The sequence below is a fragment of the Mangrovivirga halotolerans genome (genome assembly GCF_026241165.1).
GTDB classification, from domain to species: Bacteria; Bacteroidota; Bacteroidia; order Cytophagales; family Cyclobacteriaceae; genus Mangrovivirga; species Mangrovivirga halotolerans.
In genome coordinates, this window is record NZ_JAPFQN010000004.1 from 115,344 (window position 1) to 173,014 (window position 57,671).

Here is a 57,671-nt window from a genome sequence, read left to right on the forward strand (position 1 = left end):
TGTGGTTTAAGTAATATTATTTTAGGCCTTCCAGTGACCAGCCAGGTACCATATTGAACATCGTATCCCATATTTCTCATATGTTCAACTGTTGCACCTATAGGCCCGCTTAAATCATCTGTGGGGTCAAATTCATATTGATACTGATCTTCAACTGCAGGACCAATCAGAAAATAATTATCTCCCCACACTTCTTTTGTTGCAGGAACTTTAGAACGGATTACTGTATAAATTCCCCCAACTTTGTGGCAAACTTCCCAGGCAATTTCAATCAGATAAGTTGATTCAGTCATAACTTGATAGTGGTTTCCTAAAAGTTAGGAAATATTCCAGAAAATTGTATAAGTTATGTAACTAATCATTGCATGAGTGGTTAACATTTCAATCCTTTAAATAAAACAATTGATTAAATATGAAAAATATAGTAGTGCCCTTCCTTTTATTACTATTATTTAGCTGCAATGAAAGTAGTAATGAAAATGATCCTTTAGAAACAGTTTCGGTTGATCTTGAAAAGTATACTGGAAGATGGTATGAGATTGCTTCTTTCCCTAACACTTTTCAGGAAGGATGTAGTTGCACTTATGCTGAATACACTAAAAAGGAAGACTACATCCAGGTATATAATCATTGCCTTCAGGATGGTGAAGTAAGTGATATTTCAGGTAAAGCATTTCCTGCTGGTGAAGGAAAACTGAAAGTTCAGTTTTTCTGGCCTTTTAAAGGGGATTATTATGTTATTGATATTGGTCAAAATTATGAGTATGCTATGGTCGGTGCACCTTCGAGAGGATCGCTATGGATACTTAGCCGTACCAGAGATATGGATGATGAATTGTATGACAGGCTGTTAAAATTGGCTGAAAGTAAAGGATTTGATACGTCTGATCTTCAAAAAACACCACAGGAAGATTGTGGTTAGCTCTTTAATGTTTTTGGATAAATAGAAAATAAAAAGGCTAACAGAATATTTCTGTTAGCCCCCCTTTTAGAAGTGCATTTGCTACACTTCTATAAACTACCTGGTAAAGTCTTTCCTGAATTCAGTTTTTTACAAAAAAGAATGGAATGTAACTACACCACTATAGACCTCCCAGCCAGTTTTTAAATTCTTCAGAACTATACATTCCTTGTCCATCATGACCGATTCCTTCAACTATTATCTCAGAATGAGCATTTGAATTGGGATAGAAGTTATTCAGGTATCTGAGAATATTTTTACCTCGGTTAAATCGGGTGCTTCCTAATACAATTGCCTGGCAATCATCAGTATTCAAAGTAGGGTCTGCCTGATCTCCGTTGCCCAACAGGTAAATTACATTTCTTGTCCTCCATTGCAGATCAAACGACTCCTTAGATACACCTGATAAATATGCCGGTGTTGCCGAATAGCCATATGGCCAGAAATCTATTCCTGTACAATTTTCTACTGTGTAAAAAGAACTTGTAGATTCATTATACCTTCTCGCATCCGGATAATAAAAAAACTGACTATTGGCCACCATATAAGTAATTACAGGGTCTTCTACTTTGCTCGATGAAGAATATAAGTGCGTGAACAATCCTCCTGAACTATGACCAGTTACTACAATTTCGGTAAGGTTAGGAAAGTTGCTGTTATTTAACAGTTCTCCAACCATTTTATCGATTACTGTAAATGAACTTATAGATGTCGAATTACTACTATTGCCTCCCGATCTCCATCCTGATCCTGACCAGTAATTAAAGCCATTGCTTTGAGGAGTCTCCTCAAATGAAGGAGAGATGAGTAAAGTGTTTTCATGCATATTTAACTCACTCAGAGTGTTACTTAAGTAGTTAAAATAATCATCACCATTCCTGTTGATCCCGTGGATGACTATGATAGCTTTTGTGATATTTTCACTAATACCAAGTTCAGTTTGCAGGGGATAGTTAGCATAATAATTAAAATAAGATTCAGTGTTGTCATCGGCAATAATTGTAAACGTGTTCTCGCAATTCCCCCCTGATAAACAAGGATCATTGATTAGATCATTTTCAGCGGTGGTGAAACTAAGATTGAGTCCACCAGATAAGACACCTCCATTTGAACCTATTATTGCGCTATTTAGGATTAAATCGTAAGTAGTATTGTACTCAGCTCCAAGTTGAACGGTTATCCTGGTACTGGCATTTTGAAGAGATAAAGAATAATCTGCTTCTTGCGTTCCTGAAGAAATCGAAAAGTTATTTCTGAAAGCGTTCAGATCAATTGCAGAAGAAAATGTCAGAACTATTTCCGCAGTTGGAGATACCCCGGTCATACCATTTTGCAAGCTTGATCCATTGATCGTTGAAGATATTAAATTTATTTCCGGAGCCTGGTTTTCATCTTCAGAACATCCACCCGGAATGATTAAAATTAGAAATGAAAGTAAGTATAAATATCTCATTAAGAATGATTAAAATTTGGCCGGTGAGTATTTCCCACCAGCCAAATTAATTTGATTTATATTATTGACAGAAAGCATACGGGCAATCAGATGTTGCGTTTGACGTAGCACCTGCTGCACAATCCAGCGTATTATATTGCCATACGCCGCCTACCTGATATGACCAGGTACCTGAATATTCCCAGGCTTCTCCTGTTCCATCGACATTGGCATCACCATAGGTTTCTATTACTACACCATTTTCATATAGTTCAACTCCATCATCACCATTTTGGTTCATGGCATCAGATTGAACAACCAATGCATATCTGTTAATGCAATCACCAAAGTAGCTACCGATTGTCGCAGGCTCTCTTGCAATTAGTATATGATCACCTTCAGAAGCAGGCTCAGCAGGAAGGGTAAACTCTATTCCGTCTGTTCCACCTCCATTATTTGTAACTCCAACTCCATAAATACTCAAATCAGGAACATCTCTGTTGACCACTAAGTGAACTGCTTTACCACCATTTGTGCCAGATCCATCCCATAGTAAGGCCATAACACCTTTTAATGCAACCGGAGTGTCACATAGTGGATAAGTACAAACAGCATCGGCCATGGAAGTAGAGCCTACTGTACAATCAACGCCTCCTGTGATCCATTCAGATCCCAGCTTATAAGCCCATGAGCCGCTGTATTCCCAATCCATACCTGTACCATCAACATTGGCATCACCATACGTTTCTACTACCACGCTATCCTGGAATAATTCGATCGCATCATCTCCATTTTGAGTTGGTAATCCATCTTCGATCACTACTTCAAATCTGTTGAAACACTCTGTTCCGTAATAAGATTCTAAGGCTGCCGCTTCTCTTGTTATCAGGATATCATCTCCGGCATTAACTGAAATAGCAGGAAATGTGTATTCAATGCCATCAGTGCCGCCACCATTATTTGCTACACCCAGAGCATATTCGCTTAAATCAGCGATATCTTCAGTAGCTCTTAAGTGAATTGATTTACCACTGTTACCATCAGTTTCCCCGGTCCAGCGAATAGCAGTAACTCCTTTTAACTCCAATGAAGGTAATTTGTCAAAAATGGATAATTCGAAGTTATTGTTTATCTGTAGGTTTTGAATGTTGGTAGCACCAATTATTAAAGTTTCTTCTCCTTCAGCAACTCCATCATTTATAGTAGAAACTGTAAATGATTTTGATGTTTCTCCTGGTGCAAATGTAAACGTTACAGGATCAGCCGTAAAATCTGCATCTAACTCTGATGTTCCGGTGAATTCAAGATCAAAAGAAGCCTCTACCGGAATGTCCTTGTTAAGCGTGATGTTTACAACAGCCTCCTGACCTTCTTCTAAGAAGTCAACATCAGATGAAAAACTGATTACCGGAGCAACAAATTCTCTGGTGGTAAATTCAAATGTAAAATCATCTGTCATCGGATTTCCTTCCTGACTGTAATCTCCCTGAGGAAGAGTAATCACATAATCAGTATTATAATCCAATAGAGGAAAATTTAGTGTTACAAATGAATTTGTTTCATCGTAAGTAACTGTCTTAGTTGGATCTCCGCTAATAGAAAGAGCAGATTCAAATTCTGTCGGTATTACCGGATGTGAAAAGATCAGTTGGATTTCAGCTTCATTAGGCTCAATAGCTGTAGAACCTGAAACAGCATTTTCGCCGTTTGCTTTAACCAATATAACCCGGAGGTTATCAGATATTGCTTCTGTTTCGTCCTCACAAGCTATTGTGAGTATGAGGCAGGCACCAAGGAGTAATAATGACCGGCCTGCCATTGATTTGAGATATTTTATGTTAAATATTTTCATGGTTTATTTGTTTATTTGACTTGAGCATTAAACATTTCCGGAAACTGTGAAGGAACAAAATCCCATATTACCGGAAGAGCAAAATAAGTTACTATCGTTATCAGTAGAATTGAGATGATATTCATCGCAATTCCAGTTTTGACCATATCCCTGATACTCAGTAGATTTGAGCCGAAAACCACCGCGTTGGGTGGAGTAGCCACCGGTAACATGAAAGCGCATGAAGCGGCTACAGTAGCCGATACCATAATCATGTAGGGGTGGAGGTCAAATGCCGCTGCAATAGGAGCAAGGATTGGTAAAAGCATCGCTATCGTTGCCAGGTTACTGGTGATCTCGGTTAAGAAATTAACCATCGCTACCAGAACAAGGATCAATAAGATTAACGAAAGACCCTGCATGTAGTTTAACCTGCTGGCAATATACTCTGCAAGACCTGTATCTGTAAATCCTTTGGCTAGTGCTATTCCACCACCGAATAAGATGATGATTCCCCATGGAATTTCTCTGGCATCTTTCCAGTTGATGATCGGTTTTCCCTTTTTAGAGGAAGGAATTACAAATAGCGCAAGTCCACCGATCATTGCGATGATTGTGTCATCAACTGCAGGAATTACTTTCTCAATAAAAGATCGCGATATCCAGGCTACAGCTGTAAAAATGAATACAACCAGCACTGCTTTTTCTTCATAAGACATCTTACCCAGGTCTTCACGGAGCTTTTTCAACTGATCCATACCACCTGGAAATTCTTCTTTCGAAAAATCAAAGGCATATCTCACCAGGTATCTCCAGCAAATGATAAATAAAACGATCGATAATGGCAATCCAAAAGACAACCACTGAACGAAAGTAATTTTAACATTATACACCTGCTCGAGTATTCCCGCTAAAACAAGGTTTGGCGGCGTACCGATCAGCGTGGCAAACCCACCGATACTAGCGCTGTACGCTATTGCAATCATTAGAGCTTTGCCAAAGTAACTTTTACCTTTTTTGCCATCTTTAAAAGTCACCTGTGATATGATCGCCATTCCTATTGGTAACATCATCACTGATGTCGCGGTATTTGATATCCACATCGATAAGAATGCTGTTGCGATCATAAATCCAAGGATTATACGCTTCAGGTCTGCGCCGATCACATAAATTATATTCAATGCGATTCGTTTGTGCAGATTCCATTTTTCTATTGCTATCGCGATCATAAATCCACCCATATAAAGAAAGATGTATTTATGCCCATAAGCAGATGATACCTCTCCAATCTCAATCACGTTGAGAAGCGGGAAAAGTACGATTGGTAATAGTGCCGTTGCTGCAATTGGTAACGCCTCTGAGATCCACCATACTGCCATCCATATTGTAATGGTCAGTACATTAAATGCCTCAGCGTTCATTGATTGCGGCCGGCCGATCAGCTGGAGAATCAAAAAAAGCAGTGGACCAGCAATGATAAATACATTCCGTCTACTTACTGGATTCATATTCCCCCTTTCCTGACTTAGCGATCTCCATTACTATAGCTTGTAAGTAATCAGCTTGTAGTTGTGGCTGGATCATTAAATACAATTTCTGTCCGTTACGGTCTGATGTTTTGATTCGCTTAGGAATATCATCTACCGGAAGACCTGTTAACTGATTAAAAAACATACAGGCAGTCAGGTAAGTACCCGTAGGAGAAGGATGAGTACCATCCGGATCGAATAAATCGATATCCGGATTGTTTTGCCTGGCCATTTGCCACGCCTCTCCAACCGGAACGAGTTTAGTGCCGGTCTCCTCAGCCAATTTTTTATATGCTTTTTGAATCGTATCAAACATCATTGGATTTGCTTCACGTGCCCAGGTCATATATAAATAGGGTTCTGCACCCTGTTCCCTGGCCAGTTCTATGAATTTTTTTCCATATTCCATAAAGCTTTCCGGGTTATTAATCGAGCTCATACTATGATTCTGAAACACGATAATATCCCATTGCTGACTTTTGATGATTGAAATCGTTTCGAGGTCTTTCTCTCCCTTCCAGTGCTGTTCCAATGAGGTGCCGCCCTCAGTAGATTGACGCGCAATCATCGGAAAATCCTGGGTTTTTGCCATTTCCTCAACTACCTGCGGAAGGTTCCAGAAATAAGTATAACTGTTACCAACAAATAATACTTTTAGCGTATCATTCTGTGCAGAAAGTGGTGATGAGACTAATAGCAAGAAGACCCATAACACTATATATCTATTCTTCATTCTCGATTTCATCTAGCAATTTTTATTATTGATTAACAGGAGTAGGATCAAAAAGACCTGGAATCGGATCCGGAGTACTACTGTTTCTGTCAATTTCAGATTGAGGATAAATAAATCGTTGTGGTAGTTCATTTCCTGTGTTAGGTTGAACTGGTACTCTTACAATAGATTCATTGATTGTTCTTCTCATATCGTTAAACCCTTCAATCTGTCCAAACAAGGTGATATATCGTTCTTCAAGGATTTCTCTTAAGAGCGCATCATCCTGAGAAATACCATCCGGGTTTTCAATGCCTCCGCTTTGAAAGTCAGCTTCTACGTAAGCTTCATAAGTTACGTCTGCAGGGTCCAGGTTCATATAGCCTCCACCATTCATGAATGCTCTATACTCATTTAATGCGGTAAGACCCTGGTCAAACGTACCAGTTCTAAGAGTAGCTTCAGCAATGGTCAATAAATTCTCCTCATAGGTTATTATCGGAGCATCAGCATCCCTGGCTGCCCAACTACCAGATTCATCATTGGGTTGAAAACCAATATCATTATTTTGAAAATAGTAATTGTATCTTCCTGTTTCATCAGTTTTAGCATTCCCACGATACATCATCGGATTAGGGTTTTCAGTATCATCCGGATTCACCAGGCTGATCATAAAGTCAGATACTACCAGGTCTGCACCCCGGCTTTCATTAAAGAATAATTGCCAGGTCAGGTTTGAATTATCGATGGCACTACCTGCATGTGGAGCCATTAATGATGATTCAAGACTTGAAATACCTAGTTGAGCTGCTGCAAGCGCATTTGCATATTCTTTAGTGTGCATATAATATCTTGCCTTCAAAGAATAAGCTACTTCAATCCATTTTGTGGCATTACCATTAAAATAGATTTCAGATCCGGAAGGAGGTACTCCAGTACCTGCAGATAAATTATTTATTGCTTCATCAAGCAGGGTTTGAAGTTTATCATAAACTATTGTTTGATCTTCGTATACCGGATTTTCAAATTGTAATTCACCGGCTTCATCAAAGGGGATGTCACCATAAAGAGAGGCACTTGTTCCCAATGCCATCGCTTCCAATAGTTGGGTAATTCCAATAGCTACGCCTTGTACTCCTTCTTCTTCAGCTTGAGTACGGGCTACTTTTGCATTTCTTAAAGTATTGACAAATGCATCATCCCATAGGGCGTCAAAAGCATCTGCTGTAACCTGGTAATTTGTCACCCCTTCATATTGGCGGTCAATACCAGTATAATACCCATTGAGGATGCCTGCTCTTCTGGCTGTTTCCCCGGTTTGCAGAACAATATTCCCAACTTCTGATCCTGTTAGAATATTTTCATAAGGTGCTGAAGTAGGGTTATTAGGGTTAACATTCAATTCTGGCTTTACAATATCATCACAAGAAAATATTGCAAGCGTACTAAGTATGTATATATATTTCTTAAACATGATCTTGCTGATTAAAAGTTGATTCCTAAACTAAACACATAAGATTTTGTGCCTGGATTATTGAAATAATCGGTTCCACCATATGGTGTAATACCATTAACATTTGTGTCCGGATCATTTCCTTCAAAATCACTCCATAGAAGGAGATTTCTGCCTGTAACAGTAAAATTCACACCTTCAATTCCTAAATTATTCAGGCCTTCATTTTCTAAATAGTATGAAAGCGACAATTCTCTTAGGCGTGTCCATGATCCATCTTCTATATAAAGTTCATCGATACCATTACCAAAAAAGCCTCCAGGACCATTGTACCAAGGTTCTGTTAATGCTACAGGTCCTGCACCAAAATCCTTCACTACACCTCTAAAAGTGGTTCCAGCCGGAATAACATTTCCGCTGAAGTCAACCAGGTTTTGATCAAATGTAGTTTCGATGGCTGAATCTTCCCAGCGTCCGAGGTCGTACAGAACAGATTTGGTTCCAGCAAAGATATCGGCTCCCTGAAAAGTCTCGAATAGAGCAGTTAAAGTGAAATTTTTATAAGATAATGAAGTTGAAAGGGCTCCTTGCCAATCCGGAAGCGGATTGCCAATTACACCCAAATCAGAATCCAGAATTGGGAAACCAAATTCGTCAAATACAAGATTGTTTTGATCATCGCGCAACATCTTAGATCCTCTTAATACTCCTATTGGATATCCTTCAACTGCATAATTTGCAACCGAATTTAACCCACCTGGCAATTCAATGGCATTAACACCTCCTATATCGGTCACTTTATTTCGAAGACGGGTGTAATTTAAATTGATATTCCAGTTCCAGTCTTCAGTAGTTAATATTCTGTATCCCATTTCAACTTCCCAGCCTTTGTTTGAAATCTCTGCACCATTTGCATATATCTCATCGTATCCGCGGCTATTGGCAATAGGGAAATCGAGCAAAACATCTTCGGTTACATTATCAAAGTATGTTGTGCTTAGTGAAAGCCTGTTTTTAAAGAACCTAAGGTCAATTCCTATTTCAGTTTCTTTCTTTCGTTCAGGTCTTAAATCAGGATTTCCAACACTCGTGCTAGGAACGAAAGTTCCATTACCATACAATGGAGTAAATAACGATCCACCAAATTGATCACTATAATTTGGTGTAACATATTCGTTTCTTGTTCGGTAGAGTTCAGGCTGAACCCCTACTTCACCATAAGAGAATCTTAATTTACCAAAAGAAATCGGCGATAAATCCAAGATTTCAGTAAACTGCCATGCAACAGATATTGAAGGGAAAAGGAATTGATTATCCGATTCAGAGCCAAAAGTAGAAGCTGCTTCTGCTCTAAAAGTACCAGTTACATATAATTGATTAAAAGCTTCAGCAGTTATTGAAGTGTACACTCCAGCTGTTCTTTGACGAAATATTGCACTGGCACTTCGTCGATTTTCAGGTAATGCATTACTAATATCCCTGGTTGTACTGGCAACATCTGTAAATTGAATGAAACTCTCAATCTCATTTGCTTCTACTCTTCTCATATTACTATTATAATTAAATCCCACAAGGCCATTTAATGAAAAATTCTCGCTAAACTGATGTCTTGCTTTAGCGATGAAATCCATGTTTAAAATAGTATTTGTAGCCAGGTTAGTACCGAAAAGACCAGTTCGATAGGCTCCTGCTGCTGATCCCGGAGTGAAAAACTCCTGTCTGCGTTCACTGTAATGATCAAGACCTACACGTCCGATAAGATCCAACCATTCTAATGGAGAATAGGTCAAATTTATTGAGTTTATAAATCGATCGACAACCGCAATGTTTTCCTGTTCTTTAATAGTCCATAGTGGGTTATTATATCCAGGACTAGTACTTTCCCCTAACGGGTTTCTATATGCCCTTTGTCTGTTGGTAATAGGGGCTGCATCAGGTGATTCATAATAATCACCGCGGTATCCGGAAATGTCAAAATCGGGAGCATTTCTTAAAAGACCTAAATAAAGTCCAGATGAACTGGCTCCTCTTCTGATTCTATTAGAACTAGTTCTGGTATAATTAGAAGTTGATTTAAAGGTGAATTTATTCCCTAAAAGATGTTCAGTATTTAATCGAACTGTAGATCTTCGGTAATCAGAATTGTCTTTAATAATTCCCTCCTGATTCATATCACTGACGCTGAAGAAAACACTGCTATTTTCCCCACCCCCTGTAACTGATATGTTATTCTCAAAAAAGTGTCCGGTTTGAAATACCTGGTCAAAATTACTATCGTCAAATATCTCCTGAGATCTTTTGTCGATAATAGGATACCAGGCATTCCCATTCTGATCAATGAAAAATTCCCCGTCAGTATCCAGAACATCGCTTCCTCCTTCTCTTTCTGAGATCTTATCCCCCCAGGAATCTCTCGCACCCTGTTCGTAAATTCCATTGTCTCCCTGACCGAACTTAGATTGGAGCGGGTATCTTCTGTTAATCTTATCTATAGAATAAGTACTTTGAACTCTTACTTTTACTTTCTGATTATATTTTCCGGATTTAGTAGTAATTACAATTACACCACCTAGCGCCTTGGTTCCCCATAAAGCTGCCGCACTAGCCCCTTTTAGTACAGTCATACTCTCAATATCATTGGGGTTAAGGTCATTTAATCTGGATTGCTGTGCAATTCGACCATTGCCGTTTCCTCTGACGTCATTACTGATTGGAACTCCGTCTACTACTATTAGTGGACCAGTAGGCCTCAGAATAGACGACATTCCTCTTATTTGAATAGCTGCACCTGCACCGGGATCACCACTATTTCTTGATATTCTAACGCCGGAAGACTGACCACTTAATGAATTAATAAGTGTTGGTTCTTGTTGTCTGGTAACGGCATCACCAGATACCACCGTGTTGGCATAACCAACCTTATCTTTGTCTTCCTTGAATCCAAGGGCAGTGACTACCACCTCTTCCAGTTGTTCAAGGTCTTCCTGCATTATTACATCGATAGTAGTCCTGTTGTTTACAGGTACTTTTTTAGTAGTAAAGCCAACAAAGCTGAATACTAAGGTTGCGTTTGGATCAACATCGGAAATTGCATACCGGCCTTCAACATTGGTCGTAGCTCCTTTCGATGTTCCTTCTTGAATAATTGTCACTCCTATTAAAGGCTGTCCTTCATTATCCACAACACGACCGCTCACATTGATCTGAGCAAAGGTTGTGAGGTGAGTAAAGAAACCACAAGCAAATAATAGCAGTAAATGCGATTTGATTTTCATGTTTACTTGATTTAGGTAATTTATAAGGGTTAACTATTCGTTTGAATTTGATTTTTACCGGGGCATATTGATAAAACTCCAATTCACACTCTATTTCTAAGTATAAAGGGAAAAAAATAAAAAAGTGGCTTTTTAGTAAACTATAAGCGTTTTTAAGGAATTTTATCGATTTTCAACGATTCGACTCTTCAATTTTTGTATTGTTTAAGTGACACTTTTCCTTATATTTAAAATCTAATGGAAGATTTGCATTCAGAATTTGTCAGGAAGCTCTCAAAACTGTTCGGATCATATGATAAAGAACATAAAAGATTTGAAAAGAGCAGTAACTCCGAAATAGCCAGGGAGCTAGGGTATAGCGACGCCCAATTTTCACGATTGATCAATAATTCTGCCTCTGAAGGTGAGTATCACAGAGCCATCCAAAACGTCGAGCGGATATTAAGGATCAATCACCTTGAAAGAAAAGTTGACTCACTCGAAGGTAAGCGAATCCCCTATGTGAAATACGGTATTATTTTAGTTGGGATTGTCATTGCAGCTTCCGTGATTTATTTTGGTATACGACTATCATCTAATACATCTTCTGCAATTCAGGTATCAGAAACTTCACGGGAGGATATGCTTAACTGGGCTTTTGAAACCTCATTTATTAATTCTTATCGCAAGCTGGATGATATGCCTGCTGATTGTAACATTCCTTGCTATAAGTTGCAAGGTAAATGGGAGCTGGATCACACATATAAACTCCCTTTTTTCAGAGAAAGAAATGGTTTTCATTACCTAGCTACTAATGTAACCATGTATTCCAGATGCTATACTGAAAAATCACCTGATGGTAGATTGCTTGAAGGGTATGAATATCAGCAACATGAAATCTGGTACGACAAAAGGGAACTTCCCTTTGATACCTTTCTTGAAGAGACGAGAGAAACCGGATTAACTGAAGAATATCAGAATTTAGAATTTAAAGAAGATGAAAATTTTGTAAAGCTTGCTACGCTCCATACATTTTTCAGAAATGAATTTGAAATAGATTCAGGATTCATGTACAGAACCGGAAAAGTGATCGGAAGGGACCTTGAATTTTCAGATAATGAAGAACTACTCGAATTACTCGGTTCGGAAGAATTGATCAGAGATATAAAAAATGAATTAAATCAGATCGCAGCTAACCGATTAAAAGATTTCAGTCGCCCGATATCTTGTACTCCTGCTAAGCTACCCCGTGAAGATTTTCATGAATACAGCGATGGAGACCGGTTATCTTTCAATTGTAAACTGACTACCTCCCGAATGTCTATTGATTATACAAAAGCCTATCGGTTAGTTGATCAGTTTATTAAGAATAAATGCAGAGAGAAGGTCGTTTCGAATTGAGGGGAGTTAGTTATTGGAGATTTGTTATTAAGTTATTAGTACCCTTCACTCGAAAATGGAGAACCTCTTAGATGCTGATAGGCTATGCCTCGTCGGTAGGATTTACGAGGATTGAAAAAGATTCACAGGATTGCTCTTGACTCGAATAAGAAAATAAACCGCAATGGCGCAAAGGTCGCAAAGCTAAAAGCCCTGACACTGTAAGTCGTCAAGGGGAAAAACAGCAAGCTGTTTATATTATTCACCATAGAGGATTTGGAGAACACAGAGATAATTGCTGGCGCAATTTTACTGTTCTTCGAGATGTTAGCACAGCGCATCTGGAATCGAAGATGCTGACATTTATCGTCAGTAGTTTAGATACATTAGGATCTTAGATCCGAATTGACTGGTTCGTGGAGACACGAACCAGGGCGGCTAAACTATTCAGTGTATTAACCCGGATTTAAATCCGGATTATTCCCGGTTCGACATACCCTGCTGAACATATCGAACAGCTGCTTTTAATCTTGCAGCAGTTATACTTTGATGATTCACTTTCCACTCTATACTCTCACTCACTTAATTCTGGCGCCAGCGTCGCGCTGGTGCCGTAAAACAACCTAAATTATATCTTCGAAATATCCTCCAGTACATTCAGGCTTTCATCGACTTCGCCATCAGTATTAATTACACAAGGAGTGAGTCGGGCATAAGAAATACGATATGGTGAAGAACTGGCAACAACATTTCGGTCATGGAAATGCTTAACTGAATCTTTTGCTTCTTGCTTTCCGACTATAAAACAGTTTATTCCGGCAGATAAATTCGGATCCATTGGTGTTAGCAAATCGACACCTTTAATATTTTTTATCCCTTCTTTTAATTTGGTATTCAACTGAGTTGTACGTTGGTGCACATTACTTCTTCCCATTTCCATCTGAAAATCGAATGCTGTATTTAGGGCCCATCGGTGATCAAAAGCATGAAAGCCACCCGGACTGATCAACTGGTTAAAAGTGACTTCGCCCTCTGGCGGGTACCCCATCCACATGATGTATGGATTCATTGAGAAAGCCGGAATTGTCGGACGAACGAAATCCCATGCATTTCTTCTGGCATAAAGTACTCCTGTTCCCCTTGGGCCAAAGATCCATTTATGAGTTCCTGCCGAAAAGAAATCACATCCCATAGCCGAGATATCTTCATCCTGGTTGCCAAATCCATGAACACCATCGACAGCAAAGTAGATTCTTTTCTCAGGACTACGACTGGCATTAGCTTCTTCGACAACATCGGCAATAGCCCGGATAGGAAGTTTTACCCCAGTACAGGAATGTACATGGGTAACCATGATTACTCTAGTTTTATCAGTGATAGCATTAGCAATATTTGTCGTCACTTCATCAACAGTAATTGTCCGTGGATCTTTATATTCATCAATTCTTTTTACCGTTGCGCCTGTTTTTTCGCAGGCATAGTCGATCGACATATCAGTGACATAGTGATCATGAGTAGTAGAAAGTATTTCATCGCCGGGTTTAAGTTTCATGCCAGCAAAGAGGAGGGAAGTTCCCATGGTAGTACTATCGGTGAGGGCTATTTCTTCGGGCTGGACATTCATATACCTGGCAGCTGCTTTTGCAACTGCCCATTCTGCTTTATCCGATTCTTCTTCCCAGTACAAAACCGGGTTTTTGTCATATGCATCCCGATGTTTTTGAATCGCATCGCGTACTGGTTTCGGATGTGAGGCCAGAAGCATCTGAGCCATTTGTACCTGGCTGGTATCGAGGATAAACTGGGATCGAACACTTTTCCAGGTACCGTCAAGTGGCTTAGGGTCATTAATTAATGTTTTTTTGCTTGAGGAGGCTGTTAATGAAGCCGGTAATGTTGCAGTTAGGCCTAAAGCTAAACCTGAAGAACGGAGGAATTTGCGTCTGTCCATGGTAAGGTATGGTTTGATAGTTTATATAAGTTAGTGATTTTTGGTGGGATTTAGTTATTAAGTTATTGGGGAATTAGGTTATTAGTTGTTAGTCCACTTGACTTGATGATTGTCTGAATTTGTAAATGCTGACACACAAAGTGTCGTCAGTACAGGATTGAAAAAGATTAACAGGATTACTCTTAACACGTAAAAAAAAGAAACACCCCGGAAAGACACAGAGTCCACAAAGCCGAAGGTGCTGACATTTATCGTCAGTAAAAATTGCTGACGCAATTTGTTCGGAAATCGAGAATCACAAGAACTCCAACAGTTAAATTTTAAAATAGAGCTGCATAGAAAAGCGCGGTGGCAAGGACGAAATTCCGGAGGGTGGGATGGGAATTTGTGGGTAAGGCGGATTAATTTCGTTTTGACTTTTTTGCTTCGTTTTTGTGTCAAGACAAAAATGAAAGGTGAAAAATTGTCTGAATCAGAATTTACCGAATTCAAAGATAAAAAGGATTGCTCTTGACTCGAATTAAAAAAACACACCGCAAGGACGCAAAGATCGCAATGAAAAACAGCAAGCTATTAATTTTTCCGTAGATCATTTAACTGTGACATCGAAATCAGAAGATCGTTGAGGAAATACAACAGGCTCAAAGAAGAAAGTTGATACCATAAGTTCGGAACACTGGAGTCAAAAGTATTCTTATATTTAAATTAATTAATTAATTCATAGAAAGGCGCGGTAGGAATGACGATATCACGAGCCGTAGGTGCTGACATCAACGTTAGGAGATCGTCAGTAGGTCGAAGACCATGACAAGCGATAGCTTCGTCATTGGTGGGAAGGTAGTGTGTAAGGAGGTTTGATATTGTCTTGATTTTTTGGTCCATTTTTTATCAAGAAAAAAGGACAAGAAAGATTGTCTGAATCTTAAGAATGCTGCCAAGCTTTGCTTCGTTCCTGTGCTGACAACAATAAGTTTCGTCAGTAAGTAAGATTTTACCGAATATATAGATTAAAAAAGATTACTCTTGAGTCGAAACCAAAATACACCTTTACATTTTACAAACAGATTTTTCCTTGCTGCTTCGCCTTTCGGCTTTCAGCACAAGACAAGGAAATGACGGCTATAGGTTGGATAGTGCTTTTGAGGAACTAAGAAAGAATGATAAAATATAACTGCTGCTTTTCTAGATGTTAGCGAACCGCATCTCGATGTCAAAATACATTAGGATCTTAGAACCGTATTGTAACTGGTTCGTGGAGACACGAACCAGGGCGGTCTTGGTAGTATTAACCCGGATTTCAACCAATTAACAGGATTAACAATCAAGGTTAATCCTTTTTTAATCCTGTAAATCGCGGTTCAGACAATTATCACTCAACCCTTGAACAATAAACGGTAAATGCCAATAATCTTGACATTTAGATTTAGGGCGGGATAAAAAATAAAATATAATTTAAAATTTCACGACAGAAAATTTCAAGTTAAAAGTTTAGTTGCTCATATTTGCACTGGAATTTTTTTCAACCAAAACTATTTATTGACATGCGAATTTTTAAGATCAATGCAGGTATAGCTGCCTTGCTATCACTATGCTTTTTTGTAATTACATCATCATGCAATCCCGATGAAGAAGTAGGTCCTGAAGAAGTAAATGATATTCCTCGTGACGGATTAGTAGCATTTTACCCTTTTAATGGAAATTTCAATGACGAAAGTGGAGTGGGAGATTCAGCGGCGCATCTTGTTAATAATGGTGGAAGTCTGACTACAGACAGATATGGGAATCCAAATAGTGCATACTCAGCTAATTTCAATGAGTACTTAGTAGCTAATAATGGTAAATTCGAATTTGAATCTGATTTCACCATATCAGTTTGGGTTAAATCGGAAAGAAATGAAGAAAATAAGAATACTGAAATTTTTGTTTATAATAATGGGTATGAATTAGGATATTTAGCTGATTTTATAAATAAATATAATTGCGTCATCGATGATTATAAAATCGTCGAGTCAAATGAATATGATAATCCAACCGACTGGCATCATGTCTGTTTTTCTTATCAGGCTAATAACAGAGAAACTAAAATCTATGTTGATGGTGTATTAAATGCTTCTAAAATACATGGTGAAGGACGGGTAGCGATTAGGACGAGCGAGATCTATTTCTTTGGTGGAGAGTTGTACTATTTTCCTTATGTAAAGTTTAATGGACAAGGAGATGATATAGCAGTGTATAATAGATTATTAACTGTTAATGAAGTGAAACAGCTTTTTAATCAGGAAATCACTAAATAAACTATGAAACTTTTTGTTAGCGCAATAGGGCTATTTTTGCTCAGTTCTTTTTTTTCACTTCTTGAAGCAGAAAATTTATATACTATTGATTCAAATGGTGACTTTGTACAAAGTGGAATTTTCTGTCAGGGAGAAAATGTAATATTTTATTTCCTCAAACCTGCAGGTTTTCAGGAAGGAGATGAAAATTATTACAGTTTGGAAATCTCTGGAGTAGTTGAAGTAGCTACATTTTCTTCATCAAATTCTTTTGTGAAAATAGAATATGCCATACCAAGTGATTTCTATCAGACCAATAATTCATATAATGTTGAAGTGATACTTCCCCCAGCTAATGCCAATGAAAGTGAAGTAGTAATTGCCTCAGGATTTACAATTACCGTAAGAGAAACACCATCAGTTGAAAGTTTCACATTAATAGACAAAGACGCTGAGGATAATACTTATTCCAATACTGATTCCCAGGTATTTATTGATGGAGGCTCAAGTAACTCTAATGTGGCCACTGATTTTTATTATGGCGATGGAGTTTTTAATAACAGGTATTTTTATCCCGATCGCGTTAATCCTGGTCAAAATTCTGTTTTTTATCAACCATTTATCCAGCATTCGGGTATTAAATGTAAAGCAGAGCCGGCAGAAGTGACTGTAACAGTTAATAGTAATAATTTTAACTACATTATTTTTGATGAAAGTTCCGAACTAAAAAACAGGAATTTTCTTTGCGAAAGCGTGACTCCGGGCTATACCTATAGTTTTCAATTTAAAATTGATCCATATACTTCAACGCAATATACAACTAGTGATAATTGTGATATTTCATACACTACTACCCAAACTACTGTAGATGATATTTATCTGGAATATTATAATAATGGAAGTCAGAAGGTAAATGTAACGTATTCTAAAAATGCAGATGGCTGGTGGGTTGGTAGTGCTGTCATTCCTTCTAACCTGCCATCAACTGTAAGCTATCTGAATTTAAAAATTGCAGGGAGCAGAAGAAGGATTAAAAAAGTCTCCGGTACCTCAGAGTGTAAAACAAAATATAATGATGGAGAAATTTTTGATACTACTTATCCAATAACTGCAGCATTTATTTATTCCAGAAATGATCCCGTTCCCGTTTTATCAATTTCTGATGAATCCCCTGCTTTTTGCAAAGACAATGATACCCCGATATTAATTTCAAACTCTTTCGAAGGCTCAAACAATGGAATGAATCCCGATTCAACAAAAGGTATGTTGAAATTTAGGTATGAAACCGGCGATTTTAAATCATTTCCTTCAGATGAATTTATTCCATCAGCCTATTCAGCAGGGACTTATGCTTTTAAATACTTTTATAATGAGAATAATACCGATTACCGGTTTTGCTCCCAGGAGTCTGAAACTATTACTTTAGAGGTAGTTCCCATTCCTTCCGCACAAACTGAATTTCCTGAAAAAGCCTGTGTGGGCGATGAAGTGATTTTTACTTCTCCCGGGGCAGAACTTGAAGGAGCTTCTTACTTATGGAGTTTCGGTGATGGTGATTCTCTAAACAGTAAAATGGATTCGAGAACTTTTGATCGGGAAAGTGCCTATTCAGTGAGTTTAAAGGTGACCAGTAAGGAAGGATGTATTGGTCACTCTGATTCTAAATTCATCAATATTACATCGTATCCTGAAATCGATTTTTCATATTATGGCGGGTGTTCAGGCTACGAGACCGAGCTTGTCCCATCCCTGTTGAATTCTGAAATCTTACTTGAATCTCAAATAGATACATGGAAATGGAGTATCAATGGGGAAGAAAAAGTTCAAAAAGAACTGATTCATACATTTAATTCAAATGGGATGGACTCAGTTACTCTTTCTGCTACATCAGAGGCAGGTTGTGAAACAATTATTTCCAGGAATATATTTATTCAGCCTGTTGTGGACGTATACAACTACTTCGAAACATTTGATGATGACATTTACCCGGGTTGGGTAGCAAGCGGTCAGGTAAGACCTGAAGATAATTCCAGTTGGCTGGAAAACGATCAGTTTAAAAATAAAGCAGGAGTCTGGGCTACAAATAAGAATAGAGGTTCTTACTTCAATTCAGAAAGTTCTTACCTTGAGTCTCCATGTTTTATCCTTGAAAATACCATTTTTCCTATGCTCGATTTGACGATCGCTTCGGAAACAGATTTTCAGGCTGATGGAGTAATATTGGAATATTCTCTTAATGGAGGTGAAAACTGGAGTAAGGTTGGCGAATTAGGCACTGGAATAGGCTGGTATAATGCAAAGAATTTATTAGGCGTACCGGGAACTGATAATGCCACCAGGGAAGGTTGGACAGGGAAATTTGATTGGCAAAAAGCCTCTTTTCAACTTGATGGGATAAAATTTGAACAAAGTCAGGTCAATACACCGGTGAAATTTCGTTTTGCCTTTGGTTCTAACGCCGATAATCCGATTGATGACACATTAAGCGGTTTTGCTATTGATGAGTTTTCCATCGTTGAAAGAAACAGGATAATGGTTATTGAAACATTTACGAATGTTCATTCATCTCTTTACGAGCAATCGAATCAATATTTAAATAGTTTTCTCGCTGGCAAGGAAGACCAGGTGATTGATATAAGGTATCATATAACAGATATCCAGGGAGATCCGGTTAACCAGTTAAATAAGGCGGATTTTAGCGCCAAAAGGTTGCACTATGGGATTGATGTCTCGCCACGGACTGTCTTTGATGGTACATTTAATAAGGAATTGAATTTCCCGGTTTTCCTGAATGACTTTGGAAATAAAACCTATGATCGCAGATCGTTGGTTTCAGCTCCTTTTAATCTTGAACTCCAAAAAGTAGAATATGTTGATAGTATCAGCCTGACAGCCAGGATAACTAAAAATATCACTCCCGAAGATTTTGAGGGAGACTTGGTATTAATGGTTGGGCTACTTCAAAAGTCTTTAATACTGGATGGTAAGGAATATAAAAATGTACTGAGAAAGTTCATTCCTAATGCTGGAGGTACAACAATTGAACGAGACTGGACTGCGGTAGATACTGTAGAAAAGGTAGTCAATTTTACCTGGATGACCGATTACTATAGCGACCTGGATCTTGGTGCTGACTACCGGTTTGTTGCTTACCTTTTCCGGGCACAGGATATTGAGCAGACAAAAGAGATTGTTCAGGGTGCATTTGTCGAGGTTGAGCAACTTCCGCCACCAAATGTGATTACTGGAATAGATAATAGTTTGAGGAAAGACAATTTTATTATTTATCCAAATCCTGCCAGGAATTCCATTAAGGTAAAAATGCCATCGGATATTCGTGGTAAAGTACAATATGAAATCTACAGTCTGGGTGGATCGTTGATAGGTGAGGGAGAATTGCGAGCCTTAGATCAATCTATTGTAGTCAGAAATTATCCAGCAGGCGTCTATTATATGAAAATTAGTTCAGAAGATATTCCAAACCCGATCATCAGGCGATTTAGCTTAATAAGATAGGATTTCTGTTGGAATTAAGTGTTGATTAAAGGCAGTCGGTAAAGGCTGCCTTTTTTTGGTAATTAGGTAATAGTTATTAGAGATTAAAAGATTGGTTATTAATCTAGTAGTTATTAGATATTGGGTTATTGGTTAATAGGGTGCTTGACTCGAATATGATAAAAGTTATTGGAGATTATGTTATTAAGTTATTGGTATGCTTGGCTCGATTGAAAAATAAAATACACCGCAGAGGCGCAAAGATCGCAAAGAAAAACAGCAAGCTGTTTAATTTTTACCACAGAGAGCACAGAGGACACAGAGAAAATCACTAAAGTAATTTGTGGCTCTTCGAGATGTTAGCGACGCACATCTTGTCTGAATCAGGATTTACAGGATTAAGAGATTAAGAGGATTGAACTGGAGAACCGGGATTTAATAGGATTGAAAAAGATTAACAGGATTGCTCTTGACTCGATTAAAAAATAAAATACACCGCAGAGGCGCAAAGATCGCAAAGAAAAACAGCAAGCTGTTTAATTTTTACCACAGAGAGCACAGAGGACACAGGGAAAATTACTAAAGTAATTTTGCTGCTCTTCGAGATGTTAGCGCAGCGCATCTCGAAGTTGAAATAAAATAGGATCTTAGATCCGTTACAACTGGTTAGTGGAGACACAAACCAGGGCATAAGATTAGAGGTTAGAGATTAAGTTATTATTAAGCTGCTATATGGAACTGAAGTCTCAATTTTCTCGTCATCTCGAATCCCTTGTGGTGAGTCGTAGACACTGACATTTATCGTCAGTGAGATCTTTATAATCGGATAAAATGTTCCTTTTTAATTATTCAATGTTTTTAACCTCACCCTAATTAGATCAACACAAATACGATACTTGTATTATGCAAACAGATTTCTCCTTGCTGCTTCGCCTTTCGGCTTTCAGCACAAGACAAGGAAATGACGGGTATAGGTTGGATAGTGCTTTTGAGGAACTAATAAAGAATGATAAAATATAACTGCTGCTCTTCGAGATGTTAGCGCAGCGCATCTCGAAGTTTGATAAGTTAGGATCTTAGATCCGTATTGTAACTGGTTCGTGGAGACACGACCCAGGGCTGTGAATTATAATAAAAAGACTATTGGTTATTTTGAGCTTTTTGGTTTTCCGCTTAAAGGGCCTTTAAAATAGCCTATACCTCCATTTTTGTTTGCAAATAAAACCTGAATTGAATCATTTTCAACAATAAAGGCGTAAGAAGGATAGTCATAGATACCCAATGTTTTAGGTGTAATAGAAAGGATGTTGTTATTAATGGGGCTATTGATACTGGTATATATGCTTTTATCACTCTCTATGTGGATATTATCATTTTTCTTATAAAATCTTAAGGTATCGTTTACCTGTAGACTTGAACTAAATGACTGTTTTGGAATTATGATTCTAGATTCAGTAAAATCGTGTGCTTTTTTCAGTTTTTTGTTTGAAATTAGATTATCTAAATTATCAGTACTATCAATTAATGCCCAGCTTTTTCCAAAATTGTTAGTTTCATAAACATAGTAATAATGTTTGTGATACCACCTTGGATTATCCCATTCAATAGCATATACCGTTTTAGAATTAAAATCTTGTTGTAGCAAATGTGTTATTTGAGGTTTATTTAATCCATTCATTCTTTTTTCCCACTTTCCTGTTTCCGGATTTTTGTAAAATAAATGGCCGGAATTCATAGTCAAAAAGCTAGAGTCGGAATAAATCTCTTTTTGCGAATTAATGAGGGTACTTTTTAAGCTGTCTTCGTGTTGCTGACTTATCGGAACCGGTTTAGCTGTAAGATCAGCACCTGGGAAAAGGTATTTATTATTATCGGTATTGTAAATTAGAACATATCCATCATGACCAAGTAGAAAAAATGAAGTAGAATTAACTGAATCAGGAATAGCTATTTCACTAGTTTTGTTTTCGTATACGTCAAGTTTATAGATTTTATCATTAGATATTCTTAAAATAAATCCCTTCCTGCTTAAAATGCTTGTGCCAGAAGTTTGAGTTGGCCATTTTAAATATTTCCAGGTAATACCTGCGTTAGTGGTGAAAGCATCCTCCGCCAATGGATTATTAAGTAACCAAACATTGCTATCTACAGGTGAAACATAATATGTATTGAAACCTCCTCCGATCAATCCTTTGTTTCGGTCTTCGATTCGAAAGTTATTATTACTCTCTTGATTACCGTTTTTATTATTACAACCAATTAAAATAATAGCATAACAAAAAATGAGAAATAGTCTGTAGATCATTTTTATAAAATAAAAAGTGAGATAGTTTAGTTCTAGAATATTACCCTGATTGAATTTCGTCCATTAACAGTATGTTTGCCATGATGGGTAAAAGGTGGTAAACTTCCTCCATACCCACTTTGAGAGGTAATTTTACATTTGTAAACATCAGCCATTCCTGAAGAGTCAAATTTCAGATCAAATGAGGTTAAGTCTATTATCTTTCCTTCAAGCATTGATATTTGTTGTGATGGATCTAACCATACTTCCATGTTATTAATATTAACATCTTCAAAGCCAAATCCATATTTAGTTATACTATTTGTGATAATGAAGCCAGATTCTTCAATAGGATAGTTATCTTCCATAGATTTAATAGGGCCTGAATTAGCTTCATAATTGAAAGATCTATATAAATGTGTGGAATTAAGGAGTTTTTTAAATAGATCTTGATTTACTATTGAAACATGAAACCCTCTTTTTGTAGCCAGGAAATCTTCGTTTTTAGATTTTAATTTATTTTCAGAAGTAGTATTAATTTCGAGGCCTAAGTGAGCAAGAGATGAATTTAAAGAAGCAAAAGCAAACTCATAAGGACTCTTTAATTCAGCTGCTAAAGCATGATCGCCACCAAGCGCATTTAAAGCATGTTTAACAATAGCTGATCCTTCTTTATTTTTATTTCCTTCTATTTCATCCCAGGAATCCCTAAATTGACTCTTTGAAATCTCACCAGAGTTAATAACAATATTTTTAAGAAATTGTGTTTTTGCTAATTCATGGATTTGGTCAAATCTACCAGTATCTGAAATTATATTAGAATATTCAGGGAATATGGTTCTTAAAATAGCTATTTCCAATTCAGTTCGAAGATCACCTACTTCATCAGCTGATAATTGAGATGTAGGTGTGCTTTTTGCTTCCTGACTCATTTCCAAAATTAATGCAGCAACTGCATATCCAGTCCTATCGCTCATTAAATCCAAACTTTGATTAATAGCATCTTTCGGAGATTCATATTTACTTTTAAAAGTGTTGGCAAAGACATTTACTGTTGAGATTGTTGACATCCATGGTCCAACCATTTTATTTTCTCCAAATGCTTGTATCATTTTTGCATAAGTGGGTATTTTCAAACTCTTAAGAGTTACTCCTTTACCTAATTGTGAGCTAATTTTTGAAAATAATCTTGACTGGACAGAAGCTATTCCTGTTGCAGCTAAGGGGGCCCAGGCAGCAACTATCGATGCTAAACCAATTAAAGCAGTTTTGTAAATTAGCATTTTTTGTTTTTCATCCTCAATAGAGGATTCTATAGCTGTAAGGGCTGAGATTTGACCTGACTTTATTCTTTCATAGATGGTTTTTGTATCTCTTATTATATTTGTAAAAAGAAAACTACCCATGTTCTCCTCTCCGTAAGCATTTTCAAAATAACTGTCTGCTCTTTCTTTAGCTTTATTTTTTGCTTCTTTATAATTATATTGGTAATCAAATTCTTCATTGCCTTGGGCTCTATTATTTAATTCCTCAATTACCTTTTCATCATCATTCTTCTTCTGCACTCCACTTCCATTACCTCTTACTTTAACCGCCTCCCCCTCAGCCGCCTTTTTACCCATTTCATCCGCTTCTTGTTCCAGGGCAGGATCATCATTTACCGCTGCTCCTTTAGCCTGGGTGGTAGCTTTTACTCTTCCTTGTTTTTGCTGCACCACATGGGTAAGCTCGTGCCCGATTAATTCCTGGCCTGATTTGCTTTCCGGGTTATATTCACCAGGTGCAAAATGGACATCATTTCCCTGTGTAAATGCCTTTGCTCCCATATTAGTTGCTTCCGGAGAGTCTTTGTGCACATTTACATCTGAAAAACTAGTGCCAAAAGAATTCTCCATTTTCTGCTTTACATTACCAGAAAGGGAAGATTTACCAGCGTTTGAGCCCGGAGGTGGTGCCGTATTTTTCATGTCTAATACACCACTCTTCAGGAGCTGTTTGACTTTGTTTTTCTTATTTTTATCGGATTGCTGCGACCGCTTTTTGTTTTGGTCTTCTCTTTTTGCGTACTCCACAGAAAAAAATGTAATGGTTGAAGTAAACAAAAATATAAGATTAGGGACTAGATTCCAAAAGGGTCTTGAGTTTTTATTGAAGTCTTTCTTTTAAGGCTAATTCCACCTTTTGCAGATGTTTTAGTACTGATCCCAAAAGGATAATATGATAATTAAAGCTAATATTTCTAACAAAAAAATACTCCCACCTTCAATCCGATTTCTCCTTGCTGTTGGGCCTAACTGCTACTAGCACAAAACAAGAGAAATGAATGTTTTTGGGTTATTAGTTATTAAGTGATTAGTACGCTAGACTCGAAAATGAAGAATCTCATGGATGCTGACAGGCTGTGCCTCGTCAGTAAGGATTAACAGGATTGCTTTTGACTCGAATTAAAAAAAACACACCGCAAATCGATAGACCCTGACAAGCGACAGCTTCATCAGAAAGGATAATAAGATGATAGGAGATCGTTTCGTGGACGAATAGAAATCATAAAATACACCGCAAGGGCGCAAAGGTCGCAAAGCCGAAGGTGCTGACATTTTATCGTCAGTAAAAATTGCTGACGCAAGTTGTTCGGAAATCGAGAATCATAAGAACTTCAACAGTTAAATTTTAAAATAAAGCTGCATAGATGGGGGCGGTGCCAAGGACGAAATTCCGAGCTGTAGAAACTTACCAGAGAAAGTCAAGCCTAAGCCCTGACATGCGACAGCATCGTCATGGAACAAAAATGAAAAGGAAGAAAATTTTCAAATCTAAAAATGGGAATTCTACTTAATCAAAGCATTGCTTTCCTAAACAATTCCTCAGCTTATTCCCTCCTTATTTATTAAATTATAGTAACAACTAATTATATGAAGAATGAAGAAAGTCAGGATCTTATCTATTGATGGAGGAGGTATCCGCGGAATTATCCCTGGTTTAATCCTCTCTCGCCTTGAGGAAAAACTGCAGAAAGAATCGGGAAAAGCCGATGCAAAATTGGCTGACTATTTTGATTTTATGGCTGGTACCAGCACTGGAGCCATTTTAGTTTTATATTATTTAGTTCCCGGAGAAGGAGGAAAACCAAAATTTACTGCTGATGAAGCAGTTAAAATTTATCTTGAAAGGGGAGATACTATATTTGATGTCAATATCTGGCAGGCAATAACGAGTTTTAAAGGTGTGTCAGATGAAAAATATGATGCCAGAGAACTGGAAAAAGCATTAGACGATACATTTAAAGAACTCAAATTATCCGAGTTGATTAAACCGTGCATCATTTCTTCTTATGATATAAAAAATGGAAAGCCGCATTTTTTCAAACAGCACAGGTCTACTAATGATATTTATAATTTTAGGGTAAAGGACATTGCCAGGGCAACATCAGCAGCACCAACTTATTTTGAATGTGCACTTATAAAAAATGAGATCGGAACATCCTACCCTTTAATCGATGGAGGTGTATTTGTAAATAATCCATCCCTGGTATCTTATTCCGAAGCAAGAACGATGACCTTCGGAGATATTAAAAACCCAACTGCCAAAGATATGATGATTGTCTCATTAGGTACTGGTAGCACTCCAAAAAGGTTTGAATATAAGAAGGCGAAAGATTGGGGACCGGTATCTTGGATAAAGCCTTCATTAGATATTATGATGGATGGAAATTCCCAGACTGTCGATCATCACTTATGCCAGATCTATGATACTTTGAAAGAAGAAGCTGACAGGAAAAATTATCATCGATTAACTCCAAATCGGTTAACAGCTGACCCTGCAATGGATAATGCCTCTAAAGAAAACATGTCATTGTTAAAAGAAGATGCATTGAGCTATATATCCGATAGCGAAATCGACGAAGAACTGGATGCTATTGCTAAGAAATTAGTTGAGTATGGCGAATGAATAGTTATTTGTAATTAGTTATTAAGTTATTGGTGGTTTTATATAAGTCTTGATTAGAGATTTACGGGCAATGTATATAAGGATACCTCACACTGGTTGGAAGGATGCTGAATGCTATTTTGAAACCTGAAACAACCATTTTATTATCGAATAACTTATATTTGATTTTAACATTTTTAATTCACTATGCGGCACTCATTTTTTCATTACTTACTATTAATGATCATATTATGTTCAGGTTGTTCTGTTCTTGAAGCACAATCTAAAAAAGAGAAAAAAGCATTAAAGATTTGGGTAAAGCAGGAGGGTAAATGGGGATTGATCAATGGGATGGAAGAATGGATAGTGGACCCTCAATATGCCAACTGTCTTTCAGTAACCGATGATTTGGCAATAGTTACTTTTCTTAAAGATTCTACCAAAGCCAAAGGTGAAATCCGCTTGCATGCAGTAGTAAATAATAAAGGCAAGGAAATATTTACATTCGAAGCTATAGAAGCAAAGTTTACAGATAATTTTAATCACATCATTTATGAGGCTGGCACAGGCACTGGAGTGATAAATACTCGGGGCAAGATACTAGTAAAGCCTGTTTTTGAAAAGTTAGAAGAAGATCCTTCAAATAAAAATAGATTTATAGCTGTGAAAGACAGAAATTATGGTCTGATCAATTCAGAAGGAGAGGTTATGATATCTTATGAGTATGATTGGTTAAATGTTACTTTTACCAATAATTATTCTTTTGCAAAGGATGAAAAAATTGGTCTACTATCAGAAAATGGGGATATAGTTTTGCCCAATAATTATTCACTGATTATGCCCACTTATAAAATGGGTTGGGATACTGGGATAGAATTATTCAACTTGCTACATGCTTACAGAGGTGATACTATAGATTACTTTGTACCGGGAAAAGACTTTTTTATTGAAAAAAACAATATGATATCAACCTCTATATTTATTAAAGATGAAGGAGACAAGTTAATACCTTACAGCGATGGGGAATTTACAGGTTATATTGATTCGAAAGGGGAAAGGATAATAAAACTGGATTCTACTTTTACACATTTAAGTTTTTTCTATGAAGAAGTTGCTACTGTACGAAAGAAACTTTCTGAGAATCTGCCTAATTTTGATTATAGTAAACAAGGATGTGGGCTAATAAATAAAGATGGCCAGGAAATTGTACCTCCAATTTATACATGGATAGGAGTATTTTCTGAAGGATTAGTTTCTTGTAGGTTAAACGGTAAATACGGAGCTATCAATAAAAGAGGTGAAGTAATTATTCCTTTTGAATATGATAGGGAATTAAACTATGCTTCCAAGCAGTTGGCAATTACCAGAAAGGGAAATAATTTTGGTGTAATTAATAAGAAAAATGAGTCTATCATTCCTTTTGAGTTCGATCGTATAGTGGTTTTTGACAAAGGATCGTATTTTTTATGTTATACCGGGAACGATTTTAAGATATATAATTCAGTAGGAATGGTAGTCTTAACACTTCAGAATTCAGAGGTGCAGCCATATACGCAAATAAAAACTTCCTATCATCAGTTTTACTAACAAGTCATTCCTAAAGTAAGCCATGAATATATTAAGGGTTTTTAGGTAGTCTTTCTGTGAAACATTGAGTTAAATATATTTGAATTAATGGTTTTGGTAATATTGATCTCAAGTTTACCCCTGACCTCTATTAGTTAGTGTTTACTTCTAAAAGTTGCAAATCCCATGTTCCTTGCTTTAATATAATCTTTTAACACCTGTTTATTTGCTGTGATGTATTCCCGCATCAAAGGCTTCCACCAGTCATTTTCTTTTGGATGGTCGATGATCTGCCTGCTGGTATTAATTAGATTATCTCTTTTAGTATTTCCTGTTTTTTGTTTCCCCAATTTAAAAGAATTGACTTTTAAATCTCCTTGCAAGGAATCATCCATCCCTGTCAAGCGGTCTTGACCTGATAATACATTAACTTGATGTGTTGTAAAGCTAGGAGCATTAGCTGCTATTGCCCTATCCATTGCGGTCAATACAGCTGCATATGTTAATTTATTACCGGTAAAGGAAGGATCAGTTTGAATGGTCGTGATATGCTGGATAAATTGCATCCTTAATGTGGTAAGCTCCAGATAAATGGATTCTCTTTCTTGTAGCGTTTTTGCTTTTTTAGTTCTTTCGGCTAAATTATTTAAATTCCGGGCAGCCTCTTCAAACTCAAACGATCTTAGTGGTTGTTGAACTGAAACCAAACCACTATTAGCTACATTTAGTATCTGATTTAATTTATTGCCGATATAAGGGTTATTCCCATTTATTTCTGAGGATGCAATAAGTTCTTGTTTCCCATTTAAAAACATCCGGGCACGAGTAGGTGATTGATTAAGGGCGACCAATAAGTCAGCTACCTGGTTTAGAGACTCAGCGGTTTCATTAATATTAGCCTGTAAATCTGGTTTTTCGCCAGTGGCATAACCTTGAGTCAGTATCTCCTTTCCCATTTCTAAATTCTCAGCAGCATGGTTACTGCGTTGCTCAGTCAGACCATCCTGATAACCAACTTTAGCTTTTTTGGAACCCCATACAGCCAGCATTTTCTCCTTAATCATTTTATCAGCTTCTACTGCCAGCTTAAAACCTAAACCGAAGAACACACTGTTTTTATGGTCTTTTGAAATTTGAGAGTGAGAAGGTCCAGCCACTGCCTTTGCAGGAGTGTTTTCTAATATTTTGCTTCTTTTTTTAGCCTCTTCCAGACGGGATTTTTCCAGATTTTTGTCTTGCCCCAACATTTCCATTGTGGGCTGAACATAATCATCCAATTGACCATTATTAGCTTTTATTCGCTGGCTGGACTCCAAAACCTCTACCATACTTGTGTTAGCTACATTACTTTCTAAAACAAGTGAGTCTACCTGATCAGCTAGAGGAAGCATTGCATTTTGATGAATCAATACACTAATTTCATATATAGCATCTTTTATCTCATTAGGATATTTATCATAAATAAATTCCATAACCTTATTACTGCCTTTCAGAACAGCTGTAAAACCTATGTTTCTTGCAAATGAATTAGCAAGCCCATACCCTAAGCCTAAATGTTTTTTTAATATGGCTTCGTTTTGTTCATCGGATAGGCCTCCATCGACTTGTGAACTTAAACTTTCCATAAACCTATTCATAGCCTTAATTTCATCTAAGCTAGCCGGATATTTAGGTGGTTGCCTCAGCATATGCACCATTTCGTGCCCGACAGATTCTACTGTGTCTAAAGATGAAAAAGAGCCTGTGGCGAGTGCTTTTCGTTTGTCTTTGGTTCCAGGTGTTGCTCCTGGTACTTCTACTTCAGGGCTAAAGGACTGGATTTCTATTTTCCCTTCCATATTTTCTAATTCAGGAAAGGTGCCCTTCATCTCATTATTAAGCATTTCCTCAGCCGCTATTTCCACATAATTTGAATGGGCAAATAGATCTTCAATGGCATGCATGGCCGCTCCAAAATGCAAGAATCCCTCTTCGTTTCTGCCTTTTTCTGCTGCTAAAGTTAATCTTTTTTCCACATGCTGATTCGTACGCCTGATATAACCCATTACTCCTGAACTATCTACATCAAAAATACCCATGTCACTTCCTGTAACCGCTTTAGCATCTGGTTCGGTAGAAGGTACTTTTGTTTTTAGATGATTAGGCACCGGAGCTGACTTTTCCGGGTTCACATAGTCTGCAGATTCCAGTTCAGGACTGATCTTTGGAGGTGTACTACTATATTCTGAGTCTTTGATGGCACCGACAGGACTATCCAGGTGTTCTGATAAAATGTAAAATCCCATTTGTTCTGAGGTAGGTGCCTTGCCAAATTTTTGATATGCTACATAATTTAGCATGGCATAAACTGTATCAGCTCCTAATACTTCCATAGCAGATGGCACAAAGCCCTGGTTGACATCACGCATCCAGTTACCATAGTAGATCATACTGGCTTCGTCCTGTGAAAAATCCCCGTTATCAGTCAAGGCATTACGGGAAGCACTTTCATGTAATGGTGCTTCAAATCGCTGGACCACCTGAGAACTACTTTGTTGTTGATTCAATTTTTTAGGCTCCTCAGCATGTTCTTCAACTTTAAACTGTACAGCCTTTTCACCCATCTCATCTGCTTCTTTCTCTAAGGCAGGATCATCATTTATGTGAGCTCCTTTGGCCTGTGTAGTGGCTTTTACTCTTCCTTGCCTCTGTTGAACAACATGGGTAAGCTCATGGCCAATCAATTTCTGACCCGATTTAGTGTCAGGATTATATTGACCAGGTGCAAAATGGATATCATTTCCCTGTGCAAATGCCTTTGCTCCCATAGTAGTTGCTTCCGGAGAGTCTTTGTGCACATTTACATTTGAAAAATCTGTTCCAAACGAATTTTCCATTTTATGTTTTACATCACCAGGAAGGGAAGAATTGTTTGTATTTGAACCTGGTGGAGGAGCCGTATTATTCATGTCTAACACACCACTTTTCAGGAGTTGTTTGACCTTGTTTTTATTATTTTTATCAGATTGCTTAGACCGCTTTTTATTTTGGTCTTCTCTTTTTGCGTACTCCACAGAAAAAAATGTAATGGTTGAAGAAATCAAAATTATATGTTTGAAGACTATATTCCAAAAGGGGTTTGATATTTTATTTAAGTCTTTATTCCAACGCTAATGCCAAAAGTTTATAGATATTTTCAGTACTGATCCTGAAAGGATAATATGATAATTAAAGCTAATATTTATGACAAAAAATACTCCCACCTTCAATCAGATTTTTCCTTGCTGCTACTAGCACAAAACAAGAGAAATGAAAGTTATTGAGTTATTAGTTATTAAGTGATTAGTACGCTAGACTCGAAATTGAAGAACCTCATGGATGCTGACAGGCTGTGCCTCGTCAGTAGGAAGACAAATACTGATGAGCTAAAGCTATCAGCATCTAAGGAAATGAAGAGAAGAAAAATTCATTCACATTTTCAAAGAAGAATTGAAATAAACTTCTTTACCCATATTAAACAAAAATATTCCCATCACAACCGACTCTCAAAAACAAAAACCTTCCCTTCCTCTTTATTAATCAAATAAAACGACACATCATACATATCCTTTTTTTAGGGTAAAAACCTTCCGGCTGATCCGACACTATTTTTAACCCTTATTTTATTATTTGTAAACAAACGCTTACTTCCGTTTACTAACGGCTAAATATTATAGGATAGGTTTCTTTTTAAAAAATTCGTAATACCTTTGAAGCATCAACCAAAACATGGATTCTGGGATATCCCATATTTCAGGATACCACTTTTATACAATCAAAAATATTTATCAACGATGATTACAAGAATTTATCGTGCAGGCTTTTTATGTCTAATTACGATCTTTTTATTTAATTCCTGTCAGGATGAGCGATTACTGCCAGAAGTTGAAATGCACGAAAAACTTTTCGGTGAAAAACTGGAAAACCCTTATTCTGTAGAAAACATGCAGAAGGCCTGGGATAATGTAAAGCCTGAGCTATCGAAATCAGGTAGGTTTAATGTAGAAAACGTCAATATTACTACTACTCATTATTATGTGAGGTTCTTACCAAAAGATTCTATTGAGTTAGATATTCTTTTAAAAGATACAGTGCTGGAATTATATACGTATCCGTTAGATTATGAGCAGACGATTTCCGGAGAATTTAATTATCATGATCCTTCCATACCATTAGATAAGCCTACTTATCAATACACCGTAGTTTTAGCAGATTATGACTTCCCTAATATCGATTATGAGATACTTGATGAGTTGTTTTTACCAGATGAAATCGGACATACTCCTGGTGGAAGAGTTGTTTATCCAATAGAACCATGTATTCAACCGTACTTGGTAAATGAAGCAATGAGGATTACCCAGAATTATTCTGAAATTGCTCCAATAGAAGATTGTGGTGGGGGGAATTCCGGAGGAGGTGGATCGTATGGGGGCGGATCCTCAGGAGGTGGATCTACCGGAGAATGTCGCAGGTGTCCCAAAGGGCAGATACTGGTAGAAAACCCTTACAGTGGTAAAATATTTCGGGATGGAAAATTTTATGATGGTGTTCCTAAAGTAAAAGCCAGGGCCAGGAAATGGTTTAAAATCAAAACCGCATATACAAACGATGATGGTGAGTTTGTAATCAAACATGTATTTGGAGGGAATAGAGAGGTTAATTATGGAATAAAATATTCCAATCATCATGCATTGGTAAGGCCCGTTGCAGTAGGCTTTGGGCCTGCATTTTTAAACGGCCCCAAACAAAGTGGACCCTGGGAATATCGATCAAACAGGGGTAGCAGATCTTATTTATGGGGTACAATTATGAGGGGAGTGTATGATTATCACTATATTTGGGCACCAAAATTTAATATAGGACGGCCACCGAATGACATAAAGATCAGGGCATGTGCAGGGAATGATTGTGGTTCTATGAATATGTTACACAAAATTACCGAGGTTCCTACCGGAGGACTTGGGCGATGGGTTTTTTCGGATATTAGGATTGGAAATAAAGATGATGAGTATAACACATTATATAAAACAGTAATTCATGAATTAGGACATGCTGCCCATTGGAATCTTGTAGGAGACTGGGTTCCGGATAAAACATGGAACATGATGTTCTCGAAGAAAATGGTGAGAGAAGCATGGGCATCTGGGATAGCTGATGAAGTTCATTATTTCAAATTCCCTGTAATTGGTAGATGGTATGATCCTTGTTTTATTAATAATAAAAATGGGAATTATGGTGTGAATGCAATGATTGATGATGGATACCCACGAGTTCTAGTAAGAGATTTAATTGATACTACGAATGAATTTAATCCATTAAGAAGAGAATGTGATTTAAATGATCAAGTATATGGTTTCACTTTGTCAGAAGTGTTCTATGCTCTAAAAGGTGCGAATTCAAATAAAACTAATACCGCCATGAGTGAATGGCGGGACAATTTGATTTATAAACGACCAAACCAAAAGATTAACCTTATTAACTACTTTCAACAATGGGAAAAATAAATTTTACAGTTTTATCAATTCTGCTACTTATATGTTGCGATGTTGAACCACACGATGCAGATGATTACGAGTTCAGGATCTTAAATAGTACAGATAGTGAAGTGCTTTTCAAAAGTTTTAACATTGGTGAAGAAAGTGGGTATATAGAAATAAAAGTAAATGAATCTTTATTCATAAGCGGCGGTGGTATTTTAAGAGTTGATTCAGTTAGATTCAAAATTGAAAATCCACTTGATTCAATAACTTTTGTGAATAATTATCATGGTGGAGATCTCAATGATGTAAATCATTTTTTTAATTATTCTAATTGGAAAGAAAAAAACATTAATAAATACTACTATATATTAACTAAGGAAGATTTTGAAAGGTAATGTAATTAAGTGCCCAAAAGGTCCTTGGATCCTTACTAAGATAGGATGTTTTCAATTGTGACTTTGAGGATAGGTTCATCGATTGCCTGAACTTTTTAAATGCTGACATGCGATAGCATCGTCAGTAAGGATGCATAAGATTCATATTATGATAGGATATCAGAATCATATATAAAACATAAAGACTTAACTCATTCAGTAATTGATTATGCAGTGAAGGTGCATTTAACATTAGGGCGTGGTCTTACTTAAGTTTTGATTTTTTTATATCGGATTCAAGATTACTTCGCATTACAGAAAGTGATTTATCAAAAAAATACTAGCTAATGAATTGAATAAAAATAGCCATGAGAAAAATAATTAAACTTTTCTTAATCGTAATTACAACAGCAAGTTGTATAACTGATCCACATAGTTCTCTTGATCCTAAATATTATATAGTTAATAAAACTACTTCCGAACTTCTTTTCAGAAGTCATAATCTGGGTTTGATGGATGCTTCATTTACTCAAATAAAACCTGAAGAATTGGTTAATACAGGTGGTGGCGGGATATTAGGAGTAGATTCAGTTCAGTTTGTCCATGTGGATTTGGCGGATACTATATGGTTTAGAAATCATTTTAATGGAGGAGATACCAACAACCCTAACCATTTTTTCAATGGTATAAACTGGGAAAAAATTGGTAAGAGAAGCTTTCAGTATACCCTAACCAATGAGGATTTTGAATAGGATTTTGATTTTAAGCATTTTTGGAGTCTTTTCATTTTTGCTTTCATGTGTAATTGAACCACATAATGCAGATGAACCAAAATATTATGTGAAAAATAATACTTCAGAAAATATATTATGGGATAGTTATAATTCTGGAATAAATCGGGCTCAACCATTAAAAATAGATATAGAACAAGATATTTTTACTGGTGGTGGAGGAATAACAACTGTTGATTCAGTGATTTTTATTAAGGAGGAAGCAAATGATACCTTGATTTACAGGCATCCGGTTTATGGTAATAGTCAAACTAAAACTAATCATTTTTTCGAAAGAGAAAACTGGATTGAATTATCTGCGAATAATTACTATTTCATACTTACAGATGAAGATTTTAAATAAGATAGGATTAGTTATCTGGATATTGACAATAGCGTCATGTGTAATTGAACCTCACAATATTAATGAAATAGAATTTTACTTTTTGAATAAAACATCCTCAGAACTACATTATAAAATCAGTTACAATGGGAATCAAAGCCACTATGTGCCATTAGAGATAAATGGCAAAGATTACACAAGTGCTGGAGGTATTCTTGGGACTGATTCAATTGTTTTTATAAAAGTGAATACCTTAGACACTCTTAAATTTGTAAATGAATTACACGGAGAAGATTCTATTATTTATAATAATGTATATGATTTCTCTAGCTGGGTTAAAAAAGAACATAATAATTATTTCTATACCCTAACCGATGAGGATTTTGAATGAATATAGGAATTGAAATTGTCTGAACTAGGATGAGTAAGATGCATAAGATGATAGGATATCAGAACTAAAAATGAAACATAAAGAGTTAACTCATGCAGTAATTGGTTGTGCGATGAAAGTACACTCAACCTTAGGGTCAGGATTCCAGGAAGTAATTTATCAGCAAGCCTTAGCGATAGAATTAGCAAACAGCAATATTGAATTTGAAAGAGAAAAGGAGATGGATATTTTCTATTCAGGAGAATGTATCGGAACTCGAAGAGTAGATTTTTTAATTGATGGATTTTTAATAGTGGAGTTAAAAGCAATTTCAGTGATAGATGATAGTCATGTCGCTCAAACAATGAATTATTGTGAAGCATTTGATGTTTCCTTAGGATTACTATTAAACTTTGGTTCTAAGAAACTAGAGTTCAAAAGAATTTATAATACCAACCACGAAGAAAACTCATCCTACAATCCTTATATCCTATAAATCCTAGTTCAGACATTACCACTGACTCTCAAAAACAAAAACCTTCCCTTCCTCTTTATGAATCAAATAAAACGACACATCATACATGTCCTTTTTATACGGCACAAAGCCTTCTGGTTGACCCGCCATAAACCACTCAGGGAAATTAAGTCCGTTGACATGCATATCCACGCTACCTCTTCGTAGGGAATTTTGAGAGATAAACCCTTCGATCCACTCCTCTGAGGCATCGAGCTCCATGAAAAGCGTATATTCTTTAAAAAGATGAGCCGACTGCCAGTACTTGGCATTTATGGGAGTGACCTCTTCCGAAGGATTAATACCCAGCCAGTGATCCAACGCTTCTTCCGGATCAGTGGTGTTGACCTCCTGGCAGGAAACTAAAAAGATTGACAAAGCACAAAAAAATAATCGGGTTAAATATTTCATAGGTTAAAGTAAATTCTTTTTCAAAAAGAGGGGATGCAGCATGCTACACCCCCGTTGATCAATATTAATTCTTCACCGCAAGTCTCTTCCTACGGTACCACATCAGTAAAATCATCATGGCACCGACGAACCACCAGGTAGGCTCACTCATTTGATCAGGCTCTTCACCGGCGTCGAGACCTTTCTTGCCTGATAACACCTGCTTTTGTTTGCGAAGGAGCGCTGCTTTCTGCGCCTCGTTCTCCAGGGCTATGTACGAGGTTACCGGAGTCATGATGCCTGTCTGGAAGCTGGCCCTGACCAGGTTGCCCCAATTGTCAGCCGCTTCCTCAGGATAAAGAATTTCAGAACGCCTCAATCCTTCGATGAGTAAAGCAGATTCGATGGTTTTACCTTCAAGATCATCCTCGTCGATATCAAAATATGGGTCGAGGAGGACAAACTCATCCTTATTGTCATCCCGCAGGTAGCGAATTTCACCAGTAGGTAACTTTAGTTTTCTGGTGTAAAAGCCTTCGTTAGATTCATCAGTTGGAATAGTTAAACCCTCCCAGAGATTATGAGTGGAAGTGGATTTGCCATTAGTGACATAAAACAGATCATTGCCCGGGTAAGTGAACTTCCAGTCAGACAGACTGTTGTTTTCTATGATCGCATTATCAAAATCATCGGTGATAACATAAAAGACCGGAATTCGATCTGTAGGATTGTGATAACTATCAAACAACAGCTTTTTCAATGCCCTTTCCAGCATAAAACCACCTTCTTTATCTAATAATCCCAATGAACCTTGAAAGCTATCTGTGAGATCGATGGTCTCAATGGATGAATTGACCAAGCTCAATTTGGAGTGAGCTGCCCATTCAGGATTCTGAGCCGTGATTTGTTTGATGATTTTTGCTAATTCCAAATCTGCAGAATTAGCAGAATGATCTACTATTAAATGCAAATAAGGTTCCCTGTTGATCCGTTTTAACCCCTGTTTTTCTTTAGCTGATACAATGCGGATGTTGTCTTCATCTGAGCCATAACTCACCGGTTGGGTAATCACCTGTTCACTACCCAGTTTAATCTTTTGTCCATCGATGATGATCTCGACAGGGGAGCGGTGGATGAATTCCATTCCCGTAGTACGAGTTTGCTTCCCTTCAAACGGAAATACCCGGAACGAAACATCATTGCCCTGCTCATAATACAGTATCCCCGGATCCCGGCGGACATTCACAATATTGGTATACACCCAAAATGCTGATTTCTTTTCTGCGAGAATACCTTTTTCCCTGCGACCTTCAATATCGAGGTAATAGTCGCTGATCCAGCACCCATCGGGTAAAGTAAAAGTAGTTGAATATTCCTGCATACCCGCATTCAGGCTGTTGCTGATGTCGAGGTCCACTGTGGAAGTCCAGGTTTTCGTTTGCCGGTCGTATTTACTGTCGACCTTTACTTTTTCAATATTCACATTCGGATTTTCAGGCCTCAGCATCGGTTGTCTTCGTTGAGGGAGATCAGTTTTCTCATTAAAAAACACCTTGTTTAAACGCTTGATCTTGCTATCCGATAATACGAGGTTATCCAATACCAGCCAGTCGTAGTACGAACTCAGATAAGGCCGGTTATACCCCATAAACAACTGATTTCGGTTTGATTTTGCCTGGTAAATTTTAGTTAGCGTGCTTTCCAAAGGACCATTCCATACACTAGCTTTTGATTCAGTGAAATCGGGATTGTAAACATAGTCCAATGCATTCATCAGGTTTGACCGCTGAAAGCTAAAGTACAGAGTAACCATTATCGGGATGACCAGAAAACTTCCCACAGCATAAAGAGAAAGTCTTAATCTTGAAAAATAGTTTTTCAGGTAATTCCAGTCTTCTTTCAACGTCATTGAATGCAGCAGCATCAAAATGATTGGCGTAAGCGTTAAAAAGCCCAGTCCGATGAGGATAATACCCAGTATGGAAAGCGGCATATAGGGTAAGAAAACCAGGAAGAAATAGAGGGTGAAAGAGAACGTAACACACCTTAATAAGAAAAGAGCCAGCCTTTTTATCGAACCTTCCGGATTGTTAATACAAAGTACAGCACCATTGATTATTGTTAGTGCATAAAACCAGAAATGATGAAAATCTCCGAAAATCCCCGGACGCCTTGTTTCAAATCCTTCATTGGTAATGACAAAATTAGTGATCAGTCCGGCGATTGGTAACACCAGGGTGAAAACGATTTTTATAGGAAGCTGATATTTCTGCCAGAAACCGGATTTATTTTTAATGACAATATAAAACCCTTGTAAAAGGAAAAAGAGAAATATTACCGGGGCAATACTGGCGATCAGAGTATAAGAATATTGATGAATATCATCAAACGAGTTTTTAAGAGCCGGAATGATAAAGGTGACGAACAAATAGCAGATCAAAGGAACCGCCAAAGCGATGAGAAAGCTTTTCCAGGCCTTTTTATCTTCCGGATTTGGAGTAAAGAAGAGTATCAAAGCATAGATCGAATAAGCGATAGTCGGCATAATGAACGTCGGGAAATACAAAACCAGGTAATTGTTAGTCATCCATTGTGGAATACTCCAGGGATGAATTTTATTGGCAAAATAGAAGGCAAAGAAGATAATCCCGATTCCTAAGAGCATGTTTATAATAGAGAGCAAGGCTTGAAGTCCTCTGTTAATTTTATGTATAGAAAAACCCAATTCCAGGTTGATAATTCCATAGCCAATGATGATACCCCAGGTCCACTGCCAGATCTCAATACTATCTTCAGAGAGGGAGGATTTAAACACCTGGTAGTCCCAATTGAGCAGTAACAGGAGGATGATGACTGGAACAGTATTCGAGAGGATAATCCATTTAGTTTCAAGCAGCTTTTTCATAGTGAGATTGATTGGTTAGGAGATATTCGATTAAAAAATAAGTAATGATCAGAAACGACAGGTTGGTGACCACCCCGAGCGATTCATGTATTGCGTGTGATGATACGTTGAACACCGAAGTTAGCTGATCCTGGAAGACCGATGAAATATAGATTCTCGATCCGTTAGAAACAATCGTAATGAGCCATGCAATGGCAAATGCCGGAAGGAGTAATGCGATCTTTTTGATACTGGTCAGGTTTATTTTTGAGAAAAGGTAGATCAGCATGGATGAAGCGATCAGCCAGAGATTGATACCAGAGCACGAAGAATCGATGATGAAATTTTTACCGGCGAAAAGATATCCTTCTTCGGGGATGAATACTGCTTGCGTACCCGACAGAAACTCCACGAGAGCGGTTGTTGGGAAAAGCAGAAAATCCAGGTGGTGCAATTCCATAAACCGGAGGCAATACTTGATGCCCAGGACGACAGAAAACCCGATCAGGAAATATGGAATGTTAGCTCTTTTAATCATTTGAAAGCATTAAAAAATAAATCAATAGGCAAAAGATCGACTGAATACGATCTAAGCTTTACACAATATAAGCTAAGAAAAACAGATTCAGAAAGTTGAGAGTCAGATCCCAACGATTATTAGAGTTATTTAGGGTTTATTAACAAGGAGGAGAAGATTTGGCTTACCTAAATGTTTATTAATGTAAATGAATCAAACCGCCAGTGCAGGCCTTTCTTATTCCGCTGACCGATAATCATCAGGTATTCTGTTTCTGGATTTTCAGAATAGTGAGTGTTCGATTCTCTAACGATCGATTTAAAATCTTCTAAATATTCATTGGTTATATCTTCCTTTGAAATTGACTCATTATAATCCTTATAACAAACCAGTACTTTTAGTCTGGCTTTGTAGTGAGTGAGTTTTGACATCTCCCGCCAGCAATCTTTGATATTGTTTTCATGTTCGAGTATAATTGAATCGCATGGAGGGAAAAACTCACCGGAAGAAACTAACGTAGAAATTTCACTAAGATTTTTCTTTGGAGCGAATACCATATCGATTTTATATTCCTCTGGTCTTTCTCTGAGTCCAAATTCTTTCTTAATTAGATTTATTATGTCACCCTCCTTAAGGAAGTAATCAGTCCATGATTTGTTATTAAGGTATTTGTCAAGAAAGTTCTTGTCACTATTAATTAAATGAGTGATGTTTTCTTTCCAGAATGTTTTAAAATTTTCAGCATTAACTTTTTCCATGCAGTGGATTTTATTTAGAGATTATATGAAAGGATTTTTTTCACTCAATTATTACATATTAATTTCAATATAAAAAATTTGTTTGCATCTGAGACTGACCTGGCTTATTTTCACTTCAATTAAAAGAGCTGGAAATACAATTGAAGACATGGAAGAAATATTAGAGGCGCTATTGAAATTCAGAAATGACCGCGACTGGGAACAATTTCACAATCCAAAAGACTTAGCATTAGCAATAAATGTTGAGGCGGGTGAATTACTTGAATTATTTTTATGGAAGAAGCCAGAAGAGGCTAATAAGGAGAAAGTGAAGGAGGAATTGGCAGATATTTTTGCTTATGCATTTTTGCTAGCTGAAAAGTATGATTTTGATATAAAGGATATTGTTTTAGAAAAGATAAAAAAGAACGGAGAAAAATATCCTGTAGCAAAGGCAAAAGGTACGGCTAAGAAGTATACCGATCTTTAATTTTGAATAAACATTATTATATAGAAAATCATCAATTTGATGATGAGATTGGAGATAGACTCTCGAAAAGTAAATTTTCCAGAGAGAACTGGCCAATCGTATACATTCTTAGTGACGATGAGGTGAAGGAGGCCTATATAGGCGAAACCACGGATGCAGTTTCACGGATGACTACACATAGGAAATCTGTTGAAAAGAGAAAGTTAACTGCTGTTCATATTATTGAAAGTGAAAGATTCAATAAATCTGCTACTCTTGATATTGAATCGAATCTGATTAAGTATATGGCGGGAGAAGGTACCTATCAACTATTAAATGGGAATCTGGGAATAGCTAATCATACGTATTTTCAAAAACAGGAATATTGGAAGCTTTTTAACGATATATGGGATGAGTTACATTCTATTGGTATAGTTAAATCAACAATAGAGGCCATCAATAATTCTGATCTGTTTAAATATTCGCCTTATAAAGCACTTTCAACAATACAGCAAAAAGGTGTAAGGTTGATTATAGATACTCTTCTGGCTGAAGACCAAAAGAGTATAGTTATTAAAGGTGGTGCTGGTACAGGAAAGACTGTAATTGCAGTATACTTATTTAAACTGCTGGTAAGTAATCTGGAAGACTTTAATTATCTGGATCTCGGAAAGGATGAGGATGGTGAGCTATTGGAAAAGGTAGTTAAGCTTAAAGAGAAGTTTAAAAATCCAAAATTGGCTCTGGTAGTTCCAATGACTTCCTTCCGGAATACTTTAAAGAAAGTATTTTCAAATGTGAAGGGATTAAGAGCAAGTATGGTGGTAGGACCATCAGAGATCACAAAACAAAAGTATGATCTTATAATGGTTGATGAAGCCCACCGATTGAGAAGAAGAAAAAACCTGACGAATTATAAATCATTTGATGACGGCAATAAATTGCTTGGCCTTGATAAAGAAACCGGGAATGAATTGGATTGGATGAGAATGCAGGCTAAACTTTCTGTATATTTTTATGATCCTTCTCAATCTATTAAACCAACGGATGTAACCAAGGATTCATTTGATGACATGATCAGGGAGGATAATGCCTCTGTGATTGAGTTAACATCCCAGTTCAGAGTAAAAGGTGGAAATGGATATGTAGATTTTGTTGATGCTTTATTGAATACAAATTTTCAGAAATTACGTCCTTTTCAACATGAGAACTATTCTGTGAAGTTATTTAATCATTTTGAAAACTTTGTAAATGAAATTCAGTCAAAGGAAGGCGAATACAAACTTTCAAGGATGATCGCAGGGTACTCATGGGAGTGGAAATCAAAAAATGATCCGAAGGCTTATGATATAGAAATAGAAAATGTAAAGCTGCGGTGGAATCGAACCAATGCAGACTGGATTAATGCATCTGATAGTGTGAAAGAAGTGGGTTGCATTCACACTACACAGGGATATGACTTGAATTACGCAGGAATCATTTTTGGTCATGAGATTGGATATGATTCTGAAAAAGATGAAATAATTATACGATCTGAGAATTACAAAGATAAGAATGGCCGGAACGGAATTAAAGAATCAAAGCAGCTTAAAGATTATATACTTAATATTTATAAAACTATCATGCTCCGGGGGATAAAGGGAACATACATTTATGCCTGTGATCCTGAACTTAGAAAGTATTTAAGTAATTATGTCCAATCAGCTAAATATAAAGAAGAGCATGTAGAAGAAGAAGTTGAAATTATTCCTTTTGTAAATAGTGTTCCACTATATGACTTGGAAGCAGCAGCTGGTGAATTTAGTGAAGGCCAGTTTGTAAAGGAACAGGAATTTATTCTTGTACCGGATAGTGTTCCAATTACAGAAGACCTGTTTGCCTGTAAAGTAGTGGGAGAATCGATGAATCGAATTATTCCAAATGGTTCAATTTGTTTATTTAGAAAATATTCTGGTGGAACTCGTAATGGCCGGATTGTCCTGGCACAATCGAGTGATCTTCATCATACTGAACTGGGGTCTGGCTATACTGTTAAAGAGTATTACAGTAAAAAGGTTATTAATGAAGAAGGTTGGGAACATGAAAAAATCATCCTTCGACCACTTTCAAATGATAAGAACTATAAGGATATAGAGTTAACAAGTGATGATCTACAGGATTTTAGGGTAGTGGGAATTTTTGAGAGGGTTTTAAAGCAGTAGTGTATGGCAGATGTCCATGATAAAGATACGAGAAGTTATAACATGAGTAAAATCAGGCATAAGAACACTAAGCCTGAATTAATTGTAAGGAAATTCTTGTTTTCTAATGGATACAGATATAGAATACATGATAAAAAACTTCCAGGAAAACCTGATATAGTACTTCCAAAATACAAGACAATAATAGATATTAGAGGATGTTATTTTCATCAGCATAAAAATTGCAAGTATGCAACTATTCCAAAAACTAGAACAGAATACTATCTAGAGAAATTTAAAAAAAATGTAGAAAGAGATAGTGAGAATGTTGAAATGTGGGAGAAGGAAGGCTGGGAGGTGATAATTGTTTGGGCTGATTGTCAGCTTGAGCCAAAAAAAAAGAATTCTATTGTTAGAGAAGAAACTCTTAATAAAATAAATAAAGCTTTAAAATGGCAATACCAGTAATTGATTTATTCGCTGGTCCAGGAGGATTAGGAGAGGGTTTTTCTTCATTATTAGATGATAATAATGAAAGAATTTTTGATATTAAATTGTCAATAGAGAAAGATGTGAATGCCCATGAGACATTAAGACTTAGGAGTTTTTTCAGAAAATTTAAACCAGATGAAGTTCCAGAGGCCTATTACAATATCGTTAGGGCAAAAAGCTGGAGGAAAAGAAAAGAATTAATAGAAAAGCTTAAAGATGATTTTCCTGTTGAATGGGATGAAGCAGATCAGGAAGCATGGTGTGTTGAATTGCCCTACCCGGAAGAATATTCTAGTGAGGGAGAAAGGAAGGGTGGATATAATAAAAAGGAAATAGAAGAGAGAAACAATCTTATTGATGATAGAATTTCTCAAGCTTTAAGTAATGAGAAGAATTTTTTATTGATTGGTGGGCCACCCTGTCAGGCATATTCTTTAGTTGGTCGATCAAGAAATAAAGGAATTTTCAATGAAGATCATAGAGTTCACTTATATAAGGAATATCTTAGAATAATAGCAAAACATCAGCCAGCTGCTTTTATAATGGAAAATGTAAAAGGGCTTTTATCATCTAGTGTAGATGGAGTAAAAATATTTGACCTGATTCATAAAGATCTTAATAATCCTACTTCTGTTTTTCCTGAATATTCATGTCCTAAGTATAGAATATTTTCATTAACAAAAAATCCAAAGTCAATTAAAAATGGAGAGCCGGAATACAGGAGCGGTAAAGATTACTTGATCAAGTCTGAAGATTATGGAATACCCCAAAAAAGACATAGGGTAATTTTATTTGGGATTAGGGAAGATTTTCAACATCCCGGTCAATTTTTAGAAAAAAAAGGAAAAGTGCCTTTAAAAGATGTAATAGGAGATATCCCTCCTGTAAGAAGTGGAATTAGTCGTCGATTTACTGGATATGATAATGAAAATAAATATGCCAATGGTAACCCAAAAAGAGTTTATCAGAAGTTAAATGATAGTGATGATTTATGGTCTAGTGTTATTAATAAGCAAATTAATAATCTGAAAAAATGGGGTGATCTTCCCTTAAACGGACTAAAAAGTGGTCCAACAGAATATACAAATGGAATTGGAAGTGAATTTATTAAGTGTAATAAGACTATTGATCCTAAACACCCATTAAAAAGCTGGTTTATTGATGATAAATTACAAGGTTTAGCTAATCATGAATCCAGATCTCATCTCACTCAAGATTTAATGAGGTATATGTTTGCTGGTTTGTATGTTGACAAATTTGGAACCTTTCCCAGGTTAAAAGATTATGCAAAACACAATTCTGATTTAATTCCAGATCATGCTAATGTAGATTCCGGGAAATTTACTGACAGATTCAGGGTGCAAATTGCAAATGAACCGGCTACTACTGTTACAAGTCATATATCAAAAGATGGCCATTATTTTATACATTATGACCCAAGTCAGTGCCGTAGTCTGACTGTACGTGAGGCTGCTAGAATACAAACATTTCCTGATAATTATTTATTCTGTGGTTCAAGAACAGCACAATTTCATCAGGTCGGTAATGCAGTCCCTCCGTATCTGGCATATCAGATTGCAAAAATAGTTTTGGATTTTTATAAAAAAAATGTAAGTTAGAAAGCCTTTCTTTATAAAGGATTTTTTATAAGAGCTATTTTTTAATATTTAAGTGTGTGATATTCAAGAATGAAATATATTTCTTGATTAGGGATATGGATAAAAAGTATAGAATAGGACATACCTATAAAGACATTCTTAGTGTTTCTCGTAAAAATGATGAATTTGTATCATGGTTCTCTCTTAATGGAAGTGGGATAGGTAATTCTGGAGGAATAAGAGCCGCAAAGTATTTAAATATCAAATCTCAAATACCTGCCTATATAGTATTAATAACAAGAAATACATCTCACCGTTGGTATAATCCTTGGGAGGATATCATTGATTATTCGACTGGTACTATTTTCTATTGGGGTGATGCTAAATTTGATAGTAAGAAGAATTATTCAGATTTCAGAGGTAATAAGCATCTGGTTAGGACATTCGAAAGGATATTAGAAAATAATATGCAGGATGTGCCGCCTATTCTACATTTTTCTAAAGTTGAAAAAGGTGTGGTTAAGTTTAATGGTCTCTGTGCATTAACAAAACTTGAATTGACTTGGTTTGAAGACAAAGGGAATCCAGTTAAAAATTATCGTAGTGAATTAGCAATTCTTGATGAAGAAAAGGTGGATGTTGCCTGGTTACATGATCGTGCCAAATGTACCGACCTCAATTACGTCAATTATAATGCTCCTAATGCATGGAAGGATTATATTAAAGGAAATATTAAGAAACTCAATATTTGGTCTAAGAGTATATTCAATAAAGAAGAACAATTACCACCATTCAATAGTAATGAGGCTGCCTTGCTAAAACAGCTTCATGAACTAACACCTATACAATTTGAAGCGGTTGTAGTTGAATTATTCAAGAACCTTCCACATGTAAACCATAAAATTGTTAGAACTCGACCAACAGCTGATGGTGGCTTTGATTTTTACGGTCAGTTTTCAATTCCATATCCAGTAAAATATGAAATTGAATTTTTAGGTGAGGCCAAAAAATACTTTCGAGATAGTCCAGTTAGACCTAATCATGTATCCCGTCTTGTTGCCCGATTAAGACGGGGCCAGTTTGGAATATTTGTCACAACCTCTTATTACACTCCTCAAACACAAAAGGAAGTTTTGGAAGACGGATATCCTGTCAAACTTTTTACTGGAAATGATTTAGTAAATATTTTAAAGGAATTAAGGTTAGATGAGAACGGAAAGATTAAAAATGTATGGCTTGAGACAGTTTTAAATAAAATAGAAATTATACAATGAAGGAAATAACTAGCATACCAAATGCATCCAGAACATTTAAAGCTCTGAGGAATTTAGGGTATGACCTTTATTCTTCAATAGCTGATGTGGTTGACAATGCAATTACGGAAACAGTAAAGGCAAAGCATATTGCCGTTTATTTTGACTTTGATCCAGACCGTAATATAGTATGCCGAATCCAGGATGATGGTTGTGGAATGAATGAAAATGAACTGGAAGAGGCTATGAGATTGGGAACTGATACTACTTATGAAGAAAATGATCTGGGGAAGTTTGGTATGGGTATGAAAACAGCCTCCCTTAGTCATTGTGATACATTGACTGTTATTTCCAAAAAGAAAGGGAGTAACATTTGTGGTTACAGATGGGATATAAATAATATACAGAAAAAAGGTAAATGGATTTTGCTGCAATTGACTAAAGATGAAATTGATTTAATTCTGGAACGTGAAAATCTGGATATTGCCAATCATGGTACAATTGTCTTTTGGGATAACTTATTTCTTATAAATGAAAACTATAAATCATACAGTAATGAAAAATTTGCGCAAAATTATTATTTCAGACTTCTTTCACGATTGAAACTTCATCTTGGAATGATCTATCATAGATTTCTTGATGGAACCTTGGGTAAAGAGGATTCTATTAATCTCACAGTGAATGATGAACCTTTGGAACCTTGGGATCCGTTTTGCAGAAGTGAACCGAATACGGAAATAGTTGAATTAAATAAAGATCTGGAAGAACTTATTATTCCCAAGTATTCTTTACCAGTACATATCAAAGGCTATGTTGTCCCCAATAAAGAGAGTTTTTCTTCTGAAGAGGCCTGGAAAAATGCAAAGGGGGTTCTATCGTGGAATGATTCCCAGGGTTATTACATTTATAGAGCAAACCGTATTATTAGATATGGAGGATGGCATGGTACAAAAGCTAAAGATGAACATGATAAACTTGCAAGGGTTAGCATTGATATTAATGCAAGCCTGGATGAACTATTTCAAATAACAGTCAATAAAACAAAAGTCCAGTTTCCCGAAATATTATACCATCATCTTAAAACAAAGGTAAATCCAAAAATTGTAAGAAAAGCGAAGGCAAAGTACAATAAATCGAATGATAAACTTCATGTGAATAATAACTTCAGAAAAAGTAAAGAAAAGATTGATGAAGTTTCAAAAGGGTTACTTGAAAAAAACAAAATAAAAACAAATGTTTCAGAAAATGGCCAGAGCAATTCGGTACAGGTGCAAAATCCATCTGGAACCTGGCTATCAAATAAGATTAATGACTTTCTTAAATACGGAAGTGAAAGAGACTATGAAATTGTATCAGATCACTTGGAAGATGGTAGTTTATGGAAAATTGTATGTAACAACGAAGATAAATTTAAGGTTATCGTGAATGCTTCACATCCTTTTTACTCAAGAATATATAAATCCTCAAAGAATAAATCAGCTACAGGGGCTATTGATGCTTTGATTTTTTCTCTGGCATTTGCTGAACTTTATAACAAGAACGATCAAAATGCTCACCTGTTCGATACGTTCAAAACTGTATGTTCCAGAGCACTTCAAAAATTAACAGAAGAAGAAATTATCTAAATGGAAGAAAGACATCGACAACAACTTATTCAGAATCTTATTGAGAGATTTGACTATCTGGGAGAAGAAATATTTGATCTTGATAGTGAATTAGGAGAGTTATCTAACCCAATTACAAGAGAATCTATTTCCTCGGAGGATATAGCAATCATAGAGCGGGCTTTCCTAGACAGAATTCAATACAGGCGTTCTCATAAGGGAGCTGTTTTAATACCAGTATCAGTTGTTGCTGATCCTAGGGAACATGAAGAATGGTATGAAGAATGGCTAAAAAATAATAATGATGAGTTAGGTAGTTATTATTGGAAGAGGCTTGAAAATTTCCTATCTCATGATCTTAGTGAAAAATATGGACCCAAATCTGCAGGTGTTATTGTAAATTCTATTGATAATGCTACCAAATCGATAATGAAAAAACTAGCCAACCCTTTACGTCCTGATTTCAATTATAAAGGGTTGGTAGTAGGTTATGTACAAAGTGGTAAAACTGCTAACTTCACTGCGTTAATTGCAAAAGCAGTAGATGCAGGTTATAAGTTTATTGTAGTACTGTCAGGAATTCATAGTGTACTACGAAGACAAACACAAATTAGGTTGGATAAGGAATTAACTGGAATGAATGACCTGCAACTGAATCAAGAATTCATAGATGAACCTTCTGATATAAAAAGATGGAATAGAATTACTACTGCAAGGCTTAGAAAAAGGCACTCCCGCAGTGGACAAATACGTGTTAAAGATTTAGGGGAATTTGATACTGTAAATGCTGATCCTTTTGATTCCCTTTGCAATAGGAGTTCTCCAACTATTGCAATTATTAAAAAGAATGTAAAAGTATTGGATAGATTGATTGACTACATTAGTCAGTCCGGAGAATCAAGTCGATCAAATATGCCTTTATTAGTAATTGATGATGAGGCAGATCAGGCATCTATAGATGGAAATGCAAATGATCCGGATTCTGATAGAACTTCTACAAACGATAGAATAATTAAACTCTTATCGTATTTTCAAAGAAAAGCTTATGTAGGATATACTGCTACTCCCTTTGCAAACGTATTAATTGATATGGCCACTGAAGATGATGAGGGCGAGTATGGACTATATCCCAGAAACTTTATTATAGCATTACCTGATCCTAATGAAGGAAAAAATGGTTCTGGTGGATATTTTGGTACATCAAGAATTTTTCAGGGGAATCTGTCGAGGGAATTTGTTAGAACAATACCAGATGAAACAGATCAATTACTGAGTACAGGTAGAATAACTGATCAGTTATCAAATGCAATAGATCAGTTTATTCTTGCATGCTCTATCAGAAATATAAGGGGTGATAAATTTAGTCCTATGAGTATGTTGGTCCATGTTTCCCACATAACTAATATTCATGAAAATCTAAATTCAATTGTTTCAGATTATGTAAGTGTTACCTTTGGAAGGTATAAAAGCAAAAAATTCAATGGTAAATTAAAGGGGCAATTTCTTCAGCAGTGGAATCATTTTAATAAAGAATGCATCTCAATAAATGAAAAACTAAATCTAAAAAATAAAATTCCTGATTTTGAGACAATTTGGTTAGAAATAGGTGCCGTTTTGGCTAAGCTTCAGGTTATAGTATTAAATAGTAAATCTAATGATGTTCTAGATTATACAACAGAAGAGGAAATAAAAGTAATAGCAATTGGAGGGAACCAACTTTCCCGTGGATTAACTTTAGAGGGCTTAATGATAAGCTATTATTTAAGAGAAAGTCGTCAATACGATACCCTTTTGCAAATGGGGAGGTGGTTTGGTTATCGTAATAGGTATGAAGACTTAACTAGAATTTTTACTACAAAAATAATTTGGGATTACTTCTCTCATATATCTCAAGTTGAAGAAGAATTAAGGAGAGACATTCGAAGATATGAAAACTCTGATAACACTCCTGCTGATCTCGCTCTTACTATTTTAACGCATGAAAGATTATTAGTAACTGCCAATAATAAACTAGGAGCTGCAGAAATCCAACAAACTTCATACAGTAATTCACTACATCAGACATTTAAGTTTCCAATAGATATAAAAGAAAAGGTACGAGCAAACTTGAACCTTGGGAAATCATTCGTAAAATTGATTAATCATAGAACTACGTTTTATGAATCGTGGATAAATGGAGTGATGGTAAGTGAAGAAGCATTTTCGACAGAATATATTTTTACTGAATTTATCGACAAATATAACTTTGAGGAAAGATACAATGGATCAGGTATCGATGTTCAAAATTTGAAAAAATATTCATATAGAAGAAGTAGCGACGGGGAACTCAAAAAATGGAAAGTTGCATTGGCGGGAAATATTTCTGGTAGTAAACAGGAGCTAGGGGGTGTAGAAATTGGGAAAATAAAAAGAAGTAGAATTTTAGCTAATGAAGGTTATGATTGTGGTGTTATTACTGATAAAAAACACTTACTAGCAGACTTAAATGATGGTGCCATAAATCGATCAGATGGGAGAGGGCCTGATCAAGCAATGCTAATTCTATATGTAATAGATTCGAACAGTGAGGGAAATGGGAAAAATCGAGTTGATCTTTATTATGATTTAAAGGGTGAAAAAATTGATGTTTTGGGTTTTGCAATTGTTCTTCCGAAAAGTTTAAAAGAACCATATAATAGGATTGGGCAATAATGAATTATAAAAAATTAGTAACTAATACTTGGGGTCAACTAGAAACTAGAGGTAACATTTTCGAAGGCTATAAAAGTTTATGGCTGTCCTTGAATGATAAAGAGGAGTCAGACCTTCACATTTTTAAAGATGAGTCAGGACATTATCATCTTGCAATTAAAGCACCGGGATTAAGTAAAGAAACTATCGAAGATCCTAGGGTTAATGGCCTACAAATATCTTTATCAAAATATAGTTTTGGAGATGGGAATGTTTACCAATTTATTGATATAAAATGTAGCATTCAAGGCTTTCTTCATGAATTCACGGAAGTTGTAAGAGAAGTTGCTCATGAAATATTATTAGAGGGGAAATTGCCTGAGAAAGCAGTTAAAAAAGTAATTGATAATTGGATATCTTTTTGGGCTAATCAATGTAAAAATATACTTTCTGAAGATGAACAGATAGGGTTGATTTGTGAACTATTATTTCTTAAAAAATTATGTGAATTAAATTTTCAGAAATCTTTAAATACATGGAAAGGTCCTCTTGGTGATAAACATGATTTTAATTTTACAGACTGGAATATTGAAGTAAAGGGAAGCAGAAAGAAAGGAAGAGTTCACACGATTAATGGTATAGAGCAACTTCAGCCAAACGGAAATAAGAATTTGGGGTTTGTATCATTTTCAATCTCAATTGATAAAAATAAAAGTGAAAATTCAATTAATTTATTAAAGATTATTGAAGAATTAAAAAATAAATATTTTGATTTAAATCCTGATTTGGTTGTGCAATTTAATGATTTATTATCTTCTTATGGCTATAGCCCTGTCTATCAAAATGAATATAGTAAGTTAAACTTTGAGGTTAATTCATCACACTTTTATATAGTGGATGATGAATTTCCCAAGCTTACCCTAAACATGATAAATCAAAATTTAGATACTCGAGTAAGTAAAATAACCTATGACATTTCTCTAGAAGGATTAATAGGCCAAGATTTAGATAATATTAATATAGGCGATTTTTTTTATTAATTCATTTATCTTTAAATCAGAAGTAAAGAGATGTTTTTAAGCTTTTTAATGGAAAATACTACAATAGAGTTAATCAAGTTTAGTTTAAATAGCCCATGGCGTAATAATATTCCATATTCCGATACGGAATATTTTCAACCTATTTCATATCCAAAATATCACTTGGTACCTCTTTTTTGGTTTCTTTTTCTGGAAATAGCCAGGTGCGGATCCAGCAGCCCAGGCAGTTGAAAATCCATACACTTACTATTGAGAAATTTGAAACGGCTAGGGTGAGCTGATTAAGCCGGTACATTAAAACAGTGATGACAATAAATGTAAATGTTATCGATGTATATATCCAATTGTATACCTTCCCAACCTTTGAATCTGTCACAATCACAAGTATCGATTGGATGAAAAAACCAAGACCCGCAGCCAAAATTACACTGATCAATAAAATCAGATAATGAAAAGATTGATCTGACGATCCTATTGTCAGGAGATCAAACATCACACTGGCAGCGCTGGTGCTAAAAAGGCAGGATACAAATGCTACTATTACTGCAATTACGTTTTTTAAGGTTTTCATTATTATGGGATTTCTAATTCTGAGCTGACTTCTTGATCTTTGATTTCGCTACAATATCTCCGGATCCGAACTAACGCTTTTTTCTCTAACGAGAAGTTTTTTCGTTTTCGGAACGGCAAACAATATCGATCCCATTAAATAGCAAGCCTGGACTCCCATCCAATAGAATTCGTTTACTGTACTTCCCTTCCATATTTTGAAATAATAAAAAGAAATGACTATTAGAGCCATAGCCACGAAATAAAAACCAATGAATATTTTGCTTCTGGTTGCTCCCAGTATTTTGGTTAAGAAAGACTGAATGGCAATTCCAATTAGAACAAAGACTGGTAATGTGAAATAAATCGTCTCAGTTAAACGCTGCATCGGTCCGGTCCTGACATCAATATTGTTCATAATAACCAGGTAAATCAGACCACCACCAACAGAACAAACTATTATCAGAACAATAATTGTAAATAACAGATAAATAAAAAAGTCAATGATTTTTTTCATTAGTTAAAAAAATGATGTTGATAAAGTTGGGGTGAAATTAAAGGTTTTTTGGGGGAAATGAAAGAGAGGGATAGGGCTTGAATTAATGGTGAGTTCTTTCTCTTTTGAATCCTCTATTTTTATTGTTAGGCAATTTTGTTCCTCTTCATTTTTGTCTTGACACAAAAACGAAGCAAAAAAGTCAAGACGAAATTAATCCGCCTCACTCACAAATTTCCTTCCCACCCTCCGGAATTTCGTCATTGCCACCGCGCCCTTCTAAGAAACATGATAATGGAATGTGGCTATCATAACCCTATTGAATCTCGTGTTCCGAACAAATTGTGTCAGCAATTTTTACTGACGATAAAATGTCAGCACCTTCGGCTTTGCGGCCTTTGCGCCCCCATGACGATCTCCTTAACGTCGATGTCAGGGTCTATCGATTTGCGGTGTATTTATGATTTCTATTCGTCCATGGAACGATCTCCTATCATCCTATTAATCCTAATAATCCTAGTTCAGACAATCTCCTCTTCATTTTTGTCTTGATCCGTGACGAAGCAAAGCTTGTCAGGATTTTCAACACAAATGCTGACGATGATATCACATGTCAGCATCGAAGAAACAAACCCATGACGATAAATGTCAGGGCAGAACAAAAAACCCGTGACGATGCTATCGCATGTCAGGGTCATAGAATCAAGACAATATCAAATCCCCCGAAAGCAGAGTGAGTGTGGGAGTGAGAGCGGGGATTCATGATATTCAGGTGGAGATATAGATATATATTGCAATAAATTGCGTTAGCAATTCTCTGTGCCCTCTGTGCTCCCATGACGACCTTCCTTTGTCGGGGTCAGGGTTTTCAACTCTGTGGTGAATTAGATAAACAGCTTGCTGTTTTTCCCCTTGACGACTTACAGTGTCAGGGCTTTCAGCTTTGCGACCTTTGCGACCCCTTGACGATCTCCTAATGTCGATGTCAGGGTCTATGGATTTGCGGTGAATCTTTTATTCGAGTCAAGAGCAATCCTGTTAATCTATTTTAATCCTGGTTAATCCTTACTGACGAGGCACAGCCTGTCAGCATCCATGAGGTTCTCCAATTTCGGGTCAAGCATTCTAATAACTTAATAACCTAATCTCTAATAACCATACACTAAAATTCAACAGATCTCTCACCTCAGAGGATTCAAGATGATGACAAAATGAATCAACAGTATTTTAATTAAACCATAGTTCGTACACTCATATCAGGATAGTGAGAGCCTGGTTCTTACTAAAAGCACAAACCAACCCCGACCCGTCATTTCGCTCGCCTTGTGCTGGAAGCCGAGAGGCGCAGCTGCAAGGAGAAATCTGTCTGTGAAATGCAGTATTTAGTTATGCAAGTGGGTTTAAAATTCGAGTCAACGGTGGTAGAAAAATTTCTTTTAGTTATAGACTATGCAAATAAGCTCTTTAATTTTCTATACTTGAAAGGGAAATAAAGTCCAGTTATTAATCCTAAACTAACAGAAGCCCGATTAACGATCTTGTCTTTGACGGAGGTCTTAAGAAAATCATCTGATAGGTAACCTTGTTCTATCACAGCTTTTAAAGATAAATGGTCTTTATAGCCCAGGCCAATAGAAATGATCAAATATAAAATGATTAAAACGATCCCCCACTTAAATGAATTAAAGTGTTGATTGATAGATTGAATGATATATCCAAAAATGATATATAATGGGATTATTACCAATAAAATAAACATTGGAAGTCCAACTACATCTATAATGTCATTATTTAAATAGATCTTTTTGATGAGATTATTCCCAAAATACAATATAGCTACGGCGCCAAGAAGAAATGCTAGTTTAATTAATGCCTTCATAAAAAATGAATCTGAAGAATGATTAGTCAATTTCAATTAAAAAATAACTATTAAGATAATACATTAGTAAATAAATGAAGACCATGACACCCTCGTTATTGACTAAAAATAAATGGCGTTTCACTACCAGTGACTAATAACCTAAATAACCAATAGAGGTGTAAATTTAATTATATCAAGAATACGTTAATTTTGTCACCTTCAAATTCAATGGCTTCCATATTCCAACAATAAGGCCGGCCGTCAACGCTGCAAGACTAATCGCTTTTTGCAGGAATATACTTTTTATCAGTTCTACTGCCTCAGCACCCTTACTTTCAACAACAAACATTATCACATTATAATCCTTGATTTCCATAAAAATTTTGGGAACTAAATATCCTATAATTAAAAGTATACCAAATGCGAGTATAGAATATACTTGATTAATCGATTGAATTAAGTATCCGATGATGAAAAGTGATGGAAGAACTATTAATATCTTGTAGGTAGTAAATCCTATAACATCACTGAAATCAAATATCTGTATCAACTTAATAAAATACTTGTATCCGAAATGCAATGCGGCCAGACAGCAGCCCGTAATGAATAATTGAAAAAGGTATTTCATAAAATTATCTAGTCAAAAAAATCTCTCATAATTAATGAATTAAATTGAATTCACAAAAATGAATGTTCACAGATTATCAAGTGTGATTGAATTTAAAACTAAAAGATGCTGATATTTGGAGAAACATACTAATAACTTAATAACCTAATCTCTAATAACTAATCACAAAAAAAAGAGCCCAGTCTCTCAACCGGGCCCGGGGATCATAATCATAAATATCTTACTTCAGATCGATAGCGATCAATTTCCCTTCTCCGAGGTTTACTGCATAGGCAAGACACAGATCTTCCACTTCAGGATTTACCTCAAAACCGATATATCCTTCAGATAATTCCCCTCTCTTAAGGTCTACCTGCGGAAGATTGTCTCCCTTGTTTGTTTCATATAGAGCAGGAGCATATTCTTCGCCTGAAGCATCTCTAAGAAAGAATTGCAGCATGCTTGATTTCCACTGTTCAGCATCAATGTTTTCTACCCGGGTCTTGATATATACCAGTTTCTTACCTTCTGAAACCTCGAATATTTCCGGATCTTTAGATTTTGCCTCACCAAATTCCAATACAGTAATACGACGACCTTCACTTTCAACTCCTTCGTTCATTTTACCAGTCGTTACATCACCATAATAGGCAACCGTGTTTTCAACAGCAGGTGAAGATGATTCTTTAACTTCAGTTTGTTCAACAACAGCCTCGACTTCTTCAGTAGATTCAATTTTCTCATCAGATTTGGATTCCGAACAAGAATAAACCAGCGATGATAATGCGATCAAGGCGATAAAAAAAAATGGTTTGGTTTTCATGATATTAGGCATAGTGTTTAAAAAGCCGCAATATAAGGGGATTTATTAATTAAGGAAAAAAATAATAACAACTTTTGACCTTGTTATCGCCCTGCTTAGAAGCAATTATCTGAACTGTGGTTTCAAATATTTCTGATTCGGTATTTTAAGAGATATCAACTTCTCTGTGATTTTTATCTTTAATAAAAGCTGAGCGAACAGACTTAGATATAAACAAAAGTATGCCGACAATTAATAAAGGGAAGGTCAGTAAAGCAGTAATGTTTTTGGTTGTTAGTTCTTGATATCCAATTCTGTTCAGCATAGAGAATAAAAATGTTATCGTTTCGATGGAAAACATTAAAATAAAGATCCAGGGTTGAACATTACCCCGAAGTCGCTGAATCAAGAAAAGCAAACCAAATCCTATTATTGGCATTAAAATCAAACTAAAAGGAGTGATGTCGAAATTGATGATTGCTCCTGAGTTTTTCTTAATCACTTCTTCAACGAAATAAATTATTCCTAAAGCAAATAGATTGGTAATAATAAATGCGATTGTGTAGGTAAGGAAGTCTAAAAACTTTTTCATTATATAAAACAAAATAGGGTTGATAAATCGGAGCTAAAAGTAATAATTGTTTTTGGTATTTGAAAGAGGGTAGAAAACCAGAGTGAGAACGAAGAATCATTGGATTAAGTTAAACCGATAGGTGGTTAATGACTCTTGTGATCAGAACAAAATTGCGTCAGTAAATCTCCCCAAGTTCTCCGAGTCCCCTTGACGACTTACAGTGTCAGGGCTTTCAGCTTTGCGATCCCTGCGACCCCATGACGATCTCCTTAACGTCGATGTCAGGGTCTATCGATCTGCGGTGTATTTTTTTTCGAGTCAAGAGCAATCCTGTTAATCTTTTTTAATCAGGGTTAATCGTTACTGATGAAGCAAAGCTTATCAGCATCTGCGACCCATGACGATGCTATGCATGTCAGAGTCTGCGAGGTTCTTCAATTTCGAATCAAGCGTACTAATAACGAATAACTCCTAATCTAATAACCGACCACTAAATCACAATCCAATAGCAATCACTTTACCTTCCATTAGATCTACTGCATACGCCACTGCCAGGTCATTATCCAGTGCATCCACTTCAAACCCAATATATCCCGTAGCTGAACCTCCAACCCCTAATTCCGAATTTGGAAAGTTTTCGCCCTTGTCTATTGCATAGAGGGAAGGAGCATATTCCTTACCTGAAGCATCCCTGAGAAAAAATTGCACCATACTTGACTGCCACGGATCGGTTCCCGTATTCTTTACACTTGCTTTGATATAGACAAGTTTTTTATCCGGAGCGACTTTAAAAAGATCAGTATTTTTAGGTTTTGCCTCACCAAACTCTGTTACAGTGACTTGTTTGCCATCCATTTCGACTGGCTCATTCATATTTCCTTTAACAACATTATTGTAATAAGATTCAGTGTTTTTAACAGCCATCGATGGTTTGGAAGCTTCGGTTTCCTCTTTGCTTTCATCTGCATTTTCTTTTCCATCAGAACATGAGATAATTATTGAAAAGCTAATTAACAGCCCGAGTAGCAAAG

Annotated in this window: 42 protein-coding genes (2 of these 42 cut by a window edge); 20 read left to right on the forward strand and 22 right to left on the reverse strand. The window is 36.3% G+C overall.

The features are described from left to right. Positions 1-293 carry the beginning of a glycosyltransferase gene (locus OO013_RS07130; RefSeq protein WP_266056029.1) on the reverse strand. Its footprint begins 1,495 nt before the window's first position, so the window shows 293 of its 1,788 coding nt (coding positions 1-293); the start codon lies at positions 291-293; the stop codon falls past the left edge of the window. A 119-nt stretch (positions 294-412) separates the two neighbouring features. Between OO013_RS07130 and OO013_RS07135 the strand changes: the two genes are divergently transcribed. Beyond that, positions 413-922: a lipocalin family protein gene (locus tag OO013_RS07135; protein ID WP_266056030.1), complete on the forward strand. Its 510-nt coding sequence runs from the start codon at positions 413-415 to the stop codon at positions 920-922. A gap of 160 nt (positions 923-1,082) precedes the next feature. On the opposite strand, the gene OO013_RS07140 is transcribed toward OO013_RS07135, so the two are convergent. The 6 genes from OO013_RS07140 to OO013_RS07165 all read right to left on the reverse strand — a co-directional run bounded on the left by OO013_RS07140 (position 1,083) and on the right by OO013_RS07165 (position 11,193). After that, positions 1,083-2,414, reverse strand: a complete 1,332-nt coding sequence (locus OO013_RS07140; protein WP_266056031.1) for an Ig-like domain-containing domain — start codon at positions 2,412-2,414, stop codon at positions 1,083-1,085. Positions 2,415-2,475: 61 nt separating this feature from the next. Beyond that, positions 2,476-4,245: an Ig-like domain-containing protein gene (locus OO013_RS07145; RefSeq protein ID WP_266056033.1), complete on the reverse strand. Its 1,770-nt coding sequence runs from the start codon at positions 4,243-4,245 to the stop codon at positions 2,476-2,478. Positions 4,246-4,256: 11 nt separating this feature from the next. After that, positions 4,257-5,732, reverse strand: a complete 1,476-nt coding sequence (locus OO013_RS07150) for an SLC13 family permease (RefSeq protein WP_266056034.1) — start codon at positions 5,730-5,732, stop codon at positions 4,257-4,259. After that, positions 5,716-6,486, reverse strand: coding sequence for an SGNH/GDSL hydrolase family protein (locus tag OO013_RS07155; protein ID WP_266056035.1), 771 nt, complete (start codon positions 6,484-6,486; stop codon positions 5,716-5,718). Before OO013_RS07155 ends, OO013_RS07150 begins: the two co-directional genes overlap by 17 nt. Positions 6,487-6,511: 25 nt before the next feature. Next, entirely contained in the window at positions 6,512-7,939 is a 1,428-nt protein-coding gene (locus OO013_RS07160) for a SusD/RagB family nutrient-binding outer membrane lipoprotein (protein ID WP_266056036.1), read from the reverse strand. Between the two features lie 11 nt (positions 7,940-7,950). After that, positions 7,951-11,193 (reverse strand): SusC/RagA family TonB-linked outer membrane protein, encoded by a 3,243-nt coding sequence (locus OO013_RS07165; RefSeq protein ID WP_266056037.1) that lies wholly within the window; start codon positions 11,191-11,193, stop codon positions 7,951-7,953. A 237-nt stretch (positions 11,194-11,430) separates the two neighbouring features. On the opposite strand from OO013_RS07165, the gene OO013_RS07170 reads away from it, so the two are divergent. Further along, positions 11,431-12,573, forward strand: a complete 1,143-nt coding sequence (locus OO013_RS07170) for a hypothetical protein (RefSeq protein WP_266056038.1) — start codon at positions 11,431-11,433, stop codon at positions 12,571-12,573. Positions 12,574-13,180: 607 nt separating this feature from the next. On the opposite strand, the gene OO013_RS07175 is transcribed toward OO013_RS07170, so the two are convergent. Next, complete coding sequence (locus OO013_RS07175; RefSeq protein ID WP_266056039.1) at positions 13,181-14,503, reverse strand: aminotransferase class V-fold PLP-dependent enzyme; 1,323 nt, start codon at positions 14,501-14,503, stop codon at positions 13,181-13,183. Positions 14,504-16,044: 1,541 nt separating this feature from the next. On the opposite strand from OO013_RS07175, the gene OO013_RS07180 reads away from it, so the two are divergent. Continuing rightward, entirely contained in the window at positions 16,045-16,797 is a 753-nt protein-coding gene (locus OO013_RS07180; protein WP_266056040.1) for a LamG domain-containing protein, read from the forward strand. Positions 16,798-16,800: 3 nt separating this feature from the next. Further along, a complete protein-coding gene (locus OO013_RS07185) occupies positions 16,801-20,292 on the forward strand; it encodes a PKD domain-containing protein (protein ID WP_266056041.1) in 3,492 nt (1,163 codons plus the stop codon). 1,126 nt (positions 20,293-21,418) lie between these two features. On the opposite strand, the gene OO013_RS07190 is transcribed toward OO013_RS07185, so the two are convergent. Next, entirely contained in the window at positions 21,419-22,576 is a 1,158-nt protein-coding gene (locus tag OO013_RS07190; RefSeq protein WP_266056042.1) for a hypothetical protein, read from the reverse strand. 32 nt (positions 22,577-22,608) lie between these two features. Beyond that, complete coding sequence (locus OO013_RS07195) at positions 22,609-24,627, reverse strand: eCIS core domain-containing protein (RefSeq protein ID WP_266056043.1); 2,019 nt, start codon at positions 24,625-24,627, stop codon at positions 22,609-22,611. Between the two features lie 847 nt (positions 24,628-25,474). On the opposite strand from OO013_RS07195, the gene OO013_RS07200 reads away from it, so the two are divergent. Together OO013_RS07200 and OO013_RS07205 are read left to right on the forward strand one after the other, a co-directional pair. Beyond that, positions 25,475-26,503 carry a patatin-like phospholipase family protein gene (locus OO013_RS07200; RefSeq protein ID WP_266056044.1) on the forward strand — a complete coding sequence of 343 codons (1,029 nt, stop codon included), beginning with the start codon at positions 25,475-25,477 and terminating at the stop codon, positions 26,501-26,503. Positions 26,504-26,722: 219 nt separating this feature from the next. Further along, a complete protein-coding gene (locus OO013_RS07205; protein WP_266056045.1) occupies positions 26,723-28,069 on the forward strand; it encodes a WG repeat-containing protein in 1,347 nt (448 codons plus the stop codon). A gap of 134 nt (positions 28,070-28,203) precedes the next feature. Here the strand turns inward: OO013_RS07205 and OO013_RS07210 are convergent, their stop codons facing one another. Beyond that, complete coding sequence (locus tag OO013_RS07210; RefSeq protein ID WP_266056046.1) at positions 28,204-31,101, reverse strand: eCIS core domain-containing protein; 2,898 nt, start codon at positions 31,099-31,101, stop codon at positions 28,204-28,206. Positions 31,102-31,776: 675 nt separating this feature from the next. Between OO013_RS07210 and OO013_RS07215 the strand changes: the two genes are divergently transcribed. From OO013_RS07215 to OO013_RS07240, 6 genes are all read left to right on the forward strand, one after another. After that, a complete protein-coding gene (locus tag OO013_RS07215; protein ID WP_266056047.1) occupies positions 31,777-33,570 on the forward strand; it encodes a hypothetical protein in 1,794 nt (597 codons plus the stop codon). Next, a complete protein-coding gene (locus tag OO013_RS07220) occupies positions 33,558-33,941 on the forward strand; it encodes a hypothetical protein (RefSeq protein ID WP_266056048.1) in 384 nt (127 codons plus the stop codon). Before OO013_RS07215 ends, OO013_RS07220 begins: the two co-directional genes overlap by 13 nt. 347 nt (positions 33,942-34,288) lie before the next feature. After that, on the forward strand, positions 34,289-34,672 hold the full coding sequence (locus tag OO013_RS07225) for a hypothetical protein (RefSeq protein ID WP_266056049.1): 384 nt from the start codon (positions 34,289-34,291) through the stop codon (positions 34,670-34,672). Further along, positions 34,656-35,054 carry a hypothetical protein gene (locus tag OO013_RS07230; RefSeq protein ID WP_266056050.1) on the forward strand — a complete coding sequence of 133 codons (399 nt, stop codon included), beginning with the start codon at positions 34,656-34,658 and terminating at the stop codon, positions 35,052-35,054. The genes OO013_RS07225 and OO013_RS07230 overlap by 17 nt, the downstream gene beginning before the upstream one ends. Positions 35,055-35,136: 82 nt before the next feature. Then, the gene (locus OO013_RS07235; protein WP_266056051.1) at positions 35,137-35,424 is read left to right on the forward strand and encodes a hypothetical protein; all 288 of its coding nucleotides are present in this window, start codon (positions 35,137-35,139) and stop codon (positions 35,422-35,424) included. 70 nt (positions 35,425-35,494) lie between these two features. Next, complete coding sequence (locus OO013_RS07240; RefSeq protein WP_266056052.1) at positions 35,495-35,899, forward strand: GxxExxY protein; 405 nt, start codon at positions 35,495-35,497, stop codon at positions 35,897-35,899. A gap of 15 nt (positions 35,900-35,914) precedes the next feature. Here OO013_RS07240 and OO013_RS07245 read toward each other — a convergent pair whose 3' ends face one another. From OO013_RS07245 to OO013_RS07260, 4 genes are all read right to left on the reverse strand, one after another. Next, positions 35,915-36,328 carry a hypothetical protein gene (locus tag OO013_RS07245; protein ID WP_266056053.1) on the reverse strand — a complete coding sequence of 138 codons (414 nt, stop codon included), beginning with the start codon at positions 36,326-36,328 and terminating at the stop codon, positions 35,915-35,917. Positions 36,329-36,392: 64 nt separating this feature from the next. Continuing rightward, positions 36,393-39,212, reverse strand: a complete 2,820-nt coding sequence (locus OO013_RS07250; RefSeq protein ID WP_266056054.1) for an MSEP-CTERM sorting domain-containing protein — start codon at positions 39,210-39,212, stop codon at positions 36,393-36,395. Next, positions 39,196-39,729: an exosortase K gene (gene xrtK / locus OO013_RS07255; RefSeq protein WP_266056055.1), complete on the reverse strand. Its 534-nt coding sequence runs from the start codon at positions 39,727-39,729 to the stop codon at positions 39,196-39,198. The genes OO013_RS07250 and xrtK overlap by 17 nt, the downstream gene beginning before the upstream one ends. Positions 39,730-39,896: 167 nt before the next feature. Further along, positions 39,897-40,466 carry a hypothetical protein gene (locus OO013_RS07260; protein WP_266056056.1) on the reverse strand — a complete coding sequence of 190 codons (570 nt, stop codon included), beginning with the start codon at positions 40,464-40,466 and terminating at the stop codon, positions 39,897-39,899. Between the two features lie 82 nt (positions 40,467-40,548). Here OO013_RS07260 and OO013_RS07265 point away from each other — a divergent pair, with 82 nt between their 5' ends. The 8 genes from OO013_RS07265 to OO013_RS07300 all read left to right on the forward strand — a co-directional run bounded on the left by OO013_RS07265 (position 40,549) and on the right by OO013_RS07300 (position 51,751). After that, a complete protein-coding gene (locus OO013_RS07265) occupies positions 40,549-40,935 on the forward strand; it encodes a nucleotide pyrophosphohydrolase (protein WP_266056057.1) in 387 nt (128 codons plus the stop codon). Between the two features lie 2 nt (positions 40,936-40,937). Continuing rightward, positions 40,938-43,115, forward strand: a complete 2,178-nt coding sequence (locus OO013_RS07270) for a DNA/RNA helicase domain-containing protein (protein WP_266056058.1) — start codon at positions 40,938-40,940, stop codon at positions 43,113-43,115. Positions 43,116-43,118: 3 nt separating this feature from the next. Next, a complete protein-coding gene (locus OO013_RS07275; protein WP_266056059.1) occupies positions 43,119-43,562 on the forward strand; it encodes a very short patch repair endonuclease in 444 nt (147 codons plus the stop codon). Beyond that, positions 43,547-45,205 (forward strand): DNA cytosine methyltransferase, encoded by a 1,659-nt coding sequence (locus tag OO013_RS07280; RefSeq protein WP_266056061.1) that lies wholly within the window; start codon positions 43,547-43,549, stop codon positions 45,203-45,205. Before OO013_RS07275 ends, OO013_RS07280 begins: the two co-directional genes overlap by 16 nt. 95 nt (positions 45,206-45,300) lie before the next feature. Further along, on the forward strand, positions 45,301-46,458 hold the full coding sequence (locus tag OO013_RS07285; RefSeq protein ID WP_266056062.1) for a restriction endonuclease: 1,158 nt from the start codon (positions 45,301-45,303) through the stop codon (positions 46,456-46,458). Further along, positions 46,455-48,062, forward strand: a complete 1,608-nt coding sequence (locus tag OO013_RS07290) for an ATP-binding protein (protein ID WP_266056063.1) — start codon at positions 46,455-46,457, stop codon at positions 48,060-48,062. Before OO013_RS07285 ends, OO013_RS07290 begins: the two co-directional genes overlap by 4 nt. Continuing rightward, positions 48,063-50,732, forward strand: coding sequence for a Z1 domain-containing protein (locus tag OO013_RS07295; protein ID WP_266056064.1), 2,670 nt, complete (start codon positions 48,063-48,065; stop codon positions 50,730-50,732). It begins immediately after the preceding gene. Next, complete coding sequence (locus tag OO013_RS07300; RefSeq protein WP_266056065.1) at positions 50,732-51,751, forward strand: PD-(D/E)XK motif protein; 1,020 nt, start codon at positions 50,732-50,734, stop codon at positions 51,749-51,751. The genes OO013_RS07295 and OO013_RS07300 overlap by 1 nt, the downstream gene beginning before the upstream one ends. A gap of 139 nt (positions 51,752-51,890) precedes the next feature. Here the strand turns inward: OO013_RS07300 and OO013_RS07305 are convergent, their stop codons facing one another. The 7 genes from OO013_RS07305 to OO013_RS07335 all read right to left on the reverse strand — a co-directional run. After that, the gene (locus OO013_RS07305) at positions 51,891-52,322 is read right to left on the reverse strand and encodes a hypothetical protein (RefSeq protein ID WP_266056066.1); all 432 of its coding nucleotides are present in this window, start codon (positions 52,320-52,322) and stop codon (positions 51,891-51,893) included. Positions 52,323-52,370: 48 nt separating this feature from the next. Then, the gene (locus OO013_RS07310; protein WP_266056067.1) at positions 52,371-52,817 is read right to left on the reverse strand and encodes a hypothetical protein; all 447 of its coding nucleotides are present in this window, start codon (positions 52,815-52,817) and stop codon (positions 52,371-52,373) included. 1,426 nt (positions 52,818-54,243) lie between these two features. Beyond that, a complete protein-coding gene (locus OO013_RS07315; RefSeq protein WP_266056069.1) occupies positions 54,244-54,675 on the reverse strand; it encodes a hypothetical protein in 432 nt (143 codons plus the stop codon). Positions 54,676-54,850: 175 nt separating this feature from the next. Then, positions 54,851-55,285, reverse strand: a complete 435-nt coding sequence (locus OO013_RS07320) for a hypothetical protein (protein ID WP_266056070.1) — start codon at positions 55,283-55,285, stop codon at positions 54,851-54,853. Positions 55,286-55,505: 220 nt separating this feature from the next. Continuing rightward, on the reverse strand, positions 55,506-56,087 hold the full coding sequence (locus OO013_RS07325; protein WP_266056071.1) for a DUF4352 domain-containing protein: 582 nt from the start codon (positions 56,085-56,087) through the stop codon (positions 55,506-55,508). Positions 56,088-56,232: 145 nt separating this feature from the next. After that, a complete protein-coding gene (locus tag OO013_RS07330) occupies positions 56,233-56,658 on the reverse strand; it encodes a hypothetical protein (protein ID WP_266056072.1) in 426 nt (141 codons plus the stop codon). A gap of 477 nt (positions 56,659-57,135) precedes the next feature. Then, on the reverse strand, positions 57,136-57,671 hold the 3' portion of the coding sequence (locus OO013_RS07335; protein WP_266056073.1) for a DUF4352 domain-containing protein. It continues 19 nt past the right edge of the window; only the last 536 of its 555 coding nucleotides appear in the window; its start codon lies beyond the right edge, outside the window; the stop codon is at positions 57,136-57,138.

Excerpts from the sequence above, each read along its gene's own strand:
- OO013_RS07135 (WP_266056030.1), top strand. The coding sequence starts at position 413 with ATGAAAAATATAGTAGTGCCCTTCCTTTTATTACTATTATTTAGCTGC.
- OO013_RS07140 (WP_266056031.1), bottom strand. The coding sequence starts at position 2,414 with ATGAGATATTTATACTTACTTTCATTTCTAATTTTAATCATTCCGGGT.
- OO013_RS07145 (WP_266056033.1), bottom strand. The coding sequence starts at position 4,245 with ATGAAAATATTTAACATAAAATATCTCAAATCAATGGCAGGCCGGTCA.
- OO013_RS07150 (WP_266056034.1), bottom strand. The coding sequence starts at position 5,732 with ATGAATCCAGTAAGTAGACGGAATGTATTTATCATTGCTGGTCCACTG.
- OO013_RS07155 (WP_266056035.1), bottom strand. The coding sequence starts at position 6,486 with ATGAAGAATAGATATATAGTGTTATGGGTCTTCTTGCTATTAGTCTCA.
- OO013_RS07160 (WP_266056036.1), bottom strand. The coding sequence starts at position 7,939 with ATGTTTAAGAAATATATATACATACTTAGTACGCTTGCAATATTTTCT.
- OO013_RS07165 (WP_266056037.1), bottom strand. The coding sequence starts at position 11,193 with ATGAAAATCAAATCGCATTTACTGCTATTATTTGCTTGTGGTTTCTTT.
- OO013_RS07170 (WP_266056038.1), top strand. The coding sequence starts at position 11,431 with ATGGAAGATTTGCATTCAGAATTTGTCAGGAAGCTCTCAAAACTGTTC.
- OO013_RS07175 (WP_266056039.1), bottom strand. The coding sequence starts at position 14,503 with ATGGACAGACGCAAATTCCTCCGTTCTTCAGGTTTAGCTTTAGGCCTA.
- OO013_RS07180 (WP_266056040.1), top strand. The coding sequence starts at position 16,045 with ATGCGAATTTTTAAGATCAATGCAGGTATAGCTGCCTTGCTATCACTA.
- OO013_RS07185 (WP_266056041.1), top strand. The coding sequence starts at position 16,801 with ATGAAACTTTTTGTTAGCGCAATAGGGCTATTTTTGCTCAGTTCTTTT.
- OO013_RS07190 (WP_266056042.1), bottom strand. The coding sequence starts at position 22,576 with ATGATCTACAGACTATTTCTCATTTTTTGTTATGCTATTATTTTAATT.
- OO013_RS07200 (WP_266056044.1), top strand. The coding sequence starts at position 25,475 with ATGAAGAAAGTCAGGATCTTATCTATTGATGGAGGAGGTATCCGCGGA.
- OO013_RS07205 (WP_266056045.1), top strand. The coding sequence starts at position 26,723 with ATGATCATATTATGTTCAGGTTGTTCTGTTCTTGAAGCACAATCTAAA.
- OO013_RS07220 (WP_266056048.1), top strand. The coding sequence starts at position 33,558 with ATGGGAAAAATAAATTTTACAGTTTTATCAATTCTGCTACTTATATGT.
- OO013_RS07225 (WP_266056049.1), top strand. The coding sequence starts at position 34,289 with ATGAGAAAAATAATTAAACTTTTCTTAATCGTAATTACAACAGCAAGT.
- OO013_RS07230 (WP_266056050.1), top strand. The coding sequence starts at position 34,656 with ATGAGGATTTTGAATAGGATTTTGATTTTAAGCATTTTTGGAGTCTTT.
- OO013_RS07240 (WP_266056052.1), top strand. The coding sequence starts at position 35,495 with ATGAAACATAAAGAGTTAACTCATGCAGTAATTGGTTGTGCGATGAAA.
- OO013_RS07245 (WP_266056053.1), bottom strand. The coding sequence starts at position 36,328 with ATGAAATATTTAACCCGATTATTTTTTTGTGCTTTGTCAATCTTTTTA.
- OO013_RS07250 (WP_266056054.1), bottom strand. The coding sequence starts at position 39,212 with ATGAAAAAGCTGCTTGAAACTAAATGGATTATCCTCTCGAATACTGTT.
- xrtK (WP_266056055.1), bottom strand. The coding sequence starts at position 39,729 with ATGATTAAAAGAGCTAACATTCCATATTTCCTGATCGGGTTTTCTGTC.
- OO013_RS07260 (WP_266056056.1), bottom strand. The coding sequence starts at position 40,466 with ATGGAAAAAGTTAATGCTGAAAATTTTAAAACATTCTGGAAAGAAAAC.
- OO013_RS07275 (WP_266056059.1), top strand. The coding sequence starts at position 43,119 with ATGGCAGATGTCCATGATAAAGATACGAGAAGTTATAACATGAGTAAA.
- OO013_RS07280 (WP_266056061.1), top strand. The coding sequence starts at position 43,547 with ATGGCAATACCAGTAATTGATTTATTCGCTGGTCCAGGAGGATTAGGA.
- OO013_RS07285 (WP_266056062.1), top strand. The coding sequence starts at position 45,301 with ATGGATAAAAAGTATAGAATAGGACATACCTATAAAGACATTCTTAGT.
- OO013_RS07290 (WP_266056063.1), top strand. The coding sequence starts at position 46,455 with ATGAAGGAAATAACTAGCATACCAAATGCATCCAGAACATTTAAAGCT.
- OO013_RS07295 (WP_266056064.1), top strand. The coding sequence starts at position 48,063 with ATGGAAGAAAGACATCGACAACAACTTATTCAGAATCTTATTGAGAGA.
- OO013_RS07300 (WP_266056065.1), top strand. The coding sequence starts at position 50,732 with ATGAATTATAAAAAATTAGTAACTAATACTTGGGGTCAACTAGAAACT.
- OO013_RS07305 (WP_266056066.1), bottom strand. The coding sequence starts at position 52,322 with ATGAAAACCTTAAAAAACGTAATTGCAGTAATAGTAGCATTTGTATCC.
- OO013_RS07310 (WP_266056067.1), bottom strand. The coding sequence starts at position 52,817 with ATGAAAAAAATCATTGACTTTTTTATTTATCTGTTATTTACAATTATT.
- OO013_RS07315 (WP_266056069.1), bottom strand. The coding sequence starts at position 54,675 with ATGAAGGCATTAATTAAACTAGCATTTCTTCTTGGCGCCGTAGCTATA.
- OO013_RS07320 (WP_266056070.1), bottom strand. The coding sequence starts at position 55,285 with ATGAAATACCTTTTTCAATTATTCATTACGGGCTGCTGTCTGGCCGCA.
- OO013_RS07325 (WP_266056071.1), bottom strand. The coding sequence starts at position 56,087 with ATGAAAACCAAACCATTTTTTTTTATCGCCTTGATCGCATTATCATCG.
- OO013_RS07330 (WP_266056072.1), bottom strand. The coding sequence starts at position 56,658 with ATGAAAAAGTTTTTAGACTTCCTTACCTACACAATCGCATTTATTATT.